This window comes from Corallococcus sp. AB045, assembly GCF_003668895.1.
GTDB classification, from domain to species: Bacteria; Myxococcota; Myxococcia; order Myxococcales; family Myxococcaceae; genus Corallococcus; species Corallococcus coralloides.
The window spans coordinates 1-42,807 of record NZ_RAWN01000072.1 but is presented as its reverse complement, the minus strand read 5'-3'; the positions used below and the strand labels follow the sequence as shown (position 1 = coordinate 42,807).

At 70.5% G+C, this 42,807-nt stretch carries 47 protein-coding genes and 1 tRNA gene; 24 read left to right on the top strand and 24 right to left on the bottom strand.

The genetic code is table 11. The features are described from left to right. The first annotated feature begins 202 nt into the window (after positions 1–202). Positions 203–276: transfer RNA gene (locus D7Y21_RS18980), tRNA-Arg, on the top strand. A gap of 19 nt (positions 277–295) precedes the next feature. On the opposite strand, the gene D7Y21_RS18975 is transcribed toward D7Y21_RS18980, so the two are convergent. The 24 genes from D7Y21_RS18975 to D7Y21_RS18860 all read right to left on the bottom strand — a co-directional run bounded on the left by D7Y21_RS18975 (position 296) and on the right by D7Y21_RS18860 (position 22,811). After that, the gene (locus D7Y21_RS18975; protein ID WP_121714829.1) at positions 296–1,165 is read right to left on the bottom strand and encodes a DUF3626 domain-containing protein; all 870 of its coding nucleotides are present in this window, start codon (positions 1,163–1,165) and stop codon (positions 296–298) included. Between the two features lie 7 nt (positions 1,166–1,172). Continuing rightward, positions 1,173–2,270, bottom strand: a complete 1,098-nt coding sequence (locus D7Y21_RS18970; RefSeq protein ID WP_120567754.1) for a glycosyltransferase family 4 protein — start codon at positions 2,268–2,270, stop codon at positions 1,173–1,175. 121 nt (positions 2,271–2,391) lie between these two features. Then, on the bottom strand, positions 2,392–3,675 hold the full coding sequence (locus D7Y21_RS18965; protein WP_120567766.1) for a hemolysin family protein: 1,284 nt from the start codon (positions 3,673–3,675) through the stop codon (positions 2,392–2,394). 84 nt (positions 3,676–3,759) lie between these two features. After that, complete coding sequence (locus tag D7Y21_RS18960; RefSeq protein WP_120567753.1) at positions 3,760–4,143, bottom strand: response regulator; 384 nt, start codon at positions 4,141–4,143, stop codon at positions 3,760–3,762. Positions 4,144–4,238: 95 nt separating this feature from the next. Continuing rightward, positions 4,239–5,090: a metallophosphoesterase gene (locus tag D7Y21_RS18955; protein ID WP_120567752.1), complete on the bottom strand. Its 852-nt coding sequence runs from the start codon at positions 5,088–5,090 to the stop codon at positions 4,239–4,241. A 61-nt stretch (positions 5,091–5,151) separates the two neighbouring features. Then, positions 5,152–6,339, bottom strand: a complete 1,188-nt coding sequence (locus tag D7Y21_RS18950; RefSeq protein WP_121714828.1) for a ceramide glucosyltransferase — start codon at positions 6,337–6,339, stop codon at positions 5,152–5,154. 87 nt (positions 6,340–6,426) lie between these two features. After that, a complete protein-coding gene (phoU, locus tag D7Y21_RS18945; protein WP_120567750.1) occupies positions 6,427–7,110 on the bottom strand; it encodes a phosphate signaling complex protein PhoU in 684 nt (227 codons plus the stop codon). Between the two features lie 29 nt (positions 7,111–7,139). Continuing rightward, complete coding sequence (gene pstB, locus D7Y21_RS18940) at positions 7,140–7,883, bottom strand: phosphate ABC transporter ATP-binding protein PstB (protein WP_233592040.1); 744 nt, start codon at positions 7,881–7,883, stop codon at positions 7,140–7,142. 43 nt (positions 7,884–7,926) lie between these two features. Continuing rightward, positions 7,927–8,838, bottom strand: coding sequence for a phosphate ABC transporter permease PstA (gene pstA, locus D7Y21_RS18935; protein ID WP_120567748.1), 912 nt, complete (start codon positions 8,836–8,838; stop codon positions 7,927–7,929). Next, the gene (gene pstC, locus D7Y21_RS18930) at positions 8,835–9,830 is read right to left on the bottom strand and encodes a phosphate ABC transporter permease subunit PstC (RefSeq protein ID WP_199724659.1); all 996 of its coding nucleotides are present in this window, start codon (positions 9,828–9,830) and stop codon (positions 8,835–8,837) included. Before pstC ends, pstA begins: the two co-directional genes overlap by 4 nt. 58 nt (positions 9,831–9,888) lie before the next feature. Beyond that, a complete protein-coding gene (locus D7Y21_RS18925; protein ID WP_120567747.1) occupies positions 9,889–10,713 on the bottom strand; it encodes a phosphate ABC transporter substrate-binding protein in 825 nt (274 codons plus the stop codon). 109 nt (positions 10,714–10,822) lie between these two features. Continuing rightward, entirely contained in the window at positions 10,823–11,512 is a 690-nt protein-coding gene (locus D7Y21_RS18920) for a response regulator (protein WP_120567764.1), read from the bottom strand. A gap of 299 nt (positions 11,513–11,811) precedes the next feature. Further along, positions 11,812–12,198: a hypothetical protein gene (locus D7Y21_RS18915; RefSeq protein ID WP_147469323.1), complete on the bottom strand. Its 387-nt coding sequence runs from the start codon at positions 12,196–12,198 to the stop codon at positions 11,812–11,814. A 195-nt stretch (positions 12,199–12,393) separates the two neighbouring features. Continuing rightward, positions 12,394–12,873 (bottom strand): histidine phosphatase family protein, encoded by a 480-nt coding sequence (locus tag D7Y21_RS18910; protein ID WP_120567745.1) that lies wholly within the window; start codon positions 12,871–12,873, stop codon positions 12,394–12,396. Positions 12,874–12,938: 65 nt separating this feature from the next. After that, entirely contained in the window at positions 12,939–13,394 is a 456-nt protein-coding gene (locus D7Y21_RS18905; protein WP_120567744.1) for a DUF1634 domain-containing protein, read from the bottom strand. Further along, a complete protein-coding gene (locus D7Y21_RS18900; RefSeq protein WP_120567743.1) occupies positions 13,391–14,254 on the bottom strand; it encodes a sulfite exporter TauE/SafE family protein in 864 nt (287 codons plus the stop codon). Before D7Y21_RS18900 ends, D7Y21_RS18905 begins: the two co-directional genes overlap by 4 nt. 96 nt (positions 14,255–14,350) lie before the next feature. Beyond that, on the bottom strand, positions 14,351–14,605 hold the full coding sequence (locus D7Y21_RS18895; RefSeq protein WP_120567742.1) for a hypothetical protein: 255 nt from the start codon (positions 14,603–14,605) through the stop codon (positions 14,351–14,353). Beyond that, a complete protein-coding gene (locus D7Y21_RS18890) occupies positions 14,606–16,372 on the bottom strand; it encodes a chloride channel protein (protein ID WP_120567763.1) in 1,767 nt (588 codons plus the stop codon). Positions 16,373–16,473: 101 nt separating this feature from the next. Next, on the bottom strand, positions 16,474–18,069 hold the full coding sequence (locus D7Y21_RS18885) for a S1C family serine protease (RefSeq protein WP_120567741.1): 1,596 nt from the start codon (positions 18,067–18,069) through the stop codon (positions 16,474–16,476). A gap of 180 nt (positions 18,070–18,249) precedes the next feature. After that, positions 18,250–19,200 carry a metallophosphoesterase gene (locus D7Y21_RS18880; protein WP_120567740.1) on the bottom strand — a complete coding sequence of 317 codons (951 nt, stop codon included), beginning with the start codon at positions 19,198–19,200 and terminating at the stop codon, positions 18,250–18,252. A gap of 13 nt (positions 19,201–19,213) precedes the next feature. Then, positions 19,214–20,575 (bottom strand): cell wall metabolism sensor histidine kinase WalK, encoded by a 1,362-nt coding sequence (locus D7Y21_RS18875; protein ID WP_121714824.1) that lies wholly within the window; start codon positions 20,573–20,575, stop codon positions 19,214–19,216. Between the two features lie 7 nt (positions 20,576–20,582). Then, complete coding sequence (locus D7Y21_RS18870) at positions 20,583–21,263, bottom strand: winged helix-turn-helix domain-containing protein (protein WP_120567738.1); 681 nt, start codon at positions 21,261–21,263, stop codon at positions 20,583–20,585. A 133-nt stretch (positions 21,264–21,396) separates the two neighbouring features. After that, the gene (locus D7Y21_RS18865) at positions 21,397–21,885 is read right to left on the bottom strand and encodes a hypothetical protein (RefSeq protein WP_121714822.1); all 489 of its coding nucleotides are present in this window, start codon (positions 21,883–21,885) and stop codon (positions 21,397–21,399) included. Further along, positions 21,882–22,811: a hypothetical protein gene (locus tag D7Y21_RS18860; RefSeq protein WP_121714820.1), complete on the bottom strand. Its 930-nt coding sequence runs from the start codon at positions 22,809–22,811 to the stop codon at positions 21,882–21,884. Before D7Y21_RS18860 ends, D7Y21_RS18865 begins: the two co-directional genes overlap by 4 nt. A 128-nt stretch (positions 22,812–22,939) precedes the next feature. On the opposite strand from D7Y21_RS18860, the gene D7Y21_RS18855 reads away from it, so the two are divergent. The 23 genes from D7Y21_RS18855 to D7Y21_RS18745 form a co-directional block, all read left to right on the top strand. Then, entirely contained in the window at positions 22,940–23,539 is a 600-nt protein-coding gene (locus D7Y21_RS18855) for a DUF177 domain-containing protein (protein WP_121714818.1), read from the top strand. A 58-nt stretch (positions 23,540–23,597) separates the two neighbouring features. Then, positions 23,598–23,786 (top strand): 50S ribosomal protein L32, encoded by a 189-nt coding sequence (rpmF, locus tag D7Y21_RS18850; protein ID WP_014395447.1) that lies wholly within the window; start codon positions 23,598–23,600, stop codon positions 23,784–23,786. A gap of 20 nt (positions 23,787–23,806) precedes the next feature. Further along, on the top strand, positions 23,807–24,868 hold the full coding sequence (gene plsX / locus D7Y21_RS18845) for a phosphate acyltransferase PlsX (RefSeq protein WP_121714816.1): 1,062 nt from the start codon (positions 23,807–23,809) through the stop codon (positions 24,866–24,868). 12 nt (positions 24,869–24,880) lie between these two features. Then, the gene (locus D7Y21_RS18840) at positions 24,881–25,915 is read left to right on the top strand and encodes a beta-ketoacyl-ACP synthase III (RefSeq protein WP_199735444.1); all 1,035 of its coding nucleotides are present in this window, start codon (positions 24,881–24,883) and stop codon (positions 25,913–25,915) included. Positions 25,916–25,943: 28 nt separating this feature from the next. Beyond that, entirely contained in the window at positions 25,944–26,882 is a 939-nt protein-coding gene (fabD, locus tag D7Y21_RS18835; RefSeq protein WP_120567732.1) for an ACP S-malonyltransferase, read from the top strand. Further along, positions 26,879–27,628: a 3-oxoacyl-[acyl-carrier-protein] reductase gene (gene fabG / locus D7Y21_RS18830; protein WP_120567731.1), complete on the top strand. Its 750-nt coding sequence runs from the start codon at positions 26,879–26,881 to the stop codon at positions 27,626–27,628. The genes fabD and fabG overlap by 4 nt, the downstream gene beginning before the upstream one ends. 106 nt (positions 27,629–27,734) lie before the next feature. Continuing rightward, a complete protein-coding gene (gene acpP / locus D7Y21_RS18825; protein ID WP_014395452.1) occupies positions 27,735–27,983 on the top strand; it encodes an acyl carrier protein in 249 nt (82 codons plus the stop codon). A gap of 86 nt (positions 27,984–28,069) precedes the next feature. Continuing rightward, positions 28,070–29,326: a beta-ketoacyl-ACP synthase II gene (gene fabF / locus D7Y21_RS18820; RefSeq protein ID WP_120567730.1), complete on the top strand. Its 1,257-nt coding sequence runs from the start codon at positions 28,070–28,072 to the stop codon at positions 29,324–29,326. Positions 29,327–29,429: 103 nt separating this feature from the next. Beyond that, entirely contained in the window at positions 29,430–29,876 is a 447-nt protein-coding gene (rpiB, locus tag D7Y21_RS18815; protein WP_120567729.1) for a ribose 5-phosphate isomerase B, read from the top strand. 59 nt (positions 29,877–29,935) lie between these two features. Further along, complete coding sequence (gene glyA / locus D7Y21_RS18810) at positions 29,936–31,192, top strand: serine hydroxymethyltransferase (RefSeq protein ID WP_120567728.1); 1,257 nt, start codon at positions 29,936–29,938, stop codon at positions 31,190–31,192. Positions 31,193–31,201: 9 nt separating this feature from the next. Continuing rightward, positions 31,202–31,705: a transcriptional regulator NrdR gene (gene nrdR, locus D7Y21_RS18805; protein ID WP_120556172.1), complete on the top strand. Its 504-nt coding sequence runs from the start codon at positions 31,202–31,204 to the stop codon at positions 31,703–31,705. Between the two features lie 10 nt (positions 31,706–31,715). Further along, positions 31,716–32,879 (top strand): bifunctional diaminohydroxyphosphoribosylaminopyrimidine deaminase/5-amino-6-(5-phosphoribosylamino)uracil reductase RibD, encoded by a 1,164-nt coding sequence (gene ribD / locus D7Y21_RS18800; protein ID WP_121714812.1) that lies wholly within the window; start codon positions 31,716–31,718, stop codon positions 32,877–32,879. Between the two features lie 40 nt (positions 32,880–32,919). Continuing rightward, the gene (locus D7Y21_RS18795; protein ID WP_120567726.1) at positions 32,920–33,585 is read left to right on the top strand and encodes a riboflavin synthase; all 666 of its coding nucleotides are present in this window, start codon (positions 32,920–32,922) and stop codon (positions 33,583–33,585) included. Positions 33,586–33,612: 27 nt separating this feature from the next. Then, positions 33,613–34,113: a 6,7-dimethyl-8-ribityllumazine synthase gene (gene ribE / locus D7Y21_RS18790; protein ID WP_120567725.1), complete on the top strand. Its 501-nt coding sequence runs from the start codon at positions 33,613–33,615 to the stop codon at positions 34,111–34,113. Between the two features lie 5 nt (positions 34,114–34,118). Next, positions 34,119–34,544, top strand: a complete 426-nt coding sequence (nusB, locus tag D7Y21_RS18785; RefSeq protein ID WP_120567724.1) for a transcription antitermination factor NusB — start codon at positions 34,119–34,121, stop codon at positions 34,542–34,544. After that, positions 34,541–35,032: a M17 family peptidase N-terminal domain-containing protein gene (locus D7Y21_RS18780; RefSeq protein WP_120567723.1), complete on the top strand. Its 492-nt coding sequence runs from the start codon at positions 34,541–34,543 to the stop codon at positions 35,030–35,032. The genes nusB and D7Y21_RS18780 overlap by 4 nt, the downstream gene beginning before the upstream one ends. 54 nt (positions 35,033–35,086) lie before the next feature. Beyond that, positions 35,087–35,461 (top strand): response regulator, encoded by a 375-nt coding sequence (locus tag D7Y21_RS18775; RefSeq protein WP_120567722.1) that lies wholly within the window; start codon positions 35,087–35,089, stop codon positions 35,459–35,461. After that, complete coding sequence (locus D7Y21_RS18770; protein WP_120567721.1) at positions 35,458–37,707, top strand: chemotaxis protein CheA; 2,250 nt, start codon at positions 35,458–35,460, stop codon at positions 37,705–37,707. Before D7Y21_RS18775 ends, D7Y21_RS18770 begins: the two co-directional genes overlap by 4 nt. A gap of 34 nt (positions 37,708–37,741) precedes the next feature. After that, positions 37,742–38,305 (top strand): chemotaxis protein CheW, encoded by a 564-nt coding sequence (locus D7Y21_RS18765; protein WP_120567720.1) that lies wholly within the window; start codon positions 37,742–37,744, stop codon positions 38,303–38,305. Then, positions 38,302–38,829, top strand: coding sequence for a chemotaxis protein CheW (locus D7Y21_RS18760; protein WP_120567719.1), 528 nt, complete (start codon positions 38,302–38,304; stop codon positions 38,827–38,829). The genes D7Y21_RS18765 and D7Y21_RS18760 overlap by 4 nt, the downstream gene beginning before the upstream one ends. Before the next feature lie 251 nt (positions 38,830–39,080). Beyond that, on the top strand, positions 39,081–41,072 hold the full coding sequence (locus D7Y21_RS18755) for a HEAT repeat domain-containing protein (protein WP_120567718.1): 1,992 nt from the start codon (positions 39,081–39,083) through the stop codon (positions 41,070–41,072). 13 nt (positions 41,073–41,085) lie between these two features. Beyond that, the gene (locus D7Y21_RS18750) at positions 41,086–41,958 is read left to right on the top strand and encodes a protein-glutamate O-methyltransferase CheR (protein WP_199735443.1); all 873 of its coding nucleotides are present in this window, start codon (positions 41,086–41,088) and stop codon (positions 41,956–41,958) included. Continuing rightward, positions 41,958–42,807 (top strand): chemotaxis protein CheB (locus tag D7Y21_RS18745; protein ID WP_121714810.1); only part of this gene is annotated, 850 nt, incomplete at its 3' end. The genes D7Y21_RS18750 and D7Y21_RS18745, both read left to right, overlap by 1 nt.

Genomic DNA, 42,807 nt, shown 5'->3' with positions numbered 1-42,807 from the left:
GGGTGGGCATGGTCGGGCTCGGGGCAGGGGACGCCGCGGGCGTCCGGGGTGACTCCGTGCAGGCCAGGCAGGCGGCGAGGAGACAAGCGGATAGCAGGGGAGCGCGGTTCATGTCCCCGGGTCTAGTCCATGGCATGTCAGGATTGCGTGCTTGCGTCGTCTGGGGACTTCGGTTACTCCTCCGACACCGGAAAGTGGTTCTGCGCGATTAGCTCAGCTGGATAGAGCGTTGGCCTCCGGAGCCAAAGGCCGCAGGTTCGAATCCTGCATCGCGCGCAGATGTAAGGGCCCGGAATCACTGGGGAAATCCCAGGGATTCCGGGCCTTTGCTTTTGGGCCCTTCCCAGGTCCGTCCGAAGCGGGCCAGGCAATGCCAGACCTTCTTGAGGGAATGGGGCTCCACCGACGCGTCCGCGCGTGCCCGGCCCAGGATGAACGGCGTGAGGCGTTCATCGTCCGCGAGCTGCTCCGCGAGCCGGAGGATGTCGTCACCCCGGTAGCTCGCGTGAGGCCGCAGCTCGCTCAGCGTGAGGGCATAGCCCGGATGCCATTCCACGCGGACGCCCAACGCGAGAGCTTCATCCTCGACGGAGGTTCCCTGGTAGCTGGGGTCGAGCACCAGGGCCTCGATGTCCTCCGGAATCCGGAGGTCTCCATGGACGTGGGCCTCGACGTACCAGTCCAGCGGATCCTCGAAGGGCGTGGCCTCCGCCAGGCCAACCAGCGCCATCCGCTCGGAGGTCCCGAAGCACGTGGGCTCGAAGACGCTGTCCGGGAAGCAGAAGCTGGAGCGGTCCAGCGCTGCCTCCGTCAGCCGGAAGTAGCTGGAGCCGAAGCGCGGCGAACCTCCATGGGCATCGCCGCGGAAGTTCAGCGAGCCGTACTTGGGGCGCTCGCTGCCGTGGCGCGCATCATGGAAGCCATTGAACAGACGGCTCTCCCAACGCCAGCGGGCTCCGTCGGGAAACGCCGTGAGCCCGCCGTTGCTCGTGCGCGTCTCGAACTGGGAGCGGTACCGGCCGTCCCGCCGCATCGCGGTCAGGATGCCGTCTCCCTCGAAGAGGACATCCGGATGGAAGTGCAGGGTGACCCGGAGCTGGCGATCCATGGGGCCGCCCCGGGCCTGCTGGTGGACATGCTCCAGGGCGGGATGACGCGAACGCATGTCCCGCTCAGACGCCCGTCACCTGACGGATGAACGCGAGCATCCGCGAACACGTCGTGTCCAGGTCCATGTGCGCCTCGGCCATGCGGCGGGCCTCCAGTCCCATGGCCTCCAGTGTAGCCGGGCGCTGCACCAGCGCGTCCAACATGTGCGCCAGCGCAGTGTAGTCCCCCGCCGGCACGATGCGCCCGTCCACGCCGTCGCGCACCAGCTCGCCCACGCCGCCCGCGGGCGTGGACACCACCGCCAGGCCCGCGGCCTTCGCCTCCGCGATGGCCCAGGACGACATGTCCGCCATCGTCGGCAACACGAAGAGGTCCGCCGCCTGCGCCAGGCCAATCAGCTCCGGCGAGTTCGGCTGTACGCCCACGTGGACGCGCACCCCCGGCGGCGCCTCGAAGGGCGTGGTCGTCACCAGGTCCAACCGCCAGTTCCTCCGCCGCGTCTCCCGCGCCCAGCGCAAGAGCAGCTGGCCGCCCTTGCGCCCCAGGTCGCCTCCCACGAAGAGCAGCCGCACCACGCCGTCCCGGGGCTTCTTCTCCGGCGCGGGGCGCCACAGCGTCGTGTCCACGCTGGGCCACACGACGTGCACGCTCGCGCCGGGCACGCCGTACTCCTCCACCAGCGAGCGCTTGGTGTACTCCGAGAAGGACAGCATCCCCTTCGCGATGGCGTACGTGCGCCGGTGCAGCACGTTCTTCGCCCGGCCCAGCCAGCCCGCGTGCTGCGTGCGCAGGCCGTAGTAGCGCAGGTATTCCTCCAGCCCGCTGGGCGTCGCGTCCGTGGAGATGACGCTCGGCACGCGGCGCATGAAGTCGTGCGACAGGTGCGCCAGCCGCTGCGTGTGCACCACCGCGGCCCGCACCGGCTCCCGCGAGGAGGCCTGGTTCAGCGCGACGCGGGCCCGCAGCCCTCCGCGCATCGACAGCCGCGAGCGCACCATGGGCAGGTACTCCCAGAGGTCATCCGCGTGTTCGTCGATGGGCAGCCACACCGGCGTGATGTCGGTGCGACGCCCCATGGCCCGCTTGAGGTTGTCCAGGAACACCGCGTTGCCGAGCGTCGTCTCGATGACGAACGCGATGCGTGGGGCTGAGGACTGCATCCGCTGCGCGCGCCTCCCCAGGGCCGGGGTGCCCCTCCCGGGCATATAGGTGCCCGGTGCGGCATCACCAACGGCACCCCAGGGCACCCGTCCGGATTCACACGAAGGGGAGGGACCGCTGTCACGCCTCCGACTGCACGGGCTGCTCCGGCAGGTGGAAGCGCACCTCGCGCACTCGGCGCGGCGACGCCTCCACCACCTCCAGCACCGTGCCGTCCGGCATGGTCAGCTTCGTGCCCGGCTCCGGGATGGCGCCTCCCGCGAGCGCGATGCACAGACCCGCGACGGTGGAGTAGTCCTCGCTCTCCTCCAGCTCCAGCCCCAGCGCGCGATTCACCTCGCGCAGGCTCGCCTCGCCCTGCACCACCGCGAGGGTGGGACCCTCGCGCCGCACCAGCACCTCCGGCGTCTCGGACTCGCTGAGGATGTCCCCCACGAGCTCCTCCACCAGGTCCTCCACCGTCACCAGCCCCACCACGCCGCCGTGCTCATCCACCACCACCGCCAGCTGCATCCGCCGGCGCTGCAGCTCCTTCATCGCCGCGATGGCGCGCATGGACTCCACCAGGAACAGCGGCGGGCGCAGCACGTCCTCCAGGACGATGAGGTTCCCCTCCCAGGCCACGCCAAGGAGGTCCTTGGCCACGATGTAGCCCACCACGTTGTCGATGGTGCCCTCGTACACCGGCATCCGCGAGTGCCCGTGCTCCAGCAGCACCTGGCGGATCTCCTCGTTGCTCGAGTGCCGGCGCAGCGCGACGATGTGCTCGCGCGTCACCATCACCTCGCCCAGCGTCAAATCCCCCAGCTCGAAGGCCCGCGACGCAATCTCCCCCGCGCGCGGATCCAACGTGCCCTGCTTCGACGCCTCCTCCACCAGCTGCATCAGCTCGTCCGGCGACAGGCGCGACTCGGAGAAGTTCGTCTTGTCCCCGAAGAGCTTCAGCACCACGTTGGAGCTCGCGGTGAGGAACCACACCAGGGGCCGCATCACCCACGACAACGCCTTGAGCGGCCGGCCCAGCGTCAGCGCGTACTGTTCGGAGTAGCGCAGCGCCAGGGACTTGGGCACCAGCTCCCCCAGCACCAGCGACAGGTACGACACCAGCGCGACCACCAGCGCGAACGCGACCTGGCTCGCCGTGGCCTCCGGCACGCCCAGCCCCGCCAGCACCCCCGCCAGCCGCTGCGCGATGCTCGCGCCGCCGAAGGCCGCCGCCGTGGAGCCAATCACCGTGATGCCAATCTGCACCGTGGCGAGCAGCCGCTCCGGATCATCCCGCAGCGCGGCCACCGCCTTCGCGGACTTGCTGCCCTGCTCCAGGAGCTCCTTCAGCCGCGTCTTGCGCACGGACAGCAGGCCCAGCTCGGCGCCCGCGAAGACGCCATTGGCCAGGACCAGCAAGAGGATGATGACGAGCTCCGTGACGATGGCGGACCTCCCGGCTGGACCCACCCCGCCTCTTGGAGGCGGGTGACGCCTCCAGTCCTACACCCCCAGCGATTGCAGGAGGAGCGACAATTGGTCGCGACTCGCTCCCTTGGGCAGGTAGTAGTGGGGACCGGACATGAGTGCGCTGCCCACATCCTGCGCAGCCGCGGAGGTGAGGAAGACGATGCGCGGGTTGGTGGACGCGCGTGGCAGCTTCTCCACCACCTCCAGGCCGCTCATCCCTGGCATGTTCAGGTCCAGCAGCATGACGCCGAAGCGCTCGCCCCGCCGCAGCGAGTCGAGCGCCTCCTGTCCGTCCGCTGCCTCGGTGGTCTCATAGCCGAGGTCCTCCAGGCTCACCCGGAGGAACTCCCTCCAGTCCGCGTCGTCGTCCACGACCAGGACCTTCCGAGCCCCATCATCCAGCGCGAGTCGCCCCAAGCATCCTCCTGACTTGAGGAGAACCTTCCGGGGCCCCGCTGGCATTCGCGGCACTTGTACTCAGGGACAGCCTCCAGCAGGCAGCCGGGCAGGCCCTAGAACAGCGCCATGCCCAGCTGTCCCACCAGGTACTGGAGGGCGGGCCTGACGTTGTGGACCGCCGTGCGCGGCTTCGCGGGCTCCGACGCCTGGCACCACGCGGGCTCACCCACCAGCTGGCCGGCCATGTGGCTGAAGACGCGGAAGCGGCCCAGGTCCGTGCTGCTGCCCGAGTTGTAGATGCGCAAGGAGCGCTCGCCCGGGGTGCCCAGGTCCGCTTCGCTGGGGATGTGCCGGTGGCCGTGCAGCACCAGGTCCGCCCTGCCGCCCACGCGCTCCAGCAGTCGGCTTCCCAACGCGAGCTCCGACGCGTGGGGCAGCCCGAACTTCGTGGCGACCCACTCCGGGAAGCTCTCCAGCGGCAGCGGCATCACGTGGTGGTGCAGCAGCACCGCGACCAGCGTGTCCTTCGGCGCCTGCACCAGCGCGCGGTCCACTTCCTCCACGACGCCTTCCGTCAGTTCGCCGTGGCTGTGGAAATAGTTGCGGTTGTGCTCACCGGTGGAGTCCACGCAGACCAGGAAGAGGCCCGCCTTCTCCACCGTGTGGACCTTGCGTCCCTCCATGAAGGCGCTGCCCACATCCTCGCCGGGCCGGTCATGGTTGCCGGGGATGAAGGTGAGGCGTCCGGTCTCCATCCAGGGAGAGAAGTGTTCACGGAAGCGCTGGAACTCGGCGTGGGAGCCGCGGTGCGTGAGGTCTCCCGTCACCACCACGTGATCCACCTCCTGCGCCGTCAGGGCCTTCACCAATGAGGACGCGGATGCATCGCTCTCGCGGCTCATGTCCAGGTGAAGATCCGAAAGATGCGCCAGCTTCAGGGAGGGCATGTTGAAGGAGATAGGCATCGACTCTTCGAGCGGCGAGGGTTGCTGTACGAAGGTTCGTCAAAAGTTGGGCCAGCGTCGTTCACCCCACCCCGTTGCTGGGGATCCACTCCGTCGCGGGAGTGCCACGAGCACGCATCGGCACCAGGCGCGTGCCTGACACCACGCGCAACCGCGTGCCGCGCCAGTCCACCGTGCGCCTGAACGCGCCGTGCCACCATGCGGCGAAGAGCAGCGCGTCCTTCACCAGCACCGCGGGCACCGCGCGCAAGGAAACCGGCTGGGGCCGCAGCGAGCGGAACACCGCCACGTCCACCCAGACCTTGCCCAGCGCCACCGCCAGCGCCGCCAGGCCCGTGAGCGCGGACGGGTGGATCAACGCACCCAGCACCGCGAGCGGAACCGGGTTGAGGAGCGCCTGCGCCATGTACGTCGAGGGCGATACCGCTGTGCGGTGGATGACGCTCCAGCGCAGGTAGCGCTGGAAGAAGGCGTCCACGCTCTTGCGCAGGGACACGTTGAAGACAGGGGCGTGCGCCAGCACCACGCGCTTGCCCAGCTTGCGCGTCACCCACTGGCCAATGACGTAGTCCTCCGCCAGCACGTCCTTCACGGAGAAGAAGCCGCCCAGCGACTCCACGTCCTCGCGGCGCAGCGCCATGGACTTGCCCACCACGATGTCGCGGTCCGCCACGTGCTTCGCGGCGATCATCCCCGCCGCCGCGCTGGAGGACAGGTGCAGGTTGTCCAGGAGCGAACCGAAGCTCTTCTCACCCACCCCCGCCACCGGGTGCGTCACGCAGCCCACCGTGGGGTCCTCGAAGGCGGCGGCGATCTCCTCCAGGTAGCCGTCCCCCACGCGGGTGTTGCTGTCGCTCACCACCCACAGGTCGAACCGGGCCTCGGACGACAGCGTCACCAGCTGGTTCACCTTGGGGTTGAGGCCGGGCTCGCCCTCCTGGAGCACCACGCGCATGACGTGGGGCCACTTCGCCTGCGCCGCCCGCGCCACCGCCCAGGCCGGGTCGCGCGTGTCCTTCACACCCAGCAGCACTTCGTAGTGGGGGTAGGGCAGCCGCGCGAACTGAGCGAGGTTGGCTTCCAGGTCGTCATCCACGCCGCACAGCGGCTTGAGGATGGACAGGCCGGGCTTGTGCGTGGGGCCAGCGGGGACGGCGCGGCGGTGGCGGCGCACGAACAGCGCCTGGAGGAGGAGGGCCAGGAGGCCCACTGCGGACGCGGCCAGGAGGAGGCTGGAGGCGATGAGCATGTCGCCACCCTAGAGGTCCCACAAGGCGGGACCGGGGCGGCGGGGCGGCGGGACGGCCAACTCGCCGTGACACGCCGGTGAAGCCGCCTACTCCAGGTCGCGGCTTCGCGGGTGGCGCACGTCCTTGCCGCGCACCATGTAGATGACCATCTCCGCCACGTTGAGCGCGTGGTCGCCAATGCGCTCCAGGTGCTTCGCGATGAACATCAACGCCGTGGCCCGGCGGATGTTGCGCGAGTCCTCCATCATGTACGCCAGGAGCTCGTTGAAGATTTTAAGGAAGAGGGCATCCAGCAGGTCGTCACCCTTGAGGACGTCCTCCGCCTTGGCCGCGTCCCCGGACACAAACGCGTCCAGGGCCTTCTTCACCTGCTGTTGCGCCAGCTCCGCCAGCTTCGGCGTGTCCACGTACGGCGCCAGCGGCGGCGCCTGGTTCAGGTCCATGGCGCGCTCGGCGATGTTCACCGCCAGGTCGCCAATGCGCTCCAGGTCGGTGACGATCTTCAGCGCCGTGGTGATGAGGCGCAAATCCGAGGCGGCCGGCTGGCGCAGCGCGAGGATGCGGCGGCACAGGTCGTCGATGTCGACCTCCAGCCGGTTCACTTCGCGGTCCGCCCCTACCACCTGCTCCGCCAGCGCCGAGTCGCGGTCGGTGAGGGCGCGGGTGCTCTGGGAGATGAGGGCCTCCACCTTGGCCCCCATGGCGAGCAGCTTCTCGCGCAGGTTGCGCAGGTCCTGCTCGAATGCCTTGTCGGTGTGCGTGGCCGCCATGTCGTCCTGTTCCGTCGCGCGGGAGGGCTTCAGCCGAACTTCCCGGTGACGTAGTCCTCCGTGCGCTTCTCGTGGGGGTTGGTGAAGATCTGCTCCGTGGGACCGCACTCCACCAATTCCCCCATGTAGAAGAAAGCCGTCCGGTCGCTCACGCGCGCGGCCTGTTGCATGTTGTGGGTCACGATGGCGATGGTGTACGTGGCCTTGAGCTCGTGGATGAGCTCCTCGATCTTCGCCGTGGCGATGGGATCCAACGCGGACGCGGGCTCGTCCATCAGCAGCACCTCCGGCTCCACCGCCAGCGCGCGCGCGATGCACAGGCGCTGCTGTTGACCGCCGGACAGGCCCAGGGCGCTTTCCTCCATCCGGTCCTTCACCTCGTCCCACAGCGCCGCGCCGCGCAGGGACTTCTCCACCCGGGCGGCCAGCTTCGCCTTGTCCTTGAGGCCGCCCACGCGCAGGCCATAGGCGACGTTCTCGAAGATGGACTTGGGGAAGGGGTTGGACTTCTGGAACACCATGCCCACGCGACGGCGCAGGTCCACCACGTCCAGGGCGCGGTCGTGGATGCTGCGGCCGTCCAGGAACACGCTGCCGTCGTGGTTCGCGCCCGGGATGAGGTCGTTCATCCGGTTGAGCGAGCGCAGGAAGGTGGACTTGCCGCAGCCGGACGGGCCGATGAGCGCCGTCACCTTGTGCTCGAGGATGGCCAGGCTCACCTGCTTGATGGCCACCTTGCTGCCGTAGCGCAGGGTGAGCTCGCGGGCTTCCATCTTGTTGCGCGGCGTGGCGGAGGAGAGGGGCATGGGATGAGCGTCAGTGGCCGGCCGCGGCCTTGCGGCGCGTGCGCGTGCGGATGAGGACCGCGACGAGGTTCAGGGCGAAGGTGAGCAGCAGCAGCACCAGCACCGTCGCGTACAGCAGCGGGCGGGTGGCCTCCACGTCCGGCGACTGCGTGGCCAGCACGTAGGTGTGGTAGCCCAGGTGCATGAACTGCGAGTTCAGGCTCGTGGGCAGGTCCGGCAGGAAGTACGCCGCGCCGGTGAAGAGGATGGGGGCCACTTCCCCCGCGCCACGGGAGACGGCCAGCACCGCGCCGGTGAGGATGCCCGGCAGCGCGCCTGGCAGCACCACCCGCGCCAGCGTCTGCGACTGGGTGGCCCCCAGCGCGAGGCTCGCGGTGCGCTGCTCCTGAGGCACGGCGCGCAGCGCCTCTTCCGTGGAGACGATGACGACGGGCAGGGTGAGCACCGCCAGCGTGAGCGACGCCCAGAGGATGCCCGGCTGGGCCCAGTGCAGCTCCTCGTAGCCCAGCGCGTGGTCCAGGCCCTTGCCCACGAAGAGGATGAAGAAGCCCAGGCCGAAGAGGCCGAACACGATGGACGGCACGCCCGCCAGGTTCGCCACCGCCACGCGCACCGCGCGGGCCAGGAAGCTGGAGGGCGGTGCGTACTCGTGCAGGTACACCGCTGTCAGGACACCCACCGGCATCACCGCCAGGGTCATGAGCAGCGTGAGCGCCGCGGTGCCGAAGAGGGCGGGGAAGATGCCGCCGCCCATCATCCCGTCCGTGGGCGCCTGGGAGAGGAACTGCCAGGACAGGTGGCTCCAGCCGCCCCGGACGACGTCCAGGAGGATGAGGGCGAGCATCGCCACCATGACAAACGCGGCCAGCCCCGTGAGGGACACGAGCGACAGGCCCACGACCTTGCGTGTGGCGTGCTTCACCCCGCACCTCCCTTGAGCCGCTGGATGACCTTCTTCGTCCACACCCCCGCGAGCATGTTCAGCACGAAGGTGAAGATGAACAGCTCCACGCCAATGAAGAAGAGCAGCGCGTAGTGCGGGCTGCCCACCACCACCTCGCCCATCTCCGCGGCGATGGTGGCGGACAGCGAGCGCACGGAGTCGCCCAGGTTCCAGGACACGATGGCCGCGTTGCCGGAGGCCATGAGGACGATCATCGTCTCACCGATGGCGCGCCCGAAGCCCAGCACGCACGCGGCGAGGATGCCGGGGGCCGCCGCCGGGAGCACCACCTTCCACGCGGTCTCCCAGGGCGTGGCGCCCAGCGCCAGGGACGCCTCCCGGTAGCTGCGCGGCACGGCGGTGAGCGCGTCCTCCGTCACCGTGAAGATGACCGGCACGATGGCCAGCGCCAGGCCCAGCCCCGCCACCACGGCATTGAGCCGGGACGTGAAGCCGAACGCCTCCTGGAGGAAGGAGGCCATGACCATCAGGGCGAAGAAGCCCAGCACCACGGACGGGATGCCGGCGAGCAGCTCGATGGTGGGCTTGAGCACCTCACGCAGGCGGCGCGGGGCGAACTCCGCGGCGAACAGCGCGCCGAAGATGCCCAGGGGCACGGCCACCAGCATGGACACGGCCGTCGTCTTCAGCGTGCCAATGAAGAGCGGAATCATGCTGACCTTGGGCACGTTGGACACCGGCTGCCACACGTAGCCCAGGGGCTTTCCCTTCCGCACCATCTGCGGGAGGAACATCTTGGAGAAGCTGGCCTCCTCGCGCGCCGCCGCGTCGGTCACGAGCGTCAGGGCCTCCTTCGCCACGAAGACGAGGATGAGCACCAGCGCGGCGATGCCCGTGAAGGCCACCGCCGTGATGAGGCCGGCGATGGCCTTCTCCTTCAGCTGGCGCCGGCGTGCCGCGGGCGACAGCATGGGCAGCGCCACTGGGGGCGCGAGGTCCTGCTCCTGCATGACGGCCTGTCTATCCAACATGGGAACCCCGCGCCGGGTGACAATCGCGTGACGCCAACTACTTCACAGGGAAGTAGCCGACCTGGGTGACGATGGCCTGGCCCTCGGCGGACAGCGCGAAGTCGATGAACGCCTTCACCTCGCCCGCGGGCGCCTTGCCCAGGTAGAAGAACAGGTCGCGCGACAGCGGGTACTTGCCGCTCTTCACGTTCTCCGCGCTAGGGGCGAAGGTCTCGTTGCCCTTCTTCACCTTCAGCTCCTTGATGCCCTTGCCGTAGGCGGCGCCGCCGTAGCCGATGCCGTTCTTCTCCTTGGCCACCGCGTTGACCACCGCGGCCGTGCCGGGGAGCGTCTGCGCCTCCGGGGCGAAGTCCTCGCCGCCCAGCACGTGGTCCTTCACGAAGACGTAGGTGCCGGAGGAGTTCTCACGCGAGTACGGGACGATGGGGGCGTCCTGCCCGCCCACGTCCTTCCAGTTCGTCGTGTCGCCCAGGTAGATGGCCTTGAGCTGCTCCGCCGAGAGCGCCTCCACCTTGTTGGTGTCGTTGACGTAGAAGGTGACGCCGTCCCTGGCCACGGACAGCGCGGTGGGCGGCGTGTTGTTGCGGGCGCGGATCTTCGCGGCTTCCGCCTCCTTGATCTCCCGGCTGGACATGGCGATGTCGGTGGTGCCGTTCTGCAGGGCCGCCAGGCCCGTGCCGGAGCCGCCGCCCGTCACTTGAATCTTCGTGGCGGGGTTCTTCTTCATGAACGCCTCCGCCCAGCGCTGGGCGAGGATGACCATGGTGTCCGAGCCCTTCACCGTCACCGTGCCTGCCTGGGCGGTCAGCGGGAGGACGGCGAGCCCGAAGGCGACGAAGCTTGAGAGCAGAGTCTTCTTCATGAGGTGTCTCCTCCCCGAAGGGTGTCGAGGCCACGTGACGATCTATGGACCCGATGTGGCCGTTTGACGGCCCTTGCGTGACAAATGGGTAACGGTAGCGGGCCCCTGGTTACCCGGCTGCCGGGTCCACGATGCGATAGCCCACACCGCGCACCGTCTCCAGGAGGGCGCGGGCAGGGCCCAGCTTGTCGCGCAGGCGCATCACGTGCGTGTCGATGGTGCGCGTCTCCAGCGCGCTGGACAGTCCCCAGACCTGCTCCAGCAACTGTTCGCGGGTCTGCACCCGGCCCAGCCGGGCCATGAGGTACTCCAGCAGGCGGAACTCCAGCGCGGTGAGGGGCGTCTCCTTCTCCTCCACGAAGAAGCGGTGCTGGGTGACGTCCAGGCGCAGGGGGCCCAGCGCCAGGGGCGGGTTGCCCTCCTGGGGCGAGGACGCGCGCCGGAGGATGGCCTTGAGCCGGAGCACCAGCTCGCGCACGGAGAAGGGCTTGACGACGTAGTCGTCCGCGCCGACCTCGAAGCCTCGGATGCGGTCCGCCTCCTCGCTCTTCGCGGTGAGCATGACGATGAGCACGTCACGCAGGCGGGGGTTGGCGCGCAGGTGGCGGCAGACCTCGATGCCGGACAGGTCCGGCAGCATCAGGTCCAGCAGCACCACGTCCGGGGTCTGCTCCCGCGCGGCGGTGAGCGCCGCCTCCCCGGTGAAGGCCACGCGGGTGGTGAAGCCCGCGCCGCGCAGGTTGAAGTCGATGAGCTCCGCTAGGTCGCGCTCGTCGTCGACGATGAGTACGTGGGACATGGCGGGCACGTACTGTGCGCGCATCGCTTCGCGCCTACGTGACGCGCCGGCAACAAGTGCGTCACGTCCGTCACGGGAAGGTGTGCGCGAAATACGACGGGCGCGGACGGGCCCCGGGGAGAAGGGGGACGGGGCCGTCCGCGCCGCTTGTCCTCGCCCGGGTTGCGCGAGGCCACCTTCGGCGTGCGGTCCAGCGCATCCGCGCCGTGGCCGCCGCCATTCTTTCTGTTGGGCACCCCCCGCATGGCGGCGTCCACGCCGCGCGGCTCATGGGCTTGAGGCGCGGGGGTCGGCGGACGTCAGACGGCGGCTGCTTCGTCCAGGCCACTGCGGCGCGGCAGTTGTTTGCGGCGCAGCGTGATGCCTGGCTCATCCGGAGCGTCAGGCGGGGCCACGGGGGCCACGCCGCGCAACGCGGGCTGGAGCGAGGCGAGGAACGCGGCCAGGCCGCATCCGGTGGGGACCGGTTCGATGAACAGGCCGCCCGAACGGCGGTGCTTCTCCGCGAAGACCTTGATGCCAACGTCGGCACGGTGGTGGTCTTCCTCGAAGGGGCCCTGGTTGGCCTGCCCCTGGCTCATCGGGACGATGGGCGTGAAGGGCTTCGAAGGCGCCATCACCCCGGGCAGGACCCCGAGTCCGATGACGACCAGTGCCATCAGCAGCAGCTTCAGCAGGCTGCTCACGCGTGCCACGACCGACGCGCGCGCGTGCTCCAGGCCGTGTCCGGCGCCGGGAACCGCGAGGGCTGTGGCCTGGGAAAAACGCATGTCTCGCTGGAGCACGAACATCCTGACGGAGCGTGTACTCCTGCATGCGACGGGGGTGCTTCGCAAGCCCCCGTACGGGGAAACCGCATCTTTCCAAACCCGCGAGGGTGATCACGGGCGCCGCAGGGAACGCCCCGGCGCCGCCATCCACTGCAGGGTGAATTCGCCCCCTTCGGGCCGCAGGGCGACCGCGCAGCCCTTGCGGAGCTTGTCCGGCAGGGCATGACCCAGCGCGAGCGCGGCGGCGCGCTCCAGCGAGGGATTGTGTCCCACCAGCGCCCAGCCCGGGCCCACGTCGCGCGCCAGCTTGAGCACGTGGCGGGCCGCGCCCTTCATGGGGACGAGCGCGGGGTGGACCTCCACGTGGGACAGGCCGAGCGCGTCCGCGAGCAGCTCCGCGGTCTGCACCGCGCGCACCAGGGGGCTGGTGATGACGCCCATGAGCGGCGTGAGGCGCGTGAGCTTCTTCGCGTGCTGACGGAAGGCGGCGCGGCCCTGGGGAGTGAGGGCACGGGCCTCGTCGCCCAGGGCGTGGGAGTCCTCGGCCACGGCGTGGCGCACGAGGAGGAGGGGCAGATCGCGTTCGGCCATGGGCGCGCGTTGTAGTGCGTTTCGCGCCCGTGGGGATGTGACGAACGGGTGGACTGCTGAGTGGACTACTCCACACCGCCCAGGAGGAAGGCGATCAGGAGCAGCGCGAGCACGCCGGTGGTGATGGCGGCGAAGGCGCGGTCCCTCTGCGCGCGGAAGATGCCCAGGGACAGGGCCACGCGCAGCACGGGCACGGTGATCATCACCAGGAGCCCCGCCATCACGAAGGACTGGCCGCGCACGGCCATGACACCCTCGAAGACGTCCGTCAGCTGGTGCGGCGCGTCGTCCGGCGAGGTGAGGCGCTGGAGCGCGTCCGAGGACGAGAAGTAGTCCGGGTGCCGGAAGAAGGTCATCACCATGCCGCACACGACGAGCGACAGGCTGAGCAGCACGCCGCCGCGCAACAGCTGGCTGATGAGCAGCTCCGGCGTGAGCGGCACCACCTCCTGCTCCGTGACGGCGGTGGTGGTGGCGGCCGTCTCCCGAGGAGACGGACGTTCGGCGGATTCCAAGCTCATCCGTGGATTCCCTTGGACAGCATCTCGTAGGACACCCACAGCAGCACGGCCACGAAGAGCCTGCGCAGGGAGCCGCTCTTGAGCTTCGTGAGGTAGCGCGAGCCCGCGAACGCGCCCAGCGTGACGCCCACGCAGACGGGGCCGGCGATGAACGGGTCGATGTCGCCGCGCGCGAAGTAGATGCCCGCGCTGGCCGCCGCCGTGACGCCAATCATGAAGTTGCTGGTGGCGGTGGAGACCTTGATGGGCAGCCCCATCGCCAGGTCCATGGCCGGCACCTTCAGCGCGCCGGAGCCGATGCCCAAGAGCCCGCTCACCGTGCCCGCGATGTACATGAGCCCCAGGCCCATGAGCGGCCGGTGCACGCGGTACGCCACCTCGCCGCCGGTGGACATGTCGTAGTAGCTGCCGTGCAGCGCGAGCCGGTCCGCGAGGGCATCCGGCGGCGGCTCTTCCCGGGGTCTGCCGTCCTCGCGCAGCTTGCGCAGCATCGCGAGCGCCGAATAGGCCATCACCGCGCCGAAGAGGAAGTACAGCGCGCGGCCACCCACCGCGCCCGCGAGCATCGCGCCCGTGACGGCGCCCGCCACGGTGGCCAGCTCCAGGAACATGGCCACGCGCATGTTGGCCAGACCGTCGCGCACGTACGCCGCCGCCGCGCCGCTGGACGTGGCGATGACGGACACGATGGAGGCGCCCACCGCGTAGCGGATGTCCACCTTGAGCACGAGCGTGAGGACGGGGATGAGGATGAGGCCACCGCCCAGGCCGAGCAGCGAACCCAGCAGGCCCGCTCCAATGGAGACGCACAGCACGATGGCGACGAAGTTGAACGGAGTGGCATCCACGGCGGCGGCCATCTTCCTCCCGGCCCTCCCGCATGCAAGCGCTTCACGCACAGCCCGCCTGGTTGCCCGCCCTGGACCGTCCCCCCAGTGCGAGCGGACGGTGGGCCTTCAACGTTGCCGGGGCGCGTCGGACGGCTTCGTGTCGTGTGACGGAGGCGTGTCCGGGGGCTGCGGCATGGGCCAACCCTGGAAGAGCGGCCAGCCCCGGTAGGGATTGCCCCGGGTGGGTTCTTCCGTGGGTTCCGTTGGCTCCAGGCGCTGACCGGGGTGCGGTGGCGTGCGCAGCAGCACCCACGCCAGCACGACGCACAGCAGGCTCATCGCGACGATGCTCCACGCTCGCGTGCGGGGCTCCAGCTCCATCTAGAAGCGCCCCCGCTTGAGCAGGTCGCCCTTGGAGAGCGAACCCAGCAGGTGCCGGCGTCCGTCCACCACGGGCAGCCGATCCAACTCCGTGTGGCCGAACCGCGCGGCCACCTCCGCCAGGGACAGGTCCGGGGTGATGGGCTGCACCCCGGTGTCCATCACGTCCGCGGCCACGGTGGCCTGGAGCAGCGAGTGGTCCGGCAGGTGGCCCTTGAGCGCGTCCAGGGTGATGACGCCCAGCAGGCGCCCCTCCGCGTCGGTGACGTAGAGGTCCGCGCCCGCGGGCTGCTCCAGCAGCAGCACCACCACCTCGTTGAAGGGCGCGGAGGGAGGCACCCGCTGCGTGGCCGGTGACAGCAGCGAGCGCACACCTTCCTCGCGCAGCCAGTGCGGCACGGAGGCGGGCACACGCACGTCGCGCTTCGCGAGCACGGACGTGTAGAGCGACTCCGGCTCAAGCCGGCGGCTGACGACGGCGGCCACCACCGCGGCGAGCATCAGCGGGAGGATGAGGTCGTAGTCGCCGGTCATCTCGAAGATCATCAGCACCGCGGACACGGACGCATGCGTGGTGCCCGCGAGCACCGCGCCCATGCCGAGCAGTGCGTAGGCCCCGCTGGGCGCCGCGCCACCCGGAAGCGCCCGCTCCACCAGCATCCCGAACGCGCCGCCCAGGAGCGCGCCGAAGAAGAGGGAAGGGGTGAAGAGCCCGCCCGGCACCCCCGCGCCCGCGCACAGCGACGTCACCGCCAGCTTCGCCAGGGGCAGGATGAGCAGCAGCGTGAGGGGCAGCGTCCCGTGCAGCGCCATGTTCACGGAGTCGTAGCCGTTGCCCATGAGGTACGGCCCGGCGATGGCGGTGGCGCCCACCACCGTCATGGCGACCAGCGGCATGAACGGGGTGAGCCACGACGGCAGCCTGTCCAACAGGTCCGACGTGAAGTTGATGCCGCGCACGTAGAGCGCGGAGGCCCCACCCACGAGCACGCCGAGCAGCAGCGCCAGCACCAGTTCACGCGGGTGGGTGAGGGCGTAGTGGGGGATGACGTAGCTGGGGTGGTCCGCGATGAGGGTGCGCGACACGAGCGTCGCCACCACGCACGACACGACGATGGGACCGAAGAGCTCCAGCGCGAAGCTGCCCAGCAGGACCTCCAGGCCGAAGAGGGCCGCGCCGATGGGGACGTTGTACGCGGACGCGATGCCCGCCGAAGCACCGCACGCCACCAGCACGCGCGCCTGGCCCGGCCCCAGCCTCAGCCACCCGGACAGTGCGGACCCGCTGGCCGCGCCCGTCTGGAGGAGCGCGCCCTCGCGGCCCAGAGGCGCCCCCAGCGCCACCGCGAGGATGGACACGAAGCCGCGCAACAATGCGCGAGGGAAGGGCAGCCGGCCGGACTTCACCCAGATGGATTCGATGATGCCCGCGGTGCCGTGGCCTCGCAGGGGCTGGCCCACCACCAGCGACACCAGCGTCACCAGCGCGCCGCCCAGCACCGGCACCAGGAACCGGCGCCAGCCCGGCGACGCGAGCGCCCCCTCCAGGAAGTGCTCGGAGCTCGTCTGCCAGAACAGGTGCTGGGTGAAGCGCAGCACGGCGAGCAGCGCCACCGCGCCCAGGCCGGAGATGAGGCCCACGCCCACCACCAGCACCCAGAAGCGCCGCTCCTGTCCCAACAGGCCCCGGAGGATCCGCCGCAGCCAGGGCGAGGGCTCCCCCGTCCTCAGGTCGGGATGAACGGCTCCGGATGCGGGTTCGGGCATGGCCTCCACACCTGTCCAATGTACGGAGGCGGGAAGGGCCTTCCCGAGACCGCGCTGTGATTTCCGGCGGCTCCCGCCCGGCTGGCTGCCCCTCGGACGGGCTACCGGCCCGACGGGGTCCTGGCCGCCTTCCCCTGCGTGCTCTTCGCGGGCTGGCGCGCACCGGAGTCACGGGGTGGCGCGCTCGCGGGGGCCTGTCCCGCCGGCTCACCCGTGAGGCCCAGGTGGATGCCGGGCGGCGGAGGGTTCTTCAGCACGGACTCCGTGCGCGTCGCGGGCTCCGTGTCGTCCGGCGCGAAGCGGTCCGCCAGCTCCGCGACGGCGTCGCTCAGCTCGCGGTGCGCGACGATGGTGCGCTCCAGCGTCTTGCCCAGCCGGGCCGACGTGTCGAAGGTCTGCCGGGATTCGTCCGAGCCCGGCAGCGAGTCCTGGTACGAGAACGTCAGCGTCGCGTCCCGGCGCAGCGCATCCAGCAGGCGGGCCAGCTGCTGTTGCAGCTCCGCGTCCTGCTCCGCGCGAGGGCGCTCCAGCAGGCCCCGCTCGCCCCCGAACCAGACGCGCCCCACCTTCCCGAAGCCCTCGTCCGCGGAAGGAACGGGCAGGTCCTCCAGCACGAGCAGCGGGTGCACGCGGCGCGGGAAGTCCTGTTCATACAGCGCGAAGAGCAGGGTGCCGTCCGCGCGAGGGAACACCGCCGCGGTGCGCGAGCCGAAGGGGAAGAAGGGCGTGGCGGACACCTCCGCGCGCTTCGCCACGCGGGCGCGGGCCAGCGCGTCCAGCGGCGTCGTGTCCTCCATGGCGCGCTTGGGCGTGCGGCGCAGGTTGTTCATCAGGTCGCGCGCCTGGTCGATGCCCACCACCACGTTGAGCGCGCTGCCTCGCGAGTAGCCCGCGTGGTAGACGCCCACCAGCTCGAACTCGCCCGTCTTGCAGGAGATGGCGAGCACGGGCGACCCCGAGTTGCCCTGCGACAGGAGCGCGTCGATGACGAAGTCGTCGTGGTACCACTCCTTGTACTCGTCGCGGTCGTAGGCGGAGATGACCTTGCCCATGTTGGTGGCGTTGAAGACGCCCAGCGGGAAGCCGCGCACGTCCACCACGTCGCGCTCGCGCACGGCGGCGCTCCGGCCCACCTTCCATGGCATCACCGTCAAGGGCGCCTTGGACTTGATGACGGCCAGGTCCAGCTGCGGATCCACCACCGCCTTGGACAACGGGATGTCATCGCGGTCGTAGTGGTCCGCCTCGTTCTCCACGATGCTCAGGGCGTCCTTCACGCGCTTGCAGCCGGAAGCCACGCCGTCCACCGGGCGCGCGTCGCTGGTGACGTCCGGCCACTCCACGACGTGCTCGTTGGTGAGCAGCAGCGTCTCCCCGGCCTGCTGCTTGTACGCGAACGCGGTGCCGTGCGCGGACACCGGCGTGCGCGTGCGGCGCACGTTGCCCTCCGCGCCGTAGGACAGGCACTCGTACACGGCGGTGCTGCGCACGCAGTACGTGTACTTCTTCTTCATCGCCTGCTCGAAGGCCCGCGCCTTGGGGGACAGCGCGGCGTAGCTGTCCGCGTATTCGCCTTCGCAGTACGGCGCGGGTGGTGGCGCTTCCACCGTGGGCGGCGGAGTCGCAGGGGGAGCCTCTGCTCCGGCGGCGGTCAGGGACACCGCCACCACCGACAGTCCGACCATCCACCCGACCATGGCCCCTCCCGCGTTGTCGTCGCCTCAGGTGTTGCTAAGTCCCGGCGCGCCCACGTGCATCTGTGCGTGCGGGAGGCCGAGCGGATTTCGTGGTGCGAAAAGCCCGCTGTCCGTCAGAAGTGACGGCGGGCCTGTCCATTCCCGGACGGGCCGGCCCTACGCACACGGTGGGCGTGGGCCTCACCCGTCCAGGTCGTTGAGCGCGTCGGGCGGCAGCGGCGAGGCGCCTGTCACCGTGCCGTCCAGGTCCAGGGGCAGCGTGGACGGATCGACTTCTGGCGGAGGGCTGTTCTCGAAGGGCGCGGCGACCGTGGGGCGAGCGCCACCTGTACCCGGAGGCGGACGCAGCACGGGCCCCGGAGGAGGCAGCCCCGAGTGCCGCCGCGCGGCCTCCATCAGGGCGTTGTGGTGGCGGTACCTTGCCTCCACGAGCTTGTGGATGAGCAGCGGCCCCCCGGGCACGCGGCGCGCGGTGAGGGCCTGGGTGGCCTTGCGCACCGGGTAGCGCACGCGGCGGATCTGCACGCGCCAGCCCTTGGGGGTGAAGGTGAAGACGCCGTAGGCGGGGCGCAGGTCGCCGTCGCGAGGAATGCCGGCGCTGGCCACGTCCGCGATGAGCATCCGGCCCACGCGCCGGCGGTAGGGGAAGTGCAGGTGCCCGAAGGCGCACGCGGCCGCGTCCAGGTGCGTGAAGAAGCGGCGCACCGCGACGTCGTCCAGCGTGGGGTCCAGCGACTCCTCCAGGTTTCGGGGATTCGCGTGGCAGATGAACAGGTCCTGTCCCTTGCGCGGCGTGTAGCGCAGGGAGAAGGGCATCTGTCCCAGCTGGTGGAGCAGCGTGTCGCCCAGCTGGTCGCGCGTCCAGCGCAACAGCTCCGTCTTCCAGTGGTCGCGCTCGCGGTACGCACCGCCCAGGTAGTTGCCGGCGAGGTACGCGTCCGTGTTGCCCATGATGAGGGCGTGGCACTTGCTGAAGAGCAGCTCCACCGTCTCGCGCGGGTGCGCGCCGCGCAGGGCCAGGTCTCCGGCCGCGACGATGTAATCCGGCGCCACCGATTTGGTGATGTCGTCCAGCACGGCCTCGCAGGCCGGAAGGTTCCCGTGAATGTCCGCGAGGATGGCGACCCGCATGGCCGCCCCCATCCTAGCCCGTCGCCGCCGTCGGGCCAGCCGCCGCGGGTAGAAAAATGACGAAGGTACTGCCCGCGTTCGGCTGGCTCTCCACCTTCACCTCGCCATCCATCGCGCCCATCAGGTGCTTCACGATGGAAAGGCCCAGTCCCGTCCCCCCCATGTCCCGGCTGCGGCCCTTGTCCACCCGGTAGAATCGCTCGAAAATCCGGGAAAGATGCTTGGGCTCGATTCCCACGCCTGTGTCGCGCACGCGCACGACACACCGGCCGGCCTCGTACGCTCCGTCCACGTCCACCCTGCCGCCCGCGGGCGTGTACTTCACCGCGTTGTCGAGCAGGTTGAGGAGCACCTGCTCGATGGCCCGCCCATCCCCCATGGCCACCAGCTCCGGCGGCACGTGCAGCCCGATTTGCTGGTTCTTGCCCTCGGCCTTGGGGCGCACGCCCTCCGCGGCGCGGGAGACGGCCAGGGCCAGGGGCACCTCCGTGCGCTGGAAGGTCATCTCGCGCGCCTCCAGGCGGGAGAGCTCCAGCAGGTCCTCCACCAGCTCGGAGAGGCGCTCGGACTGACGGTGGATGATCTCCACCATCTTTGGCGCCACCTGGGTGTCCTGGAGCGCGCCGCCCTGGAGCGTCTCCGCGTAGCCGCGGATGGCGGTGATGGGCGTGCGCAGCTCGTGGGAGACGTTGGCCACGAAGTCCTTGCGCACCTTCTCCAGCCGGCGCAGCTCCGTGACGTCGTGGAAGACGGCGGCGCTGCCGGGCAAATCCCGCCCCACGGGCGTCACGCGCACGGCCAGGGTGCGGGAGTACAGCCCCTCGAGCGTCAGCTCCAGCCGCGTGGAGGCGCCCTCATGGCAGGCGCGGGCCACCGCGTCATTGAGGGCCTCGTTGCGGATGAGCGCGAGCGGCCGCTGGCCCACGATGGCGCCGTTGGCGGGCAGGAGCATCTCCGCGAGCGCGTCGTTGTGGCGCACCACGGTGCCCTCCGCGTCCGTCACCCAGAGCCCCTCCGCCATGCCATCCAGCACGGCGGTGAGGATGCGCGCTTCCTGATTGAGCGCGGCGGCGCGCATGGACAGCTTGTCGTCCAGCGTGTCGATGGCGTCTTCCAGCTGCGCCAGGTCGTCCGTGCGCTCCAGGCCCGCGGGCGGCGCCACGTCCACGCCCGCCGCCAGCGACTGCGTCTTCTGGGTCAGCGCGCGAAGCTGGCGCTCCATGGCCACGCGGCTGGTGCCCAGGGCCAGCGCGGAGCCCGCCAGCGTGACGAGCCCCGCGGCGAGCGCGCCCGCCGGGTGCCCGAAGAGCACGAGCAGCGTCGCGACCAGCAGGGGAGGAACGAGCAGGGCCAGGAGCGTGAAGCGCAGGGGCATGGCGGCCTCACGGAGGGCTGAGCTTGTAGCCCACGCCGCGCACGGTCTCGATGATGTCGCCCGCGGGGCCCAGCTTCTCGCGCAGGCGCTTGATGTGCGTGTCCACGGTGCGCGTGTGGATTTCGGCCTGGATGCCCCAGACGTCGGACAGGAGCACCTCGCGCGTCTGCACGCGGTCGCTTCGCTCCAAAAGCGTGCGCAGCAGGCGGAACTCCAGCGCGGTGAGGATGATCTCCTCGCCCTTCACCCGCACCTGGTGGCGCGACGTGTCCAGGCTGATGTCGCCCGCGGCCAGCACCGCGGCGGGGCCTTCCTCCGCGTCCGCGCGGCGCAGCACGGCCTTCACGCGCAAGAGCAATTCGCGCACGGAGAAGGGCTTCACCACGTAGTCGTCCGCGCCCAGCTCCAGCCCCTGGATGCGGTCGGCCTCCTGGCCCTTGGCGCTGACGATGACGACCGCGGCCTTCTTCAGCTCCGCGTCGCTCTTGAGCATGCGCAAGACTTCACCGCCTGCCACGTCCGGCAGCATCAAGTCCAACAGCACCAGGTCCGGAGGGTGGGCCCGAGCCCGGGCCAGTCCCCCCGCGCCGGTGTTCGCCGTGTCCGTTTCGAAGCCCGCCGCGCGGAGGTTGTAGTCGACGAGTCCGGCCAGGTCCTGCTCGTCCTCGATGATGAGGATGCGCGCCATGAAGGTGCTCCCGCGAAGGGATGGAATGCGTGGCGTCCCGTAACAGATTCGTTCCGGCACGCCCGGGACATCCATGTGACATCCATGCACCATGTCCGCCCGCCTCCCCGCCAGGGGGCCAGCGCTTGGGGCGTCAGCGCGGAAACACCGGGTCGCAGGACTGCGCGGTCAGCTCGATGGGAGCCGCCACCAGGGTCGCGTTGGTGCCGGAGTTCACCACGCGCAGGTAGTTGCAGGAACTGCCCAGGAAGCGGGTGGGCGTGTCGGCCGTCAGCGCCTCGATGACGAGCGCGTAGTCGCGGCCCACCGGCACGTCCACCGAGAGCCCCATGGCCGCGCCACCGGGGGCCGAGGCGAAGCGCAGCGTGCGCCCCGTGTTGCCGTCCACGTCCTTCAACTCCAGCAGGTCGTCCGGGGACACCTGGGAGGACAGGCAGGTGCGCTGCAGCTCCGTGCAGTTGCGCTTCGTGCCGTCCTTCAGCACCGCCACCTGGTAGGCGCCCACCTGACTGGCGACGGCGCGGCTCAAGGTGATGTCCAGGCCCAGCGGCAGGGCCTCCGGCGCGGCGTCCGGGCCGCAGCCGGAGAGCAGCGCGAGCATCAGCAGGGTGGGGCGTCTCATGGCGCGGCGTCCTCCACGCGGATGGTGATGGGCACCCGGCCGCGCTCCTCCGAAGAGGACAGGGCCACCACGCCGGCCGTGCCCCCAATGGCCACCGCGCCCACGGCCACCCAGAGCCAGGGGCTCTTGTACCAGGGGCGGCTGGTCCCTTCCGTCAGGGCCGTGGCGGGCGCGGACCGCGACGCCACCTGGAAGAGGAGCGGATGGAACGGGTCCCCGCGTCCGGCGAGCCGCCGCTGCGCCGCGTCCACGACCTCGAAGTAGTACTCCACCTCATAGGGCGTGGACTCCACCGGCAGCTCGTACGCGGGCAGCACCGCGAGGTAGTGATCGGCCCGGGAGCGGTCGCGCACGAAGTCCACCGACGAGAAGCCCTGCGCCCCGGCGCGCCGGTAGAAGAGCCGGGCCCGTGCGCCCAGCGCCATGTCCCGGAGGACGGCGTCCACCTCCACGCGGTCTCCTGGCGCCGGGTCCGGGATGGGGTCCACCTCCAGGGTGACGGGGTGGACGCGGCGGTGGCGCAGGTCCTCCTTCAACTTCGCGAAGAGGTCGCGGACCTTCGGCGGCGCGGAGCGGGACAGCTCGAAGTCCGGCCGGGCCTGGAGCAGCTTCTCGTACGCCCCGCGCGCCAGGGCCTCGTCGCCCAGGTAGAGGGCGGTGAGCCCCTGCAGGCGGTAGAGCTCCACCAGCTCGTCGTCCGTGACGTCGGGCGCATCCAGCCCGCCCTGCACCACACCCAGGGCCTCCTGGAAGCGGCCGGCCTCCAAAAGTTCCTTCGCGGAGTCGATGGCGGGGCTCGTGGGGCCCAGCTGGAAGAGGAGGGGAGACGGGGGAGGGGGCACACGGGCCTGAGCCGGCAGGGCGAGCGTCAGCCCGAGCCCCCAGGCGCAGAGTGCGCCCCGCCAACCTCGGGCGGGGGTGCGCATCAGATGGAAAGCTAGCAGAGCGGTGTTGAGTGGATCCACGCGGCACGGCTCGCGAGTCCAACCCGGCGTGTTGACTGAAGGGGGGAGTCCCTCTATGTTGCGCGCCCTTTTGCCGGGAAGCCTTGTAGATGGTCGTAAAGATTGAACAAATCAAAGAAGCGGGGCTGACGCTCGACGAGCCCATCGCTCCTGGCCTCCTCAAGGAGGCCCTGGAAGGCCCGGGGTCCGGCGAGGACACCGGCTTTCAGGCGACCGCTCCGTCCACGCTCCACGCCACCCTGCGCAAGCTCAGCGGCGGCGTGCTGCTGAATGGCAAGTTCACCGTCCACCTGGGCGCGCCCTGCAAGCGCTGCCTCGCGGACGTGAAGCTGGACCTGCCCGTGTCCTTCACCATCAACCTGGTGCCGGAGTCCCTGGCCCGGGGGGATGACTTCAAGGACGACGACGAGAAGGTCATGGAGAAGAAGGAACGCACCCAGGGTGAATCCGGGGGCACCTTCGAACTGGACGACACGGACGAGCAGGTTTTCGATGGCAAGACGATCGATCTGGATCCAATCATCCGGGAACAGGTATTGCTCGCGCTCCCGATGAGCGCGGTCTGTCGGGAAGACTGCCAGGGGCTCTGCTCGCAATGCGGCCAGAACCTCAATGAAAAGAAGTGCGGCTGCGAGCCGAAGGTCGTGGACCCTCGACTGTCGCCGCTGAAGAACATCAAGCTGAACTGACGGTCCCTATGCCCCTCGCAGGTCGCGAGGGGGGACGGGTCCGATGCCGAGGTGAGCCGTGGGAGTTCCCAAGAAGCGGACGTCGAAGATGCGCCGGGACCGTCGTCGGGCCGGCAACAACAACCTGCGGACCCCCGTGCAGGTCATCAAGTGCTCCAAGTGCAAGGAGCCCGTGATGCCGCACCGCGCCTGCGCGGCCTGTGGCAACTACGGTGGCCGTGAGGTCATCGCGACCGCCGCGGAGTAGTTGAAAGCGGAAGGCTGCCGGTGCGGCTCGTCCTCGACGCGATGGGTGGCGACCACGCCCCCGACGCCGTCGTGGACGGGGGCGTGCTGTTCGCGCGAGCGTATCCCGGGCACGAACTCGTGCTGGTCGGGGACGCCACGCGTGTACGCCCTGTCCTGGAGCGCGCCGGCGCGCCTCCCAACATCCACCTCCACCACGCGTCCGAAGTGGTGGAGATGGACGACCCCGCGACCGCCGCGTTCCGGCGCAAGCGGGACTCCTCGCTCCGGGTGGGCTTCGAGCTCGTCCGGCAAGGGGAGGCGTCCGCCTTCGTGTCGGCGGGCAACTCCGGCGCGGTGATGGCCGGTGGCATGTTGACGCTCGGCCGGATCCCCGGCGTGGAGCGTCCGGCCATCGCGGCCCTGTTCCCGGCCCTGAAGGGCGAAGGCCGCTGTCTGCTGCTGGACGCGGGCGCCAACGTGGACTGCCGCCCCTCGCACCTGGCCCAGTTCGCCGTGCTCGGCGAGGCCTATTCGCGCACGCGCCTGGGCGTGAAGCGCCCCCGGGTGGCGGTGCTCTCCAACGGCGAGGAGGACTCCAAGGGCACGCAGCTCACGCGGGAGGCGAGCGCCCTGTTGCGCCGCTCGGACCTGGAGTTCGTGGGCTACGTGGAGGGCAAGGACCTGTTCTCCGGCGACGTGGAGGTCGTCGTGACGGACGGCTTCACCGGCAACATCGTCCTGAAAACCTCCGAGGGCGTGGGCATGGGCATCACCGGCCTCCTGCGCTCCGCCATCGAGAAGCGCGGCGGCCTGCCGGAGAAGCTGGGCGCGCTCCTGCTCAAGCCCACCCTGCTGGGGCTGCGCCGCGTCATGGACTACGCCGAATACGGCGGCGCGCCGCTCCTGGGTCTCCAGGGAGTGGGCGTCGTCGCGCACGGCCGCTCCTCCCCCCGCGCCATCCACAACGCGCTCGTCACCACGCTGCAGCATGTGCGCGCGGGCGTGCAGGAAGAGCTGACGCGCTGCATTGCCAACGCCGCCGCCTGGCTTCCTCCCCACCAGCGGGGAAGGAAGGCGGACGGGGACGAAGGGGCCGATTAGAGCGCGCCGGCCATGCGTTGGACTCCGACGACTCCGGAGGCCTCGTTGGCACGCACGCACATCATCGGAACCGGTTCCTATGCTCCCGCGCGGGTCCTGACCAACCAGGACCTGGAGCGCCTGGTGGACACCAGCGACACGTGGATCCGCGAGCGCACCGGCATCCAGGAGCGCAGGCAGGCCGCCCCTGATGAGGCGACGAGCGACCTGGCGGTGAACGCCTCCCGCCACGCGCTGGAGATGGCGGGCGTGGCGCCCGGCGACCTGGACCTCATCATCGTGGGCACCGTCACCGCGGACATGCCCATGCCGTCCTGCGCCGCGCTGGTGCAGTCGAAGCTGGGCGCGAAGCGCGCCTTCGCCTTCGACGTGTCCGCCGCATGCGCCGGCGGACTGTACGCGCTGAGCGTGGCGGACCAGTTCGTGCGCTCGGGGCAGGTGAAGCGCGCGCTCGTCGTGGGCGCGGACCTGCTCACCCGCGCGGTGGATTGGACGGACCGCAACACCTGCGTCCTCTTCGGGGACGGCGCGGGCGCCCTGGTGTTGGCGGCGGAACAGGACGCGGAGGAAGACGCCATGGCGCCGCGCGGCATCCTCTCCACCCACCTGCGCACCGACGGCGACCTCGCGAACCTGCTCTGCATCCCCGCCGGTGGCTCGCGCACCCCCGTCACCGCGGACAACGTGGATGCAAATCTTCACAAGCTCAAGATGAACGGGAAGGAAGTGTTCCGCTTCGCGGTGCGCGCGTTGGTGGAATCCACCCAGGCTTCATTGGGGGCCCACGGAATGGATACGACGCAGGTGGACCATGTCATCGCCCATCAGGCGAACCTGCGAATCCTGGAAGCCGTGATGGAACGGCTGGAGATTCCCAAGGAAAAATGCTGGCTCAACCTGCACAAGTACGGCAACACGTCGTCCGCCTCGCTGCCCATGTCGCTGGATGAGGCGCAGCGCGCCGGCCGCCTCAAGCGCGGGGATGTCATCGCGATGATGGCCATTGGCGCGGGGATGGCGTGGGGCAGCGCGGTGGTGCGCTGGTAGGCAGGACGACACAAGGAAGGACCGCAACATGGCGAAGGTCGCGTTCGTGTTTCCCGGGCAGGGCAGTCAGGCCGTGGGGATGGGCAAGGACCTCTACGAGCAGTTCCCCGAAGCGCGGGCCGTCTTCGACGCCGTGGACGACGCGCTGCACGAGAAGCTCTCCACCTCCTGCTTCGAGGGCCCGGAAGAGGCGCTGAAGCTCACCGCCAACACCCAGCCGGCCATCCTCACGGTGTCGGCCGCGGTTCACGCGGTGTTCCAGAAGCGCGGCCCGGCCCCCGCGTTCGTCGCGGGCCACTCGCTGGGCGAGTACTCCGCGCTGGTGGCCGCGGGCGCCATGGACCTCCAGGACGCGGCGCGGGCGGTGCGCGCGCGCGGCACCTTCATGCAGGAGGCGGTGCCCGTGGGCACGGGCGGCATGGCCGTCATCCTGGGCCTCACCCCGGACGCGGTGAAGGCCGCCTGCGACGCCGCGGCGGAAGGGCAGGTCGTCTCCCCGGCCAACTACAACTCGCCCGAGCAGACGGTCATCGCGGGCCACGCGGCCGCGGTGGAGCGCGCGGGCGCGAAGTGCAAGGAGGCCGGGGCCAAGCGCGTCATGCCGCTGCCCGTCTCCGCGCCCTTCCACTGCTCGCTGATGGACCCCGTGAAGCCGCGCCTGGCGGAGGTGCTGGCGGGCGTGCGCATCCAGGCGCCGTCCGTGCCGGTGGTGAGCAACGTGGAGGCCAGGCCCAACGCGGACGCCTCCCGCGTGGTGCCGCTCCTGCTGGAGCAGGTGAGCGCGCCGGTGCGTTGGATTGAGTGCGTGGAGTCGCTGAAGGCGAACGGCGTCACTCACGTGGTGGAGCTGGGGCCGGGCAAGGTGCTGGGCGGCCTCATCAAGCGCATCACCAAGGACATCGAATCGTTCAACGTCGAGAACGCCGCGACCCTGGAGAAGGTGCTCGCCGCGTTGGGGGCAGCATGAGCGGCTTCAAGGACAAGGTGGTGCTGGTGACGGGCGGCTCGCGCGGCATCGGCCGGGCGTGCGCGCAGGCCTTCGCCAAGGCGGGCGCGTCCACCGTGGTCATCAGCTACGTGGGCAACGAGGCCGCCGCGCAGGAGACGGTGGGCCTGCTCCAGCAGGCGGGCGCGAAGGCGGAGGCCGTGAAGTTCGACCTGGCGGACACCGCCGCGTGCGCGGGCGCCATTGACGGCGTCGTCAAGGCGCACGGCCGGCTGGATGTGCTGGTGAACAACGCGGGCATGGCCATTGACGGCCTGGTGATGCGCGTCAAGGACGAGGACTGGGACCGGCAGCTGGACACCAACCTCCGGGGCGCCTTCGCGCTCATCCGCGCCGCCAGCCGGCCCATGATGAAGCAGCGCTCCGGCGCCATCATCAACATCACCTCGGTCGTGGGGGAGATGGGCAACCCGGGGCAGGCGGCCTACTCGGCGGCCAAGGCGGGGCTCATCGGCCTGACCAAGTCGGTGGCCAAGGAGCTGGCCACCCGGAGCATCCGCGTCAATGCCGTGTCCCCCGGGTTCATCGGGACCGACATGACGTCGCACCTGGACGACGAGCTGCGGCAGAAGATGGTGGGCGGCATCGCGCTCGGCCGCCTGGGCAACCCGGAGGAGGTCGCCGGGGCCGTGGTGTTCCTCGCGAGTGATGCGGCGTCCTACATCACCGGCGAGGTCCTGAAGGTCAACGGCGGCATGTACATGTAAGCCAAGGTTGGATTGCCGCCGGGCGTGGGATATACCGCGCCCGCCTTGAAGACGGCCCGCGACTCAAAACGGCGGGCCCCATCTGTAGCTGGAGGGTTCTGCACGTATGTCCACCACCGCAACCGACGTGGAAACCAAGATCAAGTCCATCATCGCCGACCAGCTCGGTGTGGGTGAGGATGAGATCAAGCCCGAGTCGTCCTTCATCGAAGACCTGGGCGCGGACAGCCTCGACATCGTCGAGCTGGTCATGGCGATGGAAGAGGAGTTCGAGGTCGAGATTCCGGACGACGAGGCGGAGAACATCAAGACCGTCGGCGACGCCGTGAACTACGTGAAGACCCACAAGAAGTAGGCAGTCGCGACACCCGGAAGTCCGGGGCCTGGGGGAGCGTCCTCACCGGCGCTTCCACGCCCCATCGCGGTCAGCGGAGAAGAACAGTGTCAAACCGTCGAGTCGTCATCACCGGCACCGGCATCATTTCTGCGCTGGGCACCGGCACCGAGAAGAACTGGCAGGCGATGCTGGCCGGGCAGTCCGGTATCAGCACGATCACCCGTTTCGACCTGGGGAAGCTCGACGCGCGCATCGCGGGCGAGGTGAAGGACTTCCAGCCCGAGCAGTTCATCGACAGGCGCGAAGTGCGCCGGATGGACCTGTTCGCCCAGTACGCGATGGCCGCGGCCGACATGGCGGTGAAGGAGTCGGGCCTGCCCATCGGCCCGGACGCGCCCCATGGTTACAGCCCTGAGCGCGTGGGTGTCATCGTGGGCTCCGGCATCGGCGGCATCTCCTCTCTTGAGGAGCAGCACCGCAAGGGGCTGGAGAAGGGGTTCGACCGGCTGTCGCCCTTCTTCATCATCCAGATGATCGTCAACATGGCGCCTGGGCTCATCTCCATGCGCTACAACTGCAAGGGCCCCAACTGGGCCCCGGTGTCCGCGTGCGCCACCAGCGCGCACGCCATCGGCGAGGCCTGGAAGTCCATCCGCCTGGGTGAGACGGACGCGGCCATCGCCGGCGGCGCGGAAGCGGCCATCACGCCCCTGGGCATGGGCGGCTTCTCCGTGATGAAGGCCCTGTCCACGCGCAACGACGACCCGGCGCGCGCCAGCCGTCCCTTCGACAAGGAGCGCGACGGCTTCGTGATGGGCGAGGGCGCGGGCATCGTCATCCTGGAGGAGATGGAGGCCGCGAAGAAGCGCGGCGCCAACATCCTGGCGGAGGTGGTGGGGTACGGCGCCAACTCGGACGCGTACCACGTCACCCAGCCGGCCCCGGAGGGCGAGGGCGCGGCGCGCTGCATGCGCCTGGCTCTGGCGTCCGCGGGCATGCGGCCGGACGAGGTGGGCTACGTCAACGCCCACGGCACGTCCACGCCGTTCAACGACGCGAACGAGACCAAGGCCCTGAAGGCCGTGTTCGGCGACCACGCGCGCAAGCTGGCGGTGTCGTCCACCAAGTCCATGACGGGCCACATGCTCGGCGCGGCGGGTGGCGCGGAGGCGGTGGTGAGCGTGCAGGTGCTCACCAAGAACGTGCTGCCGCCCACGATCAACATGACGTCGCCGGACCCGGACTGCGACCTGGACTACGTGCCCAACACGGCGCGCGACGCCCGCGTCGACGCGGTGATGAGCAACTCGTTCGGCTTCGGCGGCACCAACGCGGTGCTGGTGTTCAAGCGCTTCGCCTGACGGCCATCCGGCCCGCTGCTCCCGGTGACGGGCAGCGGCGGGCAGGGGCCCTCCTTCCCGGCCCCGCCCTCACGGCGCGGGCCCCGCCTCCCGGAGTCCGGCCGTGAAAGTCATCCTCGCCTCCGACCATGCGGGCATCGAGCTGCGCCAGGAGCTGGTGGCGCTCCTGAAGGAGCGCGGCGCCGACTTCCAGGACCTGGGCCCCCAGACGCGTGAGTCCGTGGACTACCCGGACTTCGCCTCGCAGGTGGCCCGCCAGGTGGTGGCGGAAGAGGGCACGCTGGGTGTGCTGGTGTGCGGCACCGGCATCGGGATGAGCATCGTGGCCAACAAGCACCGGGGCATCCGGGCGGCCCTTTGCACCACCGAGTTCGAGGCGCGGATGACCCGCGCGCACAACGACGCCAACGTGTTGTGCCTGGGCCAGCGCGTGGTGGGCGCGGGCGTGGCGCGCGGCATCCTGGAGGCCTTCCTCTCCACCGCCTTCGAGGGCGGCCGCCACGAGAAGCGCGTCCAGAAGATTCGCGACGTCGAGGCCCAGCAGCGCTGACGGGCTTCGCAGGCGTCCCTCAAGCAGTCCCCTTCGTTCGTACGCCAGGAGGCAACACCATGGAGAACACCCGCACGCTGTCCCAGGTGGATCCTGAAATCGCCCAGGTGCTCCGGCACGAGACGGAGCGTCAGGAGGAGGGGCTGGAGCTCATCGCCTCGGAGAACTTCGTCAGCCCCGCGGTGATGGAGGCGGTGGGCTCCGTGCTCACCAACAAGTACGCGGAAGGCTACCCCGGCAAGCGCTACTACGGCGGCTGCGAGGTGGTGGACGTGGCGGAGACCCTGGCCATCGCGCGCGCGAAGGAGCTGTTCGGCGCGGACGCGGTGAACGTGCAGGCGCACTCCGGCAGCCAGGCCAACATGGGCGCCTTCATGGCGCTGATGAAGCCGGGCGAGACCATGCTGTCGCTGGACCTGAACTCCGGCGGGCACCTCACCCACGGCGCGTCGTTCAACTTCTCCGGCAAGCTCTACAAGGTCGTCCACTACGGCCTGTCCCGCGACACGGAGACCATCGACTTCGCGCAGGTGGAGTCGCTGGCCCTGGAGCACAAGCCCAAGGTGCTGGTGGTGGGCGCGAGCGCGTACCCGCGCACGCTCGACTTCGCGAAGTTCCGCGAAATCGCCGACAAGGTGGGCGCCGCCATGCTGGTGGACATGGCCCACATCGCGGGCCTGGTGGCCGCGGGCGTGCACCCGTCGCCGGTGCCCTTCGCCGAAATCGTCACCACGACCACGCACAAGACGCTGCGCGGCCCGCGTGGCGGCATGGTGCTCAGCCGTGAGGCCTTCGCGAAGACCATCAACAGCCAGATCTTCCCCGGCATCCAGGGCGGCCCGCTGATGCACGCCATCGCGGGCAAGGCGGTGGCCTTCAAGGAGGCGTTGTCGCCGGAGTTCAAGACGTACCAGAAGCAGATTGTGTCCAACGCGCAGGCGCTGGCGGAGGCGCTGAAGTCCGCGGGCCTGCGGCTGTGCTCGGGCGGCACGGACAACCACCTGATGCTGGTGGACCTGCGCGCCAAGAAGCTCACCGGCAAGGTGGCCGAGGACGTGCTGGGCAAGGCGGGCATCACGGTCAACAAGAACATGATCCCCTTCGACCCGGAGAAGCCCACGACGACCTCCGGCGTCCGGGTGGGCACCCCGGCCATCACCACGCGAGGCATGCGCGAGGCGGAGATGGCGGTGGTGGGCCGGCTCATCGGCCAGGCGCTGGACGCCGCGCAGGACGACGCGGCGCTCGCGCGGGTCAAGGGGCAGGTGAAGGAGTTGGCGCAGGGCTTCCCGCTGTACGCCTCGCGGTTGAAGTAACCCAAGCCCGTGCGCTGCCCCTTCTGTCAGGACCCGGAGAACAAGGTCATCGACTCGCGCGAGTCGCACGAGGGCTCCGTCATCCGGCGGCGCCGCGAGTGCCTGGCCTGCAAGCGCCGCTTCACCACGTATGAGCGGGTGGAGGAGCTCTACCCGCTCATCGTGAAGAAGGACGGGCGCCGCGAGGCCTTCGACCGCGAGAAGATGCTCAACGGCCTGAAGAAGGCGTGTGAGAAGCGCCCGGTGTCCGCCGCGCAGCTGGAGGCGACGGTGGAGGACATCGAGCGGATGCTCCAGGGGATGGGGGAGAAAGAGGTTCCCTCCTCATCCATTGGCGAGCACGTGATGCGGCGGTTACAGCAACTGGACGAGGTGGCGTACGTGCGCTTCGCATCCGTGTACCGCAGCTTCCGGGACATCTCCGAGTTCATGCACGAGCTGAAGGACCTGCTCGAGGACCAGGAGCGTGAGCGCAAGGCGAAGCCGCCTGTGACTCCGCCCAAGGACGGTTAGGAAGGGCGGTATGCGCTTGCTCACGCGGTCACGGTTGCAGGCGGTGAAGACGCCCCGCTCCAAGCGCGCGGCGGACTTCGACCACGCGGTGGCCGAGTTCTTCATGCGCATCGCCCTGGAGGAGGCCGCCAAGGGCCTGGGCCGCACCAGCCCCAACCCCGTCGTGGGCGCGGTGCTGGTGAAGGGCGGGCGCATCATCGCGCGCGGCCACCACAAGAAGGCCGGCACGGCGCACGCGGAGGTCGTCGCGCTGGAGGCCGCGGGCTCCAAGGCGCGCGGCGCGGACCTCTACACGACGCTGGAGCCGTGCGACCACTACGGGCGCACCCCGCCGTGCAGCCTGGCGGTGCTGGAGGCCGGTGTGCGGCGCGTGTTCAGCGCGTCCTCGGACCCGAATCCGCTCGTCAGTGGCAAGGGGCTCAACCGGCTCAAGCGCGGCGGCGTGGCGGTGGTGACGCACGTCCTCAAGGACGAGGCGGACGCGCTCAACCGGCCCTTCTTCAAGATGATGCGCACGGGCCTGCCGTGGGTGACGCTCAAGGCCGCGGTGACGCTGGATGGGAAGATCGCCGCGCCTTCGGGTGACTCGAAGTGGGTGACGGGCGAGGCTTCGCGCGCGTGGGTGCACCGGCTGCGCAACCAGGTGGACGCCATCCTCGTGGGCGCGAACACCGTGCGCATGGATGACCCGCAGCTCACCACGCGGCTGCCCGGCGGCGGGGGCAAGGACCCGGTGCGCGTGGTGGTGGACTCGCACCTCAAGCTGTCCCCGGGGCACACCGTCTTCACGCAGCGCAGCCCCGCGCGCACCGTCATCGCCACGCTGGAGGACCCGGAGGGCCGGCGCGCCCGGCGCTTCCTGGCCCAGGGCGTGGAGGTGTGGAACGTGCGCGCGAAGCAGGACCGCGTGGACCTGAAGGCCGTCCTCAAGCGCGTGAAGAAGGAAGGCCTCAACCACGTGCTCGTGGAGGGCGGCGCGGGCCTGTACGGCACGCTGCTTCGCGAGCACCTGGCGGATGCGCTCGCCCTGTTCCTCGCTCCCAAGCTGGTGGGGGCCGGGGGCCTGTCGTGGGCGGGCGAGCTGGGCGTGAAGGACATGGCCCATGCCCTGGCCGTGAAGGACCTGACGATGGAGAAGGTGGGGGACGACGTCCTCCTGCGCGCGCTGCTCTGAAGGCCAGCGCCCGGACAGGGCTTCCGTTAAGGTTCCGGCCATGTTCACCGGACTCATCCAGGACACTGGCACCGTCACCCGCGTCACCACCGGCGCGATGACCGACTTCTGGATTCGCACCTCGCTGGGAGCGGAGGCCTTCGCCCTGGGTGAATCCATCGCCGTGGACGGCGCGTGCCTCACGGTGGTGGAGAAGGGCGGGGACACCTTCCGCGTGCAGGCCGCCCCGGAGACGCTGCGGCGCACCACCCTGGGGGCCCGGAAGACGGGCGACCGGGTGAACCTGGAGCGGGCGCTCGCCCTGGGGGACCGGCTGGGCGGACACCTGGTGTCGGGCCACGTGGACGCCGTCAGTGAAGTGCTGGAGACGTACGCGGAGGGCGGCTCGTGGGTGATGGTGTTCCGGCTGCCCCCGGAATTGGCGCCCTGCTTCATCGAGAAGGGCTCCGTCACCATCGACGGCATCAGCCTCACGGTGAACGCGGTGGAGACGGACCGCTTCCGGGTGCAGCTGATTCCGGAGACCCAGGAGCGCACCACCCTGCACGGCAAGGGGCCCGGGGCCCGGGTGAACCTGGAGGGCGACCTCATTGGCAAGTACGTGGCCCGGCTGTACGCCCTCCGGGGCGCCCCGGAAGCCGCCGCCCAGGGAGCGGGGCTGACGGAGGCGGTGGTGCGAGCGGCGGGTTTCAGCCCTCGCGGGTAGGGGCGCAGGTGGTGTAAGGAGCGCGCCATGCCTCGCTATTTCGAAGGGGATTTCCTCCCCCCCCAGGGCCGGTTCGCCATCTGCGTGTCCCGGTTCAACAGCTTCATCACGGAGGAGCTCTTGAAGGGCGCCGTGGACACCCTGGTGCGCCATGGCGTGAAGGACGACGCCATCGACGTGTACCGCTGCCCCGGCACCTATGAGCTGCCCGGCCTCACCCGCCGCGTGTCGGAGGGTGGCCAGTACGCAGGCATCGTCGTCCTGGGCGCGGTGATTCGCGGCGGCACCCCCCACTTCGACTACGTGGCGGGCGAGTGCGCCAAGGGCATTGGTTCGGTGGCGTTCAGCGCGGCGTCCGGTACGAAGCCGGCGGCGGTGACGTTTGGCGTCCTCACGTGCGATACCGTGGAGCAGGCCATCGACCGGGCGGGCGTGAAGGCGGGCAACAAGGGCGCGGAGGCCACGCTGGCCTGCATCGAGATGGTCAACCTCTTCGCGCGCATGTCTGGCGCGGAGCGAAAGGGCTAACCGCGATGGGCGCGCGCAGAACGGCACGAGAGCGGGCGCTGCAGGCGCTCTACAAGTTGGAGATGACCCAGGGCGCCACCACGCGGGAGGCCCTGGACGCGGCGTGGGCTGCCTCCGCGGAGGACGGCACCCCGGAGCCGGACGCGGTGAAGTTCGCCAAGGAGATCGTGGAGGGCGTGGAGGCCCACCGCGAGGAGATTGACGGGCTCATCGAACGCCACAGCCACAACTGGCGCATCGACCGCATGTCCCGCATCGACCGCAACGTCCTGCGGCTGGGCATCTTCGAATTGAAGTACCGCCCGGACATCCCCCGCAAGGTGACCATCAACGAGGCGGTGGAGCTGGGGAAGAACTTCGGCAACGAGGAGTCGAGCGCCTTCGTCAACGGACTCCTGGACCGCGTCGCGGTGGCGCTCGGGAAGCCGTGAGCCAGACGCAGACCCTGGACGTGGGCCTGGAGGGCCTGGACGCGCTGAACGGGGTGGACGCCCTCTGCCTTTTCGTGGCCGAGGACGACCGCCCCCTGCCGTCCTCCGCCGGCTACGTGGACTGGCGGCTGTGCGGCGCCCTGTCGCGCGTGCTCCAGGGTGGGTTCTTCACCGGCGTGAAGGACGACTGGCTCCTGTTGCCGTCGGACGGGAAGCTGACCGTGCCGCGCATCTTCGTGGTGGGGCTGGGCTCCCGGAAGCGCCTGGACGCGGCCTCGCTGGGAGAGGCGCTGGCGGGCGCGGCGAAGGTCTTGAGCCGCGCGAAGGTGGAGTCGGTGGCCTTGGAGGTGCCCCAGGGGTCTTCCCTGAGCGACTCCGCCCGTGCGGAGGCGTACCAGCGGCAGTTCCTGCCCGCGTTCAAGGGGGGACGGGTGTCCCTCCTCGCGGACAAGGGCCTTGTCGGGTCGCTGTCATCCCGGAAGGGTTGACGCGCAGCGGCCAGACAGGGGTTCTGCTAGCATCCAGCCCTTGAGGCGCGCGCGATGAAGTTCAAGGTGTTGATCGTCGAGGACTCCAAGGTGTCGCGCGAGCACATCGCCGCGACCGTGGAGGCCGTGGACGGCGTCGAGGCCGTCACCACGGCCAGCGGCTTCGAGGCGCTGAAGCTGCTGCCGCGCCAGCGCTTCGACCTCATCATCACCGACATCAACATGCCCGACATCAACGGGCTGGAACTCATCAACTTCGTCAAGAAGAACCCCAACTACCGGGACGTGCCGCTCATCATCGTCACCACCGAGGGGCGTGAGCAGGACCGCTCGCGAGGCATGGCGCTGGGCGCCGCCGGCTACCTGGTGAAGCCCTTCCAGCCGGCGGACCTGGAGGCGCTCCTGCGGCGCTTCCTGAAGCCGCTGTGACACCCGGGGGCAAGGCGCTCGCGGAGTTCGTCGCCGAGGCCACCGAAATCCTGGATGCGCTGGGCCGCGACCTGCTGGCGCTCGACGAGGCGCGGGGCCTGGAGGCGGACCCCGAGCACATCAACGGCATCTTCCGCGCGGCGCACTCGCTCAAAGGCCTGTCGGGCCTCTTCGGCCAGGAGCGCATCAGCCAGTTGGCGCACGCGGCGGAGGACCTGCTGGACCGGCTGCGGCTGGGCCGGCTGACGCTGGACGACCAGGTCCTGGACACGCTGGTGGACGCGCTGGACACGTTCCAGGCGCTGCTCGGAGAGGCGTCCCGGAGCGAGGAGGGCCCCGAGCTCTCCCAGCGCACCCGCGACATGGAGGACCGCATGGCGCGGCTGGGGTCGCCCCCGCCCGCCGTGGAAGAGGATCCGCTGGAGCGGCTGGAGCTGGACGCGGCGGTGCGCGCCGTCTTCACCGAGTACGAGGAGCACCGGCTGCGCGAGAACGTGCGGCGCGGGGTGGCGCTGTGGCGGGTGCGCGCGGCGTTCGACCTCACGGACTTCGACCAGGGGCTCGCGGACCTGAACGCGCGCCTCAAGCCCCTGGGCGAGGTCATCAGCACGCTGCCTTCGTCGCGGCCGGGGGGGCTCAACGGCATCGCGTTCGACCTCATCTTTGGCGCGAAGGTGGGGGCGCTGGCGCTGGAGGATGGCCTCCGGGGCTCGCCCGCGGAGCTGGCTCCGCTGTCCGTCCGGCCGCCGGAAGTGGGCTCGACGGGGCCCGCGTTCGACGCGCCTGCGCCTCGCGATGCCGCGGCCGTGCGCGAGGACGTCGAGGTCCTGCCTCCTGACGCGGACGAAGCCGGGGGCGACGAGGACGCCGAGTCGCCGGTGGAGACCACGAGCCTCGCGACCGTGCATGCGCACCCGGGGGCAAATCCTCCGCGCATGCGGGCGGTGACGCCTCCGGTCACGGTGGTGGGGCTCCAGGCCGCCGCGTCCGCGCCGATTCCCGCGGGCCGTCCCAAGGCGGAAGAGACGTCCCTGCGCTCGCTCACGCAGACGGTGCGCGTGGACATCGGGCGGTTGGACGGCCTCATCAACATGGTGGGCGAGCTGCTGCTCATCAAGGCCAACCTCCAGCGGCTGGCGGAGACGTCCCGGCAGGACGGCACCCTCGCGCTGTCCAAGCTCTTTGGTCAGGAGCTGTCGCGGGAGACGCGGCAGCTGGAGCGCAAGCTGGAGGCGCTCCAGGAGGGGCTGCTCGAAGCGCGCATGGTCCCGGTGGGCCAGGTCTTCGACAAGCTGGCGCGGCTGGTGCGGAAGATTGCCCGCGAGGCCGGCAAGGAGATCGACTTCGTCAGCTCCGGCGGCGAGGTGGAGCTGGACAAGCTCATCGTGGAGGAGCTCAGCGATCCGCTGATGCACCTCATCCGCAACGCCATCGACCACGGCGCGGAGGGCCCGGAGGCGCGGCTCGGCGCGGGCAAGCCCCGGCGCGCGACGGTCCGGCTGCGCGCGGAGCAGAAGGGCAACCACGTCGTCATCAGCGTGTCCGACGACGGCTCGGGCATCGACGAGGTGCGCGTGCGCGAGGTGGCGCTGTCGCGCGGGCTCGTCACGTCGTCGCAGGTCAGTGAGATGACGCGGCGCGAGCTGCTCAACCTCATCTTCCTGCCGGGCTTCTCCACCCGCTCCAGCGTCAGCTCGCTCTCTGGAAGAGGCGTGGGCCTGGACGTGGTGAAGAACAACCTGGGCAACCTCTCCGGCATCATCGACGTGTGGAGCGAGCGCGGGAAGGGCACGGCCTTCCACCTGACGCTGCCGGTGACGCTGGCCATCGTGCGCGCGCTGGTGGTGGGCGTCAGCGGACGCACCTACGCGGTGCCGCTCAACAGCGTGCTGGAGATCCTGTCCGTGCAGCCGCGCGACATCCGCACCGTGGAGCGGCGCGAGGTGTTGGACCTGCGCGGACAGACGCTGCCCTTCCTGCGGCTGGGGCGCCTGTTCCACCTGCCGGAGCGCGAGGTGAGCCGCCACTTCGTCGTCGTGGTGGGCCTGGCGCAGCAGCGGCTGGGCATCGCGGTGGACGAGCTGTTCGGCCAGCAGGACATCGTCACCAAGCCCCTGGGCGGCCGGCTGAGCCGCGTGAAGGGCATCTCCGGCGCCACCGACCTGGGCAACCGCCGCACCGTCCTGGTGCTGGATGTCGCGGAACTCCTGGAAGAGGGCATCGCGCAGGAGCGCCGCCGCGCTTGAGGCGTCCGCGCCGGGGGCTGCTATCCTCCCGGGCGTGTCCCGTTTCGAAGCCCTGCTCGACGCGTTCTTCTACCGCCCGGACGAGGACGTCGGCGGCCTGCTGGACTTCGCCGCGGGCAGTGACGACCTGGCGCAGCCGCAGCTGGAGGAGGAGCCCGTCGAGTACCTGGCCTTCCGCCTGGAGGCGGAGTGCTACGCGGTGCCCATCCTCGCGGTGAGGGAGATCTGCAAGGTGCCGCTGCTCACGGAGATTCCGCGCGCGGAGCCGCAGCTGCTGGGCGTGATGAACCTGCGCGGGGAGCTGTTGCCCGTCTACGACGTGAAGCTGCGGCTGCGGCTGGCGGACGAGCCGCCGGTGGTGGCGGGGCCGGACGCGGGCCTGCCGCCCCGGGCCGCGCGCATCCTGGTGCTCAGGACAGCGGACGGTCCCGCGGGCGTATGGGTGGACTCGGTGGCGGGCGTGGTGCGGCTCAAGCCGTCCATGGTGGAGCTGTCGCCCGCGGGGATCCGTGGAGACAGGGACTGCGTGGCGGGGCTGGGGCGCAAGGGCTCGCAGCTCTACATCCTGTTGGATCCAGAGCAGGCGCTCGCCCCATGACGGACCCCGTGAACCTGCTGGCCCGCCGCCCGCGCGGTGAGCGGGCCCCCGAGACGCCCACGGCCGACGCGGAGGTGCAGCTGTGCGCCTTCTTCGTGGGCAACGAGGAGTACGTCCTGGACATCATGCGCGTGGAGGAGATCCTCCCGCCCCAGCGCGTGATTCCCATCCCGCACGCGCCCGCCTTCGTGGAGGGCGTGTTGCACCTGCGCGGCGCGATGCTGCCCGTGGTGGACCTGCGGCGGCGCCTGCTGGGGGAGCCCGCGCAGGAGACGCGGCGCACGCGGCTGCTCGTGTGCCGGCTGGGGACGCGGCGCGTGGTGACGCGGGTGGACCGCGTGGCGGAGGTGCTGCGTGTGCGCCGGTGTGACATCAAGCCCGCGCCTGCGCTCATGGCCGGGGGCCGCACGCCGTTCGTGGTGGGTGTGTGCGGGCCGCCGGAGCGGCTGCGGCTGCTGTTGGACCTGAAGGCGCTCCTGCGCGCGGAGCTGGAGCGCGACTCCCGCACGCCGCCCGCTGGCTGAGCGCCCCCTGGGCACGGTGCTGGGGGGCCATTCCCTCGGGCTCTTCCGCCAGGAGGGCTGGGACGCGGGGCCCCTGGCGCACCGAGTCGCATTCCATGCCTTGGACACGAAGGGTGGGAAGGTGAACGTTTCCATCCGGCGCGGGGCCGCCCACCGGCGGTGGGAGCAGCCTCGCGGGACGCGACTCCTCCAGCGGCTTCAAGCAGGATGCGGACATCCCGAGGAACACCAACCCCGAAGGAGGACGGCGGATGAGCGACACGGTGCGGTCCCCCGCGGGGCAGGAGGAGGTGCGGTATCGGGCACTGCAGGCGGTGGATCCTCGCGCGCCTGGCGCCCTGGAGACCCTCACCACCGGCCTGCATGACGAGAGCTGGCGCGTGCGCCACGCGGCGGCGGAGGGGCTGCGCCACGTGCCGGATGCGCCGGGCGTCACCGCGCGGCTCATCTCCGTCCTGGGAGAACGCGGCGAGACGGGCGCGCGCAACGCGGCGGCCGAGGCCCTGTCCGGAATGGGGCCGGTGGCGATACCTCCGCTGGTGCACCTGCTGGAGCACGAGGATCCGGATCAGCGAAAGCTGGCGGCGGACATCCTGGGCCAGCTGGGCCGCCCGGAGGTGGAGGACGTGCTCCTGCGCGCGCTCTCCGACGACGACCTCAACGTGCGCGTGGCGGCCGCGGAGGCGCTGGGCCGGATGGGTGGGGACGCCGCGGCGAGGGCACTGGAAGACCTGCTGGACGCGCCCACGCCCCTGTTGCGGCTGGCCGCGCTGGAGGGGCTCGCGTCGCTCAAGCGCGCACCCCCGTTGGCGCGGGTGATGGCGCTGGTGGAGGACCCGGGGGTGCAGCGCAGCGCCCTGCGGCTGTTGGGCCTGTACGCGCCGGGCGTGTCCACGGAGCGCATCTGCCGGGCGCTGGCGTCGCCGGTGCGCTCGGTTCGCGAGGCGGCGCTCGTCGCGCTGGGGAAGCAGGCCGTGGGGCTGGGCCCGTACGAGCGCGGTGAGCTGGATGCCGTGGCGCGCTCGGTGCTGAGCGGCATCCCAGGTGTGACGGCGCACGTGGCGCAGGCCCTGGACGGCGATGACGTCCGGGTGCGGGCCGGCGCGCTGGTGGCGGCCGGAGCGCTGGGCGAAGCGTCGCTCGCGGTGGCGGTGGCGGAGGTGGCGCGCGAGGACCGGCTGTTGCGCGAGGTGCTCTTCACGCTGGGCCAGCTGGGGCCGGAGGGCCGGCGCCTGCTGCTCGGGAGCATGGGCACGCTGTCGCTGCCCGCGCGCACCGTGGCGGCGGAGGCGCTGGTGCTGCTCGTTGACTCGACGTCGGTGCCGGAGCTGTGCGCGCTCCTGGAGTGGGCGGAGGACGACCTGCGCGCGGTGGTGGTGCGCGCGCTGGGGCGCACGCACTCGCCGGACGCCGTGGCGCCGTTGGTGGAGCTGCTCTCGGACCCCGTGCTGTCGGGCATGGCGGCGCGAGCGCTGGAGCAGCTGACCGTGGCCCACCCGCTGGATGCGCTGGCCGCGCTGGAGGCGGCGGTGGAGCAGCGCACGACGCCCGCGGCGGTGGCGGTGCTGGGCCGGCTGGGTGGCGCGAGGGTGTTGCCCGTGCTGCGGCGGATTGCCCGCGATGAAGACGCTTCCTGGCGCGCGGCCGCGGTGGAGGCCGCGGGCCGGGCGGACGGCGAGGCCGGCCTGGAGCTGGCGCGCGGTGCGCTGGCGGACGAGTCCCCCAAGGTGCGCATCGCCGCGGTGCGCTCCCTGGGGCTGCAGGGCGGCAGGGAGGCCGCGACGTTCCTGGGGCTCGCGCTGAAGGACGAGGACCGCGGCGTGCGAGTGGCCGCGGTGGAGGCCGTGGGCGCGGCGGGCGCGAAGGAGCGCTCACCGGACCTGGAGGCGCTGGTGCGCCACGGCGATGGTGCGCTCGCGATGCTGGCGGTGCGCGCGCTGACGAAGCTGGGGACGGTGGGCGCGGGCGTGCTGTGGGACGCGCTCAGCCATCACGACGCGGAGGTGGTGAAGGCGGCGTTGCCGGCGCTGGGGTCGGCGGGGGCCTCGGCGGATGGGGCCGCGCTGGCGATGTCGCTCCTGGGCCATCCCCGCTGGGACGTGCGGGCGGCCGCGGCTCGCGTGCTGGGCGGAATGGGGCGGCCGGAGTGCCTGCCCGTGCTCCAACAGGCGATGGCGGTGGAGCAGGACGCGCTGGCCCAGGTGGCGCTGGCGGAAGCGGTCGTCCGGTTGTCGCGGCGCTGAGGGGAGGACTCGGATGCCACGCTTCGACGAGGGCCGCCCGGAGATGACGCTGGAGGAGTTCCGGCTGCTGCGCGACCACGTCTACGCGCACTGCGGAATCCTCATCCACGAGAACATGAAGTTCGTGATGGAGCGCCGGCTGTGGCCCCGGCTGGAGGCGCTGGGGATCCAGGACTTCGGCTCCTATCACCGCTACCTTCGCTACGACGCGCAGCGCAGCGCGGAGCTGGAAGCGGCGGTGGAGTCCCTCACCACGCACGAGACCTACTTCTTCCGCGAACCCGCGCAGCTCAAGGCCTTCTGCGAGGAGCTGATCCCCATCCTGGAGAAGCGCAACGCGCACACGCGGCGGCTGCGGCTGTGGTCGGCGGGGTGTTCCTCCGGCGAAGAGGCGTACACGCTGGCCATGCTGCTCAAGGAGAGCGGCCGCTTCGACGACTGGGACGTGGAGGTGCTGGGCACGGACCTGTCGCGCCGAGTGCTGGCCGTGGCCCGCCGCGCCGAGTACGGCCCCAGCGCCCTGCGCGCGACACCGCCGGACTTGCTGGAGCGCTACTTCGTGCCCGTGGGCGTGAACCGCGTCCGCGTGCGCGACGACGTGAAGGCGTGGGTGAACTTCGGCCACCACAACCTGTCGGACGTGGCGGGCAGCCAGCTGGTGCCGCGCTCGGACGTCGTCTTCTGCCGCAACGTGATGATCTACTTCGACCTGGCCGCGCGCCGCCGCGTGCTGGGCGTCATCCGCGACCGGCTCTGTCCCGGGGGCTACCTGCTCCTGGGCCACGCGGAGAACCTGCTCAGCCTGGGCGCGGACTTCGAGCTGGTGCACCTGAAGGGCGACCTCGTCTACCGCCGGCCCGAGTTTCCGGGCGGGGAGGGCCGCTGATGGCACGCCCGCTCACGGTGCTCATCATCGACGACTCGGCCACCAACCGCCGCACGCTCACCACGCTGCTGGAGTCCTCCGCGGAGGTGATGGTGCTGGACTGGGCCCAGGACGGCGAGGAGGGGCTCAAGAAGGTCCTGGACCTGAAGCCCGACGTGGTGACGCTGGACCTGGAGATGCCCCGGTTGGGAGGCCACACCTTCCTGCGGCTGCTCATGCGCGCGGCGCCCACGCCCGTCATCGTCATCTCCAGCTATTCGCACCGCTCGGACGTGGGCAAGGCGCTGGAGCTGGGCGCGTTCGACTTCATCGCCAAGCCGCCCCAGGGCACGCCCGCGGCGTTGGAGCACCTGCGGCGCGAGCTGATCGACAAGGTGCTCGCGGCGCGCCACGTGAAGTCCGGGGGACGCCACGGGGCCTCGCTGCGCGGCTCCGTGCTGTCGGGGGATGTGCCGCAGGTCATCGCCGTGGGCGCGTCCACGGGCGGGCCTCCCGCGGTGCAGCGGCTCCTGGAGGGACTGGCCACCGAGCCGACCGTCAGCGTGCTGGTGGGCCAGCACATGCCGTCGCAGTTCACCAAGGCCTTCGCGGAGCGGTTGGACCGCATCGGTCCCTTCACGGTGACGGAGGCGTGCGAGGGCGACGTGGTGAAGCCGGGCCACGTCTACATCGCGCCGGGAGGCCGCCACCTGGTGCTGTCGGACCGCACCGGGCGCCTGGAGCTGCGCACGCCGTCGCCGGTGCCCGCGGACAAGTACGCACCGTCGGTGGACCGGCTCTTCGAGAGCGCGGCGGACGTGCTGGGCCCGCGCGCGGTGGCGGTGGTGCTGACGGGGATGGGGGCGGATG

Excerpts from the sequence above, each read along its gene's own strand:
- glyA (WP_120567728.1), top strand. The coding sequence starts at position 29,936 with ATGGAGAACACCCGCACGCTGTCCCAGGTGGATCCTGAAATCGCCCAG.
- D7Y21_RS18970 (WP_120567754.1), bottom strand. The coding sequence starts at position 2,270 with ATGCAGTCCTCAGCCCCACGCATCGCGTTCGTCATCGAGACGACGCTC.
- D7Y21_RS18920 (WP_120567764.1), bottom strand. The coding sequence starts at position 11,512 with ATGTCCCACGTACTCATCGTCGACGACGAGCGCGACCTAGCGGAGCTC.
- acpP (WP_014395452.1), top strand. The coding sequence starts at position 27,735 with ATGTCCACCACCGCAACCGACGTGGAAACCAAGATCAAGTCCATCATC.
- D7Y21_RS18925 (WP_120567747.1), bottom strand. The coding sequence starts at position 10,713 with ATGAAGAAGACTCTGCTCTCAAGCTTCGTCGCCTTCGGGCTCGCCGTC.
- D7Y21_RS18760 (WP_120567719.1), top strand. The coding sequence starts at position 38,302 with ATGACGGACCCCGTGAACCTGCTGGCCCGCCGCCCGCGCGGTGAGCGG.
- D7Y21_RS18750 (WP_199735443.1), top strand. The coding sequence starts at position 41,086 with ATGCCACGCTTCGACGAGGGCCGCCCGGAGATGACGCTGGAGGAGTTC.
- D7Y21_RS18875 (WP_121714824.1), bottom strand. The coding sequence starts at position 20,575 with ATGCCCCTGCGCTTCACGCTCCTGGCCCTGCTCGTTCCTCCCCTGCTG.
- D7Y21_RS18755 (WP_120567718.1), top strand. The coding sequence starts at position 39,081 with ATGAGCGACACGGTGCGGTCCCCCGCGGGGCAGGAGGAGGTGCGGTAT.
- D7Y21_RS18795 (WP_120567726.1), top strand. The coding sequence starts at position 32,920 with ATGTTCACCGGACTCATCCAGGACACTGGCACCGTCACCCGCGTCACC.
- phoU (WP_120567750.1), bottom strand. The coding sequence starts at position 7,110 with ATGGCGGCCACGCACACCGACAAGGCATTCGAGCAGGACCTGCGCAAC.
- D7Y21_RS18890 (WP_120567763.1), bottom strand. The coding sequence starts at position 16,372 with ATGCCCGAACCCGCATCCGGAGCCGTTCATCCCGACCTGAGGACGGGG.
- D7Y21_RS18855 (WP_121714818.1), top strand. The coding sequence starts at position 22,940 with ATGGTCGTAAAGATTGAACAAATCAAAGAAGCGGGGCTGACGCTCGAC.
- D7Y21_RS18895 (WP_120567742.1), bottom strand. The coding sequence starts at position 14,605 with ATGGAGCTGGAGCCCCGCACGCGAGCGTGGAGCATCGTCGCGATGAGC.
- D7Y21_RS18775 (WP_120567722.1), top strand. The coding sequence starts at position 35,087 with ATGAAGTTCAAGGTGTTGATCGTCGAGGACTCCAAGGTGTCGCGCGAG.
- ribE (WP_120567725.1), top strand. The coding sequence starts at position 33,613 with ATGCCTCGCTATTTCGAAGGGGATTTCCTCCCCCCCCAGGGCCGGTTC.
- D7Y21_RS18880 (WP_120567740.1), bottom strand. The coding sequence starts at position 19,200 with ATGCGGGTCGCCATCCTCGCGGACATTCACGGGAACCTTCCGGCCTGC.
- D7Y21_RS18900 (WP_120567743.1), bottom strand. The coding sequence starts at position 14,254 with ATGGCCGCCGCCGTGGATGCCACTCCGTTCAACTTCGTCGCCATCGTG.
- D7Y21_RS18905 (WP_120567744.1), bottom strand. The coding sequence starts at position 13,394 with ATGAGCTTGGAATCCGCCGAACGTCCGTCTCCTCGGGAGACGGCCGCC.
- fabG (WP_120567731.1), top strand. The coding sequence starts at position 26,879 with ATGAGCGGCTTCAAGGACAAGGTGGTGCTGGTGACGGGCGGCTCGCGC.
- D7Y21_RS18910 (WP_120567745.1), bottom strand. The coding sequence starts at position 12,873 with ATGGCCGAACGCGATCTGCCCCTCCTCCTCGTGCGCCACGCCGTGGCC.
- D7Y21_RS18885 (WP_120567741.1), bottom strand. The coding sequence starts at position 18,069 with ATGGTCGGGTGGATGGTCGGACTGTCGGTGGTGGCGGTGTCCCTGACC.
- pstB (WP_233592040.1), bottom strand. The coding sequence starts at position 7,883 with ATGGAAGCCCGCGAGCTCACCCTGCGCTACGGCAGCAAGGTGGCCATC.
- pstC (WP_199724659.1), bottom strand. The coding sequence starts at position 9,830 with ATGCAGGAGCAGGACCTCGCGCCCCCAGTGGCGCTGCCCATGCTGTCG.
- D7Y21_RS18840 (WP_199735444.1), top strand. The coding sequence starts at position 24,881 with ATGCGTTGGACTCCGACGACTCCGGAGGCCTCGTTGGCACGCACGCAC.
- nusB (WP_120567724.1), top strand. The coding sequence starts at position 34,119 with ATGGGCGCGCGCAGAACGGCACGAGAGCGGGCGCTGCAGGCGCTCTAC.
- fabD (WP_120567732.1), top strand. The coding sequence starts at position 25,944 with ATGGCGAAGGTCGCGTTCGTGTTTCCCGGGCAGGGCAGTCAGGCCGTG.
- D7Y21_RS18870 (WP_120567738.1), bottom strand. The coding sequence starts at position 21,263 with ATGGCGCGCATCCTCATCATCGAGGACGAGCAGGACCTGGCCGGACTC.
- D7Y21_RS18860 (WP_121714820.1), bottom strand. The coding sequence starts at position 22,811 with ATGCGCACCCCCGCCCGAGGTTGGCGGGGCGCACTCTGCGCCTGGGGG.
- D7Y21_RS18865 (WP_121714822.1), bottom strand. The coding sequence starts at position 21,885 with ATGAGACGCCCCACCCTGCTGATGCTCGCGCTGCTCTCCGGCTGCGGC.
- ribD (WP_121714812.1), top strand. The coding sequence starts at position 31,716 with ATGCGCTTGCTCACGCGGTCACGGTTGCAGGCGGTGAAGACGCCCCGC.
- D7Y21_RS18975 (WP_121714829.1), bottom strand. The coding sequence starts at position 1,165 with ATGCGTTCGCGTCATCCCGCCCTGGAGCATGTCCACCAGCAGGCCCGG.
- D7Y21_RS18955 (WP_120567752.1), bottom strand. The coding sequence starts at position 5,090 with ATGCCTATCTCCTTCAACATGCCCTCCCTGAAGCTGGCGCATCTTTCG.
- D7Y21_RS18950 (WP_121714828.1), bottom strand. The coding sequence starts at position 6,339 with ATGCTCATCGCCTCCAGCCTCCTCCTGGCCGCGTCCGCAGTGGGCCTC.